General features: G+C 48.7%; 39 protein-coding genes. 22 read left to right on the top strand and 17 right to left on the bottom strand.

All coding sequences use genetic code 11. The annotated features are described in order from the left end of the window. The first annotated feature begins 228 nt into the window (after nt 1-228). The 8 genes from H8S65_RS17540 (at nt 229) to H8S65_RS17505 (ending at nt 12876) form a co-directional block, all read left to right on the top strand. Nucleotides 229-1116, top strand: a complete 888-nt coding sequence (locus H8S65_RS17540) for a LysR family transcriptional regulator (RefSeq protein ID WP_186931156.1) — start codon at nt 229-231, stop codon at nt 1114-1116. Between the two features lie 104 nt (nt 1117-1220). After that, nucleotides 1221-2267: a YeiH family protein gene (locus tag H8S65_RS17535; protein ID WP_186931155.1), complete on the top strand. Its 1047-nt coding sequence runs from the start codon at nt 1221-1223 to the stop codon at nt 2265-2267. 80 nt (nt 2268-2347) lie between these two features. After that, nucleotides 2348-4693: a transglycosylase domain-containing protein gene (locus H8S65_RS17530; protein ID WP_186931154.1), complete on the top strand. Its 2346-nt coding sequence runs from the start codon at nt 2348-2350 to the stop codon at nt 4691-4693. A 171-nt stretch (nt 4694-4864) separates the two neighbouring features. Next, entirely contained in the window at nt 4865-6427 is a 1563-nt protein-coding gene (locus tag H8S65_RS17525) for a glycerol-3-phosphate dehydrogenase/oxidase (protein ID WP_186931153.1), read from the top strand. 21 nt (nt 6428-6448) lie between these two features. Next, nucleotides 6449-7951: a glycerol kinase GlpK gene (glpK, locus tag H8S65_RS17520; protein WP_186931152.1), complete on the top strand. Its 1503-nt coding sequence runs from the start codon at nt 6449-6451 to the stop codon at nt 7949-7951. A 31-nt stretch (nt 7952-7982) separates the two neighbouring features. Next, nucleotides 7983-8720, top strand: a complete 738-nt coding sequence (locus tag H8S65_RS17515; RefSeq protein ID WP_186931151.1) for an MIP/aquaporin family protein — start codon at nt 7983-7985, stop codon at nt 8718-8720. Between the two features lie 9 nt (nt 8721-8729). Beyond that, on the top strand, nt 8730-11528 hold the full coding sequence (locus H8S65_RS17510) for a polysaccharide lyase family 8 super-sandwich domain-containing protein (protein ID WP_186931150.1): 2799 nt from the start codon (nt 8730-8732) through the stop codon (nt 11526-11528). 7 nt (nt 11529-11535) lie between these two features. Then, a complete protein-coding gene (locus H8S65_RS17505) occupies nt 11536-12876 on the top strand; it encodes a dihydroorotase (protein WP_186931149.1) in 1341 nt (446 codons plus the stop codon). Nucleotides 12877-12930: 54 nt separating this feature from the next. Here H8S65_RS17505 and H8S65_RS17500 read toward each other — a convergent pair whose 3' ends face one another. The 6 genes from H8S65_RS17500 to H8S65_RS17475 form a co-directional block, all read right to left on the bottom strand. Then, on the bottom strand, nt 12931-13473 hold the full coding sequence (locus tag H8S65_RS17500) for a 7-carboxy-7-deazaguanine synthase QueE (RefSeq protein ID WP_186931148.1): 543 nt from the start codon (nt 13471-13473) through the stop codon (nt 12931-12933). After that, the gene (queD, locus tag H8S65_RS17495; RefSeq protein ID WP_186931147.1) at nt 13460-13792 is read right to left on the bottom strand and encodes a 6-carboxytetrahydropterin synthase QueD; all 333 of its coding nucleotides are present in this window, start codon (nt 13790-13792) and stop codon (nt 13460-13462) included. The genes H8S65_RS17500 and queD overlap by 14 nt, the downstream gene beginning before the upstream one ends. A gap of 492 nt (nt 13793-14284) precedes the next feature. Continuing rightward, nucleotides 14285-15844: an STN and carboxypeptidase regulatory-like domain-containing protein gene (locus H8S65_RS17490; protein WP_436277886.1), complete on the bottom strand. Its 1560-nt coding sequence runs from the start codon at nt 15842-15844 to the stop codon at nt 14285-14287. A 21-nt stretch (nt 15845-15865) separates the two neighbouring features. Next, nucleotides 15866-16717 carry a FecR family protein gene (locus H8S65_RS17485; RefSeq protein WP_186931146.1) on the bottom strand — a complete coding sequence of 284 codons (852 nt, stop codon included), beginning with the start codon at nt 16715-16717 and terminating at the stop codon, nt 15866-15868. After that, complete coding sequence (locus tag H8S65_RS17480; RefSeq protein WP_186931145.1) at nt 16710-17261, bottom strand: RNA polymerase sigma-70 factor; 552 nt, start codon at nt 17259-17261, stop codon at nt 16710-16712. The genes H8S65_RS17485 and H8S65_RS17480 overlap by 8 nt, the downstream gene beginning before the upstream one ends. 60 nt (nt 17262-17321) lie before the next feature. Continuing rightward, entirely contained in the window at nt 17322-18590 is a 1269-nt protein-coding gene (locus H8S65_RS17475) for a carboxypeptidase-like regulatory domain-containing protein (protein ID WP_186931144.1), read from the bottom strand. Nucleotides 18591-18742: 152 nt separating this feature from the next. On the opposite strand from H8S65_RS17475, the gene H8S65_RS17470 reads away from it, so the two are divergent. The 13 genes from H8S65_RS17470 to glmM all read left to right on the top strand — a co-directional run bounded on the left by H8S65_RS17470 (nt 18743) and on the right by glmM (nt 32588). Continuing rightward, nucleotides 18743-19306, top strand: coding sequence for an RNA polymerase sigma-70 factor (locus H8S65_RS17470; RefSeq protein ID WP_186931143.1), 564 nt, complete (start codon nt 18743-18745; stop codon nt 19304-19306). 43 nt (nt 19307-19349) lie between these two features. After that, on the top strand, nt 19350-19904 hold the full coding sequence (locus H8S65_RS17465) for a Crp/Fnr family transcriptional regulator (protein ID WP_186931158.1): 555 nt from the start codon (nt 19350-19352) through the stop codon (nt 19902-19904). A gap of 31 nt (nt 19905-19935) precedes the next feature. Further along, nucleotides 19936-21564 (top strand): dipeptidase, encoded by a 1629-nt coding sequence (locus tag H8S65_RS17460; RefSeq protein WP_186931142.1) that lies wholly within the window; start codon nt 19936-19938, stop codon nt 21562-21564. A gap of 459 nt (nt 21565-22023) precedes the next feature. Beyond that, entirely contained in the window at nt 22024-23385 is a 1362-nt protein-coding gene (locus H8S65_RS17455; protein WP_186931141.1) for a hypothetical protein, read from the top strand. Nucleotides 23386-23468: 83 nt separating this feature from the next. Continuing rightward, nucleotides 23469-25160 carry an OmpP1/FadL family transporter gene (locus tag H8S65_RS17450; RefSeq protein ID WP_186931140.1) on the top strand — a complete coding sequence of 564 codons (1692 nt, stop codon included), beginning with the start codon at nt 23469-23471 and terminating at the stop codon, nt 25158-25160. A 262-nt stretch (nt 25161-25422) separates the two neighbouring features. Beyond that, nucleotides 25423-25755, top strand: a complete 333-nt coding sequence (locus H8S65_RS17445; protein ID WP_186931139.1) for a hypothetical protein — start codon at nt 25423-25425, stop codon at nt 25753-25755. Further along, on the top strand, nt 25752-26390 hold the full coding sequence (locus tag H8S65_RS17440; protein ID WP_186931138.1) for a nucleotidyl transferase AbiEii/AbiGii toxin family protein: 639 nt from the start codon (nt 25752-25754) through the stop codon (nt 26388-26390). Before H8S65_RS17445 ends, H8S65_RS17440 begins: the two co-directional genes overlap by 4 nt. Before the next feature lie 213 nt (nt 26391-26603). Further along, nucleotides 26604-27197 (top strand): RNA polymerase sigma factor, encoded by a 594-nt coding sequence (locus H8S65_RS17435; RefSeq protein ID WP_186931137.1) that lies wholly within the window; start codon nt 26604-26606, stop codon nt 27195-27197. 340 nt (nt 27198-27537) lie between these two features. Then, nucleotides 27538-28188: a ribulose-phosphate 3-epimerase gene (gene rpe / locus H8S65_RS17430; RefSeq protein ID WP_186931136.1), complete on the top strand. Its 651-nt coding sequence runs from the start codon at nt 27538-27540 to the stop codon at nt 28186-28188. Further along, nucleotides 28185-29465: a ComEC/Rec2 family competence protein gene (locus H8S65_RS17425; protein WP_186931135.1), complete on the top strand. Its 1281-nt coding sequence runs from the start codon at nt 28185-28187 to the stop codon at nt 29463-29465. The genes rpe and H8S65_RS17425 overlap by 4 nt, the downstream gene beginning before the upstream one ends. Before the next feature lie 38 nt (nt 29466-29503). Further along, the gene (locus H8S65_RS17420) at nt 29504-30553 is read left to right on the top strand and encodes a DHH family phosphoesterase (RefSeq protein ID WP_186931134.1); all 1050 of its coding nucleotides are present in this window, start codon (nt 29504-29506) and stop codon (nt 30551-30553) included. A 54-nt stretch (nt 30554-30607) separates the two neighbouring features. Then, on the top strand, nt 30608-31189 hold the full coding sequence (gene bamK, locus H8S65_RS17415; RefSeq protein ID WP_186931133.1) for a BamK family beta-barrel-assembly machinery protein: 582 nt from the start codon (nt 30608-30610) through the stop codon (nt 31187-31189). A gap of 10 nt (nt 31190-31199) precedes the next feature. Continuing rightward, a complete protein-coding gene (gene glmM / locus H8S65_RS17410; RefSeq protein WP_186931132.1) occupies nt 31200-32588 on the top strand; it encodes a phosphoglucosamine mutase in 1389 nt (462 codons plus the stop codon). A 135-nt stretch (nt 32589-32723) separates the two neighbouring features. On the opposite strand, the gene H8S65_RS17405 is transcribed toward glmM, so the two are convergent. The 11 genes from H8S65_RS17405 to H8S65_RS17355 form a co-directional block, all read right to left on the bottom strand. After that, a complete protein-coding gene (locus tag H8S65_RS17405) occupies nt 32724-34655 on the bottom strand; it encodes an NAD(+) synthase (protein WP_186931131.1) in 1932 nt (643 codons plus the stop codon). Between the two features lie 6 nt (nt 34656-34661). After that, on the bottom strand, nt 34662-34991 hold the full coding sequence (locus tag H8S65_RS17400; RefSeq protein ID WP_186931130.1) for a type II toxin-antitoxin system RelE/ParE family toxin: 330 nt from the start codon (nt 34989-34991) through the stop codon (nt 34662-34664). Further along, a complete protein-coding gene (locus tag H8S65_RS17395) occupies nt 34982-35239 on the bottom strand; it encodes a hypothetical protein (protein WP_186931129.1) in 258 nt (85 codons plus the stop codon). The genes H8S65_RS17400 and H8S65_RS17395 overlap by 10 nt, the downstream gene beginning before the upstream one ends. Nucleotides 35240-35362: 123 nt before the next feature. Then, complete coding sequence (locus H8S65_RS17390; RefSeq protein WP_186931128.1) at nt 35363-37549, bottom strand: glutamine synthetase III family protein; 2187 nt, start codon at nt 37547-37549, stop codon at nt 35363-35365. 101 nt (nt 37550-37650) lie between these two features. After that, a complete protein-coding gene (locus H8S65_RS17385) occupies nt 37651-38919 on the bottom strand; it encodes an ammonium transporter (RefSeq protein ID WP_186931127.1) in 1269 nt (422 codons plus the stop codon). Nucleotides 38920-38964: 45 nt separating this feature from the next. Beyond that, nucleotides 38965-39321, bottom strand: a complete 357-nt coding sequence (locus H8S65_RS17380; RefSeq protein ID WP_075964238.1) for a P-II family nitrogen regulator — start codon at nt 39319-39321, stop codon at nt 38965-38967. A gap of 181 nt (nt 39322-39502) precedes the next feature. After that, a complete protein-coding gene (locus H8S65_RS17375) occupies nt 39503-40216 on the bottom strand; it encodes a TorF family putative porin (protein WP_255489302.1) in 714 nt (237 codons plus the stop codon). A gap of 114 nt (nt 40217-40330) precedes the next feature. After that, complete coding sequence (locus H8S65_RS17370; protein WP_186931126.1) at nt 40331-41560, bottom strand: LL-diaminopimelate aminotransferase; 1230 nt, start codon at nt 41558-41560, stop codon at nt 40331-40333. 26 nt (nt 41561-41586) lie between these two features. Then, complete coding sequence (dapF, locus tag H8S65_RS17365) at nt 41587-42411, bottom strand: diaminopimelate epimerase (protein ID WP_186931125.1); 825 nt, start codon at nt 42409-42411, stop codon at nt 41587-41589. Between the two features lie 338 nt (nt 42412-42749). Then, nucleotides 42750-44390 (bottom strand): alpha-L-rhamnosidase-related protein, encoded by a 1641-nt coding sequence (locus H8S65_RS17360; protein ID WP_186931124.1) that lies wholly within the window; start codon nt 44388-44390, stop codon nt 42750-42752. Between the two features lie 99 nt (nt 44391-44489). Further along, complete coding sequence (locus H8S65_RS17355; protein ID WP_186931123.1) at nt 44490-48074, bottom strand: glycoside hydrolase family 2 TIM barrel-domain containing protein; 3585 nt, start codon at nt 48072-48074, stop codon at nt 44490-44492. 108 nt (nt 48075-48182) lie between these two features. On the opposite strand from H8S65_RS17355, the gene H8S65_RS17350 reads away from it, so the two are divergent. Continuing rightward, nucleotides 48183-48530 (top strand): cupin domain-containing protein, encoded by a 348-nt coding sequence (locus tag H8S65_RS17350; protein ID WP_186931122.1) that lies wholly within the window; start codon nt 48183-48185, stop codon nt 48528-48530. The last annotated feature ends 256 nt before the right edge of the window (nt 48531-48786 follow it).

Below are 48786 nucleotides of genomic sequence, written 5' to 3'. Positions count from 1 at the left end.
ACCGAAGGATTTGTCAACAAATTAAAGATGATTAAAAGAATGTGTTATGGACGAGCAAGCATAGAACTTCTCAAAAGAATGATGATTTGTGTATAAGGCAGCAAATGTGAACAAGACCCATCCGATTTAGATGGGGTAGTAGTGACATTTTTGTATCTTTGTAATCGTCATGAAACATTTGCCAGAAAATACGTTAATGAGTTTGGTAAAGTAAAAAGTAATATATTTATGGATTTCCGTTTGAAAGTATTTCACAGTGTGGCCACGAATTTGAGCTTTACGAAGGCTTCAAAAGAGTTGTTTATCAGTCAACCTGCCATCAGCAAGCATATTCACGAGTTGGAGGTGCAGTATAAGACACCCTTGTTCGACCGGGTCGGAAGCCGTATCGAACTGACCCATGCAGGCGAATTGTTGCTGTCGCATACGAAACAGTTGCTTTCTGCTTACCGGCAGATGGATTTCGAGATGAACCTGCTGACGGATAATTTTAGCGGGGAGTTGAGGTTGGGAGCCAGTACGACTATCTCGCAATATGTGCTTCCTCCCGTTCTTTCCTCTTTTATAAAAAAATTTCCGGAGATTAAAATCTCTTTGCAGAATGGAAACAGCCGCGACATAGAACAGGCTTTGAGAGAAGGGAAAATCACTCTCGGACTGGTGGAAGGGACCGCCCATCAGAGCACGCTTCATTATACCCCCTTTATGAAAGACGAACTGGTTGTCGTGACACATACGGGGAGTTCACTGGCTGTTTACGACGAGATTACGATCGAGCAGCTAAGTACGTTGCCGCTTGTCCTCCGTGAGAACGGATCGGGGACTCTCGACGTGGTGGAGGCTGCTTTGGCGGAGCATCAAGTCAAATTGTCACAACTGAACGTATTGTTGCAAATGGGAAGTACCGAGAGTATAAAATTGTTTTTGGAGAACTCTGACGCGTTAGGAATTGTTTCTATTCGTGCCGTGACCCGTGAACTGATGTCCGGACGGCTGAAGGTGATCGATGTGGAAGGGTTCCATGCCGAGCGGATGTTTGCCTTTGCCGAGCCACAGGGACAGAACGGGGGAGTGGAAGAAAGTTTTATCCGTTATGCTCGCCAAGCCTGGCAATAACCTGATGTTATACTCCATAAAAACTTATTAGGGCAGGGAGTAGTGAAAAAACTTTACTTTTGCGTCGGTTTTGAAAAAGTAATGGATTTTAAACTTAATTGAATATGTTTAGCGAAAAAAGGAGTAACGTACTTCATGGTGTCCTGTTGATAACCCTCTTCTCATGCTCTGCTTTTTATATTGCGGAGTTTCCCTTTGTCAAAAATCTTTCTTTCAGTCCGCTGATTGTCGGAATCATATTAGGCATGATCTATGCGAACAGTTTGCGTAACCATTTGCCGGAGACTTGGGTTCCTGGTATCCTGTTCTGCACGAAACAGGTTTTGCGTGCAGGTATCGTGTTGTATGGTTTCAGGCTGACATTCCAGAGTGTGGTGGCGATCGGGCTTCATGCCATCCTGATCGATGTGATCATCGTAGCCGCTACGATCTTTATAGGCATGTTTGTGGGACGTCTGCTAAAGATGGACCGTGATCTTGCCCTTTTGACTTCGACCGGTAGTGCCATTTGCGGAGCTGCTGCCGTGCTGGGAGCCGAACCGGTGGTGAAGGGCGAGCCGCATAAAACAGCTGTTGCCGTTTCGACGGTCGTTATTTTCGGGACTTTGTCCATGTTTCTCTATCCGGCCATGTATCGTGCCGGCATTCTGGACCTGTCACCTGAGCAGATGGGGCTCTACACGGGGTCTACGCTTCATGAGGTGGCGCATGTGGTTGGCGCTGGTAATGCAATGGGGAAAGAAATTTCGGACTCTGCCATTATCGTGAAGATGATCCGTGTCATGATGCTGGCGCCGGTGCTGGTGATAATGAGTTTTGTTTTGGCACGTACGGCTGTGAAAGCGGTTTCCAACGGGGTGAAAGGAATAGGGAATGAGGTTGGCAAACGGGGGAAGATCACGATCCCCTGGTTCGCTTTCGGTTTCCTGGCTGTGATCGGTTTCAACTCCTTTGACCTGTTGCCTCATACGGTTGTGGACGGAATCAATAATATAGATACGTTTATGTTGACGATGGCGATGACGGCGTTGGGGACGGAAACCAGCATCGAGAAGTTTAAAAAAGCCGGGGCGAAGCCTTTTGTCTTGGCGGCAGTATTGTATATCTGGTTGTTAGGTGGCGGCTATTTATTGGCGAAGTATTTGGTTTAACATAAATTGCTTGATACAGTGGTGAAGGAGTGTCTTATAAATTATTACCTTTGTGCCCAAAACAAGAAAGATAGAGAAAAGTGGCTTCAAAGATAACAAAAGGTATTATAATTTCGTTCTGGGTGCTGTTTGCCATAGCAGTAGGTGCTGTAGTTTTATTGTTTTCAGCAATAGCCAAAGGCTCGATAGGCTATATGCCTCCGGTCGAGCAGCTTGAAAATCCGATTGATAAATACGCTTCACAGGTAATCTCTTCCGATGGAAAGACACTTGCTACTTATGCCCATAGTCAGGACAATCGTATTTTCGTCAACTATAACGACCTTTCGCCGGATTTGGTGAAGGCATTGATTGCAACCGAAGATGTCCGCTTTGCAGAGCATAGCGGAATCGACGCGCAGGGCTTGTTCCGGGCGGTTGTGAAACGTGGGATCCTGATGCAGAAAAGTGGCGGTGGCGGTAGTACCATTACGCAGCAGTTGGCTAAACAGCTTTTCTCGCCGAGTGCGGACAATGTGATGGAGCGTTTATTCCAGAAACCGATCGAATGGGTGATTGCCGTACAGTTGGAGCGTTTCTATACGAAGGAAGAGATTATCAATATGTATTTGAACAAGTTCGACTTCCTTTACAATGCAGTCGGAATACAATCGGCTGCCCGTGTTTATTTCGGGAAAACCCCCAAGACATTGAAGATAGAGGAAGCCGCTACGCTGGTCGGGATGTGTAAGAACCCTTCTTATTTCAATCCTGTGCGGCATAACGACCGGACGCGCGGACGCCGGAACACGGTTCTGGAACAAATGTTGAAAGCCGGTTACATCACGCAGGCCGAATGCGATTCTCTGAAAAAATTGCCTCTTACCATACATTTCAACCGTATGGACCATAAAGACGGTCTGGCGCCTTATTTCCGTGAATTCCTGCGTCTGACCCTGACGGCTAAAAAGCCCGAACGCAAAAATTACAGGGGATGGCAGATGCAACAGTTCAAAGAGGACTCGGTAGCTTGGGAAACAAACCCGATGTATGGCTGGTGCAACAAGAACAAGAAGCCGGACGGAGAGTTTTATAACTTGTACACGGATGGATTGAAAATCTATACGACGATCGATTCCCGTATGCAGAAATATGCCGAAGATGCTGTTCGTGAACATATCGGGGAGTATTTGCAGCCCGCTTTCTTCAAAGAAAAGAAAGGTAAGAGCTATGCTCCGTTCTCACGTGATTTGCGGCAAGGTGAAGTCGATACGATCTTTATGCGTGCGATGCATCAGACCGACCGCTATCGCGCGATGAAAAAAGGCGGGGCGAGTGAAAAAGAGATAAAAGCAGCTTTCGACAAACCTGTCGAAATGCGTGTATTCAGTTGGAACGGGGCGATCGATACGATCATGTCGCCGATGGATTCGATCCGTTATCATAAGAGTTTCCTGCGTACCGGATTTATGTCGATGGACCCGCGTACCGGCCATGTAAAGGCTTATGTGGGAGGTATCGATTATAATGATTTCCAGTACGACATGGTAAATGGCGGACGTCGCCAGATCGGTTCTACTATCAAGCCCTTCCTTTATTCGCTGGCGATGATCGAGGGAATCAGCCCTTGCGACGAGATGCTGCATGTGCAACAACGGCTGACCGATGAGAATGGCAGGCTTTGGGAACCCCGTAATGCGAATAAGAAACTGATAGGCGAGATGGTTTCCGTACAGTGGGGGTTGCAGAACTCGGACAACTGGGTGACTGCCTGGTTGATGAGCCAGTTATCTCCTTATACGTTCGTCCGTCTGCTCCATTCGTTCGGTTTGAAGAACGAGATGGACCCGGTGATTTCGATTTGTCTGGGTACTCCGGATGTGTCGGTGGGCGAAATGGTAAGTGGCTATACGACATTTGCCAATAAAGGAATACGTGTCGAACCGTTGTATGTGACCCGTATAGAAGATATGTCAGGAAATACGATTGCCAACTTCAATCCCCAGATGAGCGAGGTGCTGACGGAAGATGCTTCCTATAAAATGCTCCACATGTTGAAGAATGTAATAGATGGCGGTACTGGTAGCCGTGTCCGCTTCCGTTATGGCATCAAGGCGCCGATGGGAGGAAAGACTGGTACGACACAGAATAACTCCGACGGTTGGTTTATGGGCTTTACGCCGAGCTTAGTGTCCGGAGTATGGGTCGGAGGCGAAGACCGCTCCATCCACTTCGACCGGATGTCGGAAGGACAGGGGGCCAGTATGGCTTTGCCGATCTATGGGCTTTATATGCAGAAGGTCTATGCGGACAAAACGTTAGGCTATTCGCAGGAAGAAGATTTCGAGATCCCCGAACAATATCAGAATCCGTGTAAGATGACGACCGAAGAGGAACGGAAGCAAACGCCGACAGATGTGGGTGGCATCGATAAGATGTTTGAGTAAAGGGCAGGTTTGCCTTTGAGTGCAATGAATAAAATGCATGGTTGTGGAATTGTCATTCCATGCCCATGCATTTCTTTTTTTATGCCCGTGTGTTTCTTTTTCATGGTGGTGGAACCATAATCGGAATTTATTTGTTAGATTTGTAAGTGTTAACTTTTAATGACGCGGGATATGGAACGGGAATCTATTATTTCTCAATTGTATGACAAAGGCAAGATCTTTGATTTTGTCGTGATTGGCGGCGGCGCTACCGGTCTGGGTGTGGCGCTCGATGCTGTGACCCGCGGATACAGTGTGGCTTTGTTTGAGCGCTCGGACTTTACGAAGGGAACTTCCAGCCGGAGTACGAAACTGGTGCATGGAGGTGTCCGTTATCTGGCACAAGGCGATATCGCTTTGGTTCGTGAAGCGCTTCGTGAGCGGGGTTTGCTCCGGCATAATGCTCCCCATTTAGTGAAAGACCAACTTTTCCTGATCCCTTGCTACCGTTGGTGGGAGGGGCCTTTTTATACGATCGGTCTGGTTCTTTATGATCTGATGGCGCGTGGTCTCAGTCTCGGAAGATCTGTCTGTATCGGTCCTAAACGTGTGAGCCGGACAGTCCCGATGCTTCGCCGCGAGGGAATGACAGCGGGTGTGCTTTATCATGACGGACAGTTTGACGATTCACGCCTGGCCATTAACCTCGTCCGTACGGCGGTCGATGCCGGTGCATGTGTCTTGAATTATATGAATGTAATCTCTCTCCTGAAAGAAGAAGGTCAAATTTCCGGTGTGCAGGTCCGCGACGAAGAAACGGGTACGGTCTATTCCGTGCAAGCCCGTTCCGTGATCAATGCAACAGGTGTTTTTGCCGATGATATCCTGCAGATGGACAAGCCGGGCAATCGCCCCACCGTACGTCCCAGCCAGGGAGTGCATCTGATTTTAGATGCTTCTTTCCTGGAGAGCGATTGTGCCGTGATGATCCCGAAGACATCCGACGGGCGCGTGCTCTTTGCCGTCCCCTGGCATAATAAAGTTGTGGTCGGCACGACCGACACGTTGATGGAGCATGCCGGGACGGAACCGGTCGCACTCGAACAGGAAATACAATTTATACTCGATACCGCAGGGAAGTACCTGGCACGGGCTCCCCGGCGAAGCGATGTGCTTTCCGTATTTGCAGGTCTCCGTCCGCTTGCTGCTCCCCGTAATGAAGGTAAGAAAACAAAGGAGATATCCAGGAGCCATAAACTGATTCGTGAAAAATCCGGTTTAATAACGATTATCGGGGGAAAATGGACAACATATAGGAAGATGGCACAGGACACGTTGGACTATGCGATCCGTTATATGCATATCCCGACACGGGAGTGTGTGACGGAGCATTATCCTGTCCATGGTTCCCGGCCGAATCCTGACTTCTCCGATCCGTTGTATGTATACGGGACGGATGCGGATGAGATACGGACTTTAACGGCTTCCTCGCCGGAGATGGGCGAAAGGCTGCATCCCCAATATGCTTTTACCAAAGGAGAGGTCACCTGGATCGTCCGGAACGAAATGGCACGGACACTGGAGGATGTCTTGGCGCGCCGGTTGCGTATACTCTTTATGGACGCACGTGCCGCGATGCAAATGGCTCCTGCCGTGGTCGCTATTTTAGCAAAAGAACGGCGGAAGGACGAAACATGGCAGGCCGCCCAGCTTAAAGACTTCGGCCGGGTAGCTTCAAATTATATATTGAATTGATAACCTAATGAAACAAAAAATATGAATTTCAGAAATAAATACGTGCTGGCTATCGACCAGGGCACGACCTCTTCGAGAGCCATCCTTTTCAGCCATCAGGGTAATATCATTACGTTGGCGCAGAAAACATTCCAGCAGTATTTCCCTAAGCCCGGCTGGGTGGAGCATGATCCGAACGAAATCTGGTACACACAGTCGTCAGCCATCAAAGAAGCGATGGCAAAAGCCGATGTGACGGATGCACATATAGCTTGCATCGGCATTGCCAACCAGCGCGAAACGACGATCATATGGGACCGTGAGACCGGTTTTCCGGTCTATAACGCCATCGTCTGGCAGGACCGGCGTACGGCAGACTATTGCGAAGACCTGAAAGCAAAAGGCTATGCTTCCCTGATCCAGCAAAAGACGGGATTGGTGATCGATGCTTATTTCTCCGCAACGAAGATACGTTGGATTCTGGATCATGTGAAAGGAGTCCGGGAACGTGCCGAGCGTGGGGAACTTTGTTTCGGTACGGTCGATTCCTGGCTGGTCTGGAAACTGACCCGCGGAACCGAATTTATTACGGATATAACGAATGCCTCCCGTACGATGTTGTTCAATATCCATACGCAGGAATGGGATAAGGAACTGCTCGACCTTTTCCAAATCCCGGCATCCATGATGCCTGAAGTGAAGAGCAGCAGCGAGGTATATTGCGAGACTTCCACCCCTATATTTAAGACCGGCATCCCTGTTTCGGGAATGGCGGGTGACCAGCAAGCCGCCCTGTTCGGCCAACTGTGTACGGACATCGGCATGATCAAGACGACATACGGGACAGGATGCTTTATGATCCTGAATACCGGGAGCAAGCCTGTTTTGTCTCAAAATAACCTGCTGACGACGATTGCCTGGAAGCTGGACGGCAAAGTGACGTATGCGCTGGAAGGAAGTGTCTTTGTCGGAGGTGCGGTCGTTCAATGGCTGCGTGATGAATTAGGGTTGATACAGAGTGCTGCTGTCACGGAGCAATTGGCTAATTCCGTTCCGGATAATGGCGGTGTCTATTTTGTGCCTGCATTGACCGGGCTGGGCGCTCCTTACTGGGATCAGTATGCCCGTGGCGCCATCATCGGGATCACACGCGGGACGAGCGCCGCCCATCTGACCCGTGCCGCCCTGGAAGGCATTTGTTACCAGGTCTATGATGTTTTGATGGCGATGGAGAACGACATACATGCCAAGCCGAAAGAGATACGCGTGGATGGCGGAGCGATCGCCAATAACTTCCTGATGCAGTTCCAGGCGGATATCTGCCGTTGTCCGGTGGTTCGTCCGCGTGTCCTCGAAACAACGGCACTCGGAGCCGCCTATCTGGCAGGACTTGCGATCGGGTACTGGAAAGATGTGGATGAATTGAAAGACCAGTGGTCCTTGGATAATATCTTTAGCGCCGAAATGCATGAAGAAACGGCGGATGCTTTGCTTGCCGAATGGCACAAGGCGGTGGGGAGAAGTTTGAACTGGGCAGCGGAGTAATTGGCAATTTATAAATCATAAATCTGATATCATGACACCATTTATAGCGGAATTTTTGGGAACCATGCTTCTGATCCTGATGGGAGGAGGCGTTGTGGCGAATGTGTGCCTGAGTAAGACGAAAGGGCACGGTGCAGGCTGGATGGCTATTACGACAGCCTGGGCTTTGGGCGTGTTTATAGGAGTGGTGGTGGCAGGCCCGTATAGCGGGGCGCATCTGAATCCGGCCGTTTCCATCGGGTTGGCTATCGGAGGCACTTTCCCCTGGTGCGACGTGTGTCAATATATTGTCGCTCAAATGTTAGGTGCGGCTTTAGGCGCGCTTTTGGTCTGGCTTGTCTATAAAGATCATTTTGAGGTGACGGATGATCCGGATGCGATGTTAGGTGTGTTTTGCACCAGTCCGGCGATAAAGAGTCCGGCTATTAATTTTCTGACGGAGGCAGTCGGTACGTTTGCCCTGATGTTTGTCGTGTTCTATATCACGGGCGGCGAGCTTTCTTTGAAGGATAGCAACAGCACGTTACCGATCGGGCTGGGCTCTGTAGGGGCATTGCCGGTGGCATTTACCGTTTGGGTGATCGGGTTGTCGCTGGGCGGCCCGACCGGCTATGCGATCAATCCGGCCCGTGACCTGGCTCCCCGTTGCATGCACGCACTATTGCCGATAAAAGGGAAAGGCGGTAGCCAGTGGGGATACGCCTGGATTCCCGTTCTGGGACCGGTTGCCGGGGCAGCCTTAGCTGCTATGTTGTATTATATTCTATAATTATATACCATGAATTTACGAAATAAGGTTTCTCTGCTTGTATTCTCTTTTGTGACGATTCCCTTGTTTGCACAAACACCGCAACAGGAATTGGAACGGCTTCAGCAAAACTATATCCGGTCTTTTATATCGAATGACGAACAGACCGCTTCTCTGGTCGAACTTTTGTCCGGCATACAACCTGAAACGGAGATCTCGGACCAGGTCGTTGTCGAGCTTCACCAGCGTTATCCCTTTAACGTCGAAAAGATAACGGATTATATCGAAACGATCCGGGAAGACGGTTCCTGGCCGGATATTAACTATAATGACCAGAAACGTTCGGGCTGGTCTGTCAAGGAACACGCCGACCGTGTCCTGGAACTCGCCAAGCTCTACAGGGCGGAAGAAGGCGATTGCCATTGGGGGCCGAAGCTCGAAGCTGTCATTCACCAGGCGTTTGGCTATTGGTTCCGGGAAAAACCGGTATGCAAGAACTGGTGGTACAATCAGATCGGCATTCCTAAAACATTGGGGCCTGCTTTCTTGCTGATGAAAGACCGGTTGGACCCGGAGGAAAAGGATGCCGCCGTCGAAGTGATGGAAAATGCCAAGTTCGGCATGACCGGGCAGAATAAAGTATGGCTTGCAGGGAATGTGCTGATACGCGGATTGTTGCAAGACGATTTCGAACTGGTGAAGGCAGCCCGTGATACGATTGTTTCCGAAATTACGACCGGGATGCAGGAAGGGATCAAGAGCGACTGGAGCTTCCACCAACACGGTCCTCAGCAACAATTCGGCAACTACGGGTTGGCTTTCCTGACGGAGATGAGTGCCTATTCCGGCCTGTTTGCGGGAACCGTTTTTGCACTGAACGAGGAGCAGCAGGGCATCTTGAATGCTTTTCTCCTGAACGGTTACCGCTGGATTGTCTGGAAAGGATATATGGATGTCAATGCACTGGACCGGCAACTGTTCCATAGCGCACAGATTCATAAGGCGTTCAGCCTGGCCTTTGCGACAAACGCCCTGATGCGGGGCAGTTCCGGAGATGATATCCGGCAGATGAACGAATTCCTGCAGGATAACTATGCGCCGGAGAGAAAAGGGAGTGGTTTCACCGGACATAAGCATTTCTGGGATTCCGACCAGACCGTTCATCGCTCTTCCGGCTGGATGGCTTCGGTCAAGATGGCTTCCGACCGGGTGATCGGTACGGAATTGGTGAACGAAGATAACCTGAAAGGATTTTATATGGGCGACGGTGCTCTGTACACCTATTGCCGGGGCGACGAATATCTGAATATTTTCCCCTTCTGGGACTGGCGCAAGATTCCGGGCATCACCTCTTATGAGAGCGAAGCTCCCGTACCCGCCTTTTTCCACTATGGAGCGCATGTGCGAAACAAGACAGCCTTTGTCGGGGGCGTGACGGACGGACAGACCGGAATGACGGCAATGATCCTGGACCGGGATGGTTTGCATGCGCATAAGTCCTGGATCTTTACCCGTGATTATGTCCTTTGCCTTGGAGCCGGGATTCATTCGGATAGCACTTTGGCGGTTACGACTTCCATCGACCAACGGGTGAAACACGGCGATTTGCTTCGTTATGCCGATGGCGACTGGTTGCCGGTACAAGGAAAGTATGTTTCTTCCGCGGAAAAACTATGTTTCTTCCATGATAACACTGGGTATATCTTGTTGCAACCCTCCGCATGTGTGGCTATCTCGGAAAAGCGTTCCGGTCGCTGGTGCGACTTTATGGGGTCGTACGCTCCTAAAACGGTGGAAGGCGAGATTGTCAGTCTATATATCGATCATGGAAAAAAAGATAATGCCGGTTATCAATATCTGATCCTCCCGGCTTCCACTGCCGAAAAAACGGCCGCTTTCCCGGTGCAGGATATACAAGTGATCCGTAACGATCAAGCGGTCCAGGCGGTTGCCGTCGGCGACTGCTTTTATGTGACGGCTTATGAGCCGCAGATGCTGGACCTGCAGAAAGATTTGCAGGTCGATATACAGACACCGGGCATTTATATGTTCCGTCCGCATAACGGCAACTGGCAGATCGAAGCAGCTGATCCGACTCATAAACAACGTTTTTTGTCACTTAAAATGAACGGGCAGGATGTAAAGATCGTCTTCCCTCCCTGCCATGAACCGGGGAAAAGCATTTCCGTGCAGCCGTTTATCAGTGCTCCTTTTGTCAAGGGGATCAATGTGGATGGAAAACATGACGATTGGAAAATCGCTCCGGTTGTAACAGGGCTGACCGCTCCCTGGGATGGGGCGAAGAAAGACGAAACCGCTTTTTATGTCTGTCACGATAAGAAGAATCTCTATTTCCTGTATGTAGTGTCTGATACGACTTTGGTCTATAATGAAGAGAAGACGGAAGCCTCTGTCGGCAATGGCGACCGGATCGAGTTTTTCATGAGCAAGGACCCGGAGATGAAGACCTACTATTGTGCAGAGATCGACCCGCAAGGGAAAGTGATGGATTATGAAGCGCATAACTATCGTAAGTTTGATTTTAACTGGAACTTCAAGGATCTGAAGCTGGCAACCTATGTCGGCAAAGACTCCTACCGCGTGGAAGGTTCTATTTCGTTGAAGTCGCTAAAAGAATTAGGTTTGATCTCTCCGGACGGCGAGATCCGCATGGGTGTTTACCGGGCCGATTATTTCGGTGATGCCAAAGACAGCGTGATCTGGTCGTCCTGGATCGTCCCTGATGCTGCCGAACCGGACTTCCATATCCCGTCTTCTTTGGGAATATTGAAATTGGAGAATTTCGTACCTTTGTCACAACTAAAATAAAAGAGATATGAATAAGACATTAATAAAAAACGCCACTATCATCAACGAAGGCCGCACTTTTACGGGGTCGGTGCTGATCGAGGATGATAAGATTGCCGCAGTATATGAAGGAGATGTTCCGGCTTCGGCCGGGGATGCAACCGCAATCGATGCCACGGGGAAGTATCTGCTTCCGGGCGCAATCGACGACCAGGTACATTTCCGTGAACCGGGACTGACGCATAAGGGCGATATCGCCAGCGAAAGCCGTGCCGCCGTAGCCGGCGGAGTGACCACCTTTATGGATATGCCGAATACAAAACCCCAGACGACGACCCTTGCCGATCTGGAATGGAAGTTGCAACGGGGAGCTGAAACATCGGTTGCCAACTATTCCTTCTTCTTCGGCGGAACGAACGACAATATGGATGAAATCCGTAAACTGGACCGTAGCCGTGTGGCGGGTCTGAAACTCTTCCTCGGTTCTTCCACCGGTAATATGCTGGTCGATAAGAAGGAAAGCCTGGAACGCATTTTCGGCGAAGCCGGAATGCTTATCGCCATCCATGCCGAAAAGGAGGAGGTCATCAAACGGAACATCGCCCATTATACGGGCCTGTACGGTGAAGACCTGGATATCTCTTTCCATAGCAAGATCCGTAGCGAGGAAGCCTGCTATGCCTCCTCGTCCGAAGCTGCCGAGCTGGCCGCGCGCCTCGACTCACGCCTGCATATCCTGCATCTTTCGACGGCAAAAGAGCTTTCTTTGTTAAGCAACAAGCTCCCGCTCAGTGAAAAGAAGATCACGGGTGAAGTATGCGTGCATCATCTCTGGTTCCACGATGGCGATTATGAACAGTTCGGAAACCGTATCAAATGGAATCCGTCTATCAAGACATTGGCAGACCGTACGGCGTTGCGCGAAGCCGTTAACAACAACACGATCGATATCGTGGCGACCGACCATGCCCCGCACCTCCTTTCCGAGAAGGAGGGGAGCTGCCTGAAAGCTGCCTCCGGAGGCCCGCTGATCCAGCACTCGCTCATTGTCATGTTGGAGTTAGCGATGGAAGGCCGTTTCACTTACGAGAAGGTTGTAGAAAAGATGGCGCACATGCCGGCAGAGCTTTTCCGTGTGGATCGCCGCGGCTATATCCGTCCGGGCTACTATGCCGACCTTGTCCTGGTCGATCCGAAAGAAACCTGGACGGTGGCAAAAGAAAATATACTGTATAAATGCGGCTGGTCTCCCTTCGAAGGCTACACATTCCATCATGCCGTCTGGAAAACATTCGTCAACGGGCAACTGGCCTACGACAATGGCCGGGTGAATGATGGGGTGCGCGGGATGGAAGTCCGGTATAGTTGAAAATTGAAAGTTGAAAGTTAAAAGTTAACTTCGCATCCCCATCACTTTCAACTTTCAACTGATATTAATCAGCTTGTGTGTCTGCAAGCTGAGACGCCATTGGGGGTGGTGGAGGATGTACTCTACCACCTCTTTTGTATTCCGGCAGGAACAGGGTTGGAGGAAATGCCAGGTTGCTTTCAAACCTGCATATTCCGTCAGATCCTGTCCCGTATAAACCACTTTGACCTCATCCATGTGCGTTACTCGCAAAGGAGCCCCTTTCGGGGAACAGGTTACCCAGTCGATACCTTCCGGCAACGGGTTTGTCCCGTTAGTCTCGATGCAAATATATTTCCCCGCCCGGTGTAGCAGGTCGATAAACGCTTGGTCGATCCAAAGCGAAGGTTCGCCCCCTGTCAGGATAACGACATTTGAAGGAAAAGCCGAAATAGCCTGTAAAATCTCTTCATCCGACATCAAGGTTCCTTCCTCATGCCGGGTATCGCAAAAGCTGCATTTCAGGTTGCATCCGGAGAAGCGGACGAAGACGGCAGGCGTCCCTGTATGGAAGCCTTCACCCTGAAGGCTGTAGAATATCTCGTTAATCTTTTTCATAGATCGCCGTGTTTCCTTCTGATTCCTGAACTTCTACTTTATGGCAGGCGGGGAGCTGGTCGCATATCCACCGGGCGATATTCTCGGCTGTCGGGTTAAAAGGGAGCACCTCGTTGAGGTTCCGGTGATCGAGCTGATCTTTCACAACCCGTTTGATATGGCTGAAATCTATCACCATACCATCTGCGTTTAATTCTTTGGAACGGCAATGCACAGTGATAATCCAGTTGTGACCATGCAGATATTCGCATTTGCTCGGATAGGAAAGCGACAGGCTATGGGCTGCCGAAATCTCCATACGTTTGATAACGGTATACATACGATAAAACTGTTTTAGAATGTTATGTCTGCACCTAATGTCACCTCGGTACGGGGTGCAAATTTACTGAAAAAATCGGGTCCCGAAGCGGTACTTAATGTATTGAAATATTAAAAATATCTGTAACTGTTTGTATGTATTTAAAACAAAGATCAGGGATGATCTATCGTAAAAATGAGCTATTTTGTTGCAGAATAAAAATATTATGCATTAATTTGCTTCATAATCAAAGATATGAGGTGGTTTTGATGTCTCTGAGCCGGTATTCCGGCAGCAGTCCTATATTGTTAAAAAATAGAAGAAGCTGCAAATAAGTTTCGATAATCTTAAAAATGTGTTTTATAATATCTTTTTTTATTTGTTCAGTAATTTAAAATGCCTCATCTTTGCAAGCAGATAACCTAAACAATCTTTTTGCCTTAAAGACTAATACCTATTAAAACCTATAAAGAGGACCTTTGAGAAAAGGTCCTCTTTATGATTTTTAGGGGGTTACTCTTCTGTCTCTTCTATTTTTGACGATATTTTCCCGATCGCTTCATTGAGCTTTTCTTCCGGTGGGATAACGTTGAAGTTACCCCAGAACTTTTCGTCGTAAGCAAACTGGGTTTCCGCAAAGATCGTTCGTGTCGGCAATGCTTCGCTACGGGCAAAGCGGCTTACCTGGTTCGTGTCTATTTTGCAAGTAACCATTTCGAACCAGGTATGCAGGGGGAAAGTTCCGAACAATTGTTTCCTTTTCTTTATCTTGAAAAAGAGGTCGCCCCGGACATGGTTGATGTAATACTGGCCGTTGTAGGGCTTGTATGTCACGGTATAAATCACTTTCTGGGGAGTGATTTTCAGGTTGCGGCTTTTTTTCTCCACCAGCATTCCGGTAGCTTGTTTGATATGTTTCGGGTTGATTTCGAAGCGGGCGCGGAGCAATGCGTTGTTTTCCGTGTCGATATACAGTTCTCCCCGGTAAAGGGCGGAGTTGATATTCTCTTTTTGCTCGAAATAGATCACATGGGCTAACCGGTCGTCGATCACGGCGATGTCGGTAGAGGCATACATATAAGATTCTATCTTTTCATCCGTCAGGAGAAAGTCGGGCAATTCCTTTATCAAGTCCAGGCTCAGGCTGGCGCTGATTCCCGATTTCATCCGGGCGATGAGCGTGTCTTTTTCCTGTTGGCTGATGATCCGGCGCATTTTGAGCAGTTTGACCTGATCCGGTGTCGGATTGTGTTTGTAGGCGGATTTGTAAATTTTGAATACCGCTTCCGTCAGCCCTACGAATTTGTTTTTCCGTTCGATTCCTTCCCGGTAGAAAGTGGTCAGGTAAGCGGGTGATTGCGGATAGTTTTTCCGGATATTTTCCTTCATGTCACGAAGCAGGCGGAGCGGATTGACAATGCGCACTACAACTTCCTGGATCGGGATCACTTTGGCATCGAGCGCGATCGCCGTGTTCTGTCCGGCGAGAAGGGAGGCTTCTATCTTGCGGGGTTCGTAGCCCAGGTGGGAGAAGTAGAGCGTGGACTGGCGGAGCGAATCGGGCAGCGTGAGCCGGAACTCCCCGTTTGCATTGGTGATGCTGCCGATTGAAGTATTAAGGACTCCTATAGTGCCCGCCTCGATCGGTTCATTCGTCTGCTTATCCTGCAGAACCCCTTTGACAATGAAATGGTTGTCTGTCTCTTTCGGAGGAATGGTATCGGGAATAGCCACTTGCCTGACGGGTTGCGGCCCGGAGATCAGGATGTGATCGCCTATGACACGCAAGTTCAGCTCTTTGTTTCCTACGATCAGGTAGATTGCCTGCCGGATGGTGTAGTCGCCTTTCGGGATGCGTACCGTTTTTTCATTATCGATCAGCTTGCTGTCATAGATAAAGAGAAAGCCGGTTTGTTCCGATACTTTGTCAAGCAGGCGGTAAACGGTATTTTTTTCTTTGGATAAATGAATCATGCGGGCCAGCACATCATCGCCTTCCCCAGCGCGTAACAGACCTGTCGGAAGCAAAAGCATCCAAAGGCACAAGAAAAGGAGGCGGTATGTAGAGGACATCATGACATTGAAAATGAAAAATTATTGTTTGGACAGGAGGATCGTGTTGTCCTGCCGTGTTTTCTTCAGGTCGAGGGCAAGGCAGATCAGTTCAGCCATTGCTTCGGGCGTATCGTTGGAGAAGGTGACGGTAAGCGTCCGGTTCCATAGCTCCGGCGTTGCCTCCAACCGGATATCCGGATTTTGCAGATTGATCACCCGCAGGATATTGCCTAACTTTTCGTCCTTGAACCGGATTCGTTCGGTATAGCGGTCAAACAGTGCCGGGTCGGGCGTCGTGCTCAATTGCAGTCTCCGGGAGAGGAGCGTAACGGTTTCCCCTGCTTTTACGTGGATATCCTGTCCGTTCTTCTTCAACGTCACTCTCACTTCCCCCCGCTGTACGGACAGTTCGAAAGGAGAGCTGCCGGTGCTTTTCACATTGAAAGCCGTTCCTAACACTTCGATACGCGTATCTTCCGTTTCAATCACGAAAGGGCGGGCGCGGTTACCGGCGACATCGAACAGGGCGTTTCCCTGCAAGCTCACTTCCCGCCGGTCCGGAGAGAAATGTTCGGGAAACTTCAATGAAGTATTTCCTGCCAGGTAGACCACGGAACCATCCTCAAGGGTGGTTACCAGTGTTGTTGCCGTCTCACTGTTCTGGCGGGTGAGCAGATTCGGGTCGGCATCCTGCCCGGACCTGTTCAGGTAGACGACAGACACAAGCAGGCAAAGAAGGGCGACGGCAGCAGCAGCCAAGCCCCCTTTCCATGCAAGGCTTCTGAATGGCGAAGCCGGCCTGCCCGAAAGCAAACCTTCTTTATCCAGGCGTTGATACAGCGTATTCCACGCCCGGTCTGTTTTTCTTTTATTTCTTTCTGTTTCAATCATATTTCATATAAATCTCTAATTCGTCTCGTAATGTCCGGAGTGCTTTCGTCATTTCGGCCTCGACGGTCTTGACCGACAGGGAGAGGATGGAAGCGATCTCCGCATATTTCTTCCCTTCAAAACGATGCATCCGGAATATGCGGAGACGGCGTTCGGGGAGTTTCTTAAGCGTCCGGTTGATCAAGGCTTCCAGTTCCTTGTATTCGATCTGGTCCTGCGGATCGTCCCGTGTGTCGTCTTTGTCCGGTCGGGAGAGGACGGCATCCCGGTAGCGGTTGCGTATATCCTGATGTTCCCAGTACTGGAGGGATTGGTTACGCACGGCTCCATACAAATAGCTTTTTATCGTATGGAACAGTTGTAACCGCTCCCTTTCCTTCCAAAACACATAGAATAATTCCTGTACGATCTCTTCCGCAATATCCATTCTTCCGGTTATGCTGGCTGCATACATACAAAGAGGCACATAATACAGACGGAAAACTTGTTCGAAAGCTTTGACGTCTCCATCTTTGATCTTTGTAAGTATAAGCAGGTCTTTCATGTTGCTAATTTATACATTAATCTATTCATTGGCAAATTGGGATATTGTTTAATTCGTATATTATTTATGTTGCTTCTTCAATTTGTTGACAGCGTGTTCCAGTGATTCCGTCGGTTCGATGATGTTGTAGGAACCCCAGAAATCTTCGTCGGCGAAATTGGAAACCTTGTCTGATAAGGACTGGTTCTGCTTGAATGCCATCTTGTAGGGGATGGTGTTTGCGCCGCTTTCCTTACCGTCCGTTACGACCATTTCCGAAAGGATGGTGTAATTGGTCGAGAACAATTTGCGTTTCCAGTCACATTTGAAACGGACGCCGTTGCGGATATAACTCAGATAAGTCAGCCCGTTGCGCTCCTTATAGTTGACCAGGAACGAGACTTCGACCGGTTTGAACCGTAACCCGAACGGCTTTTTCCGGAGGATCGCCTGCGTGGCCTTGTTGCGGTCGTTCATGTCGAGGAAGAACTCGGCCCGCGTGAAAGAGAGCCGTTCCTTGTCGATATATAGTTTTCCGTAATAAAGCGCATACGGCAATATGGCCTGCGGTTCGAAATTGATGACATATTGCGGGCGGTCGTTGATCGTTGTCGATTCTTCCATCCTGAATTTATAGTAAGGCAGGCTTTCCAGGTCGAGCAGGACATCCGGGTTTTTCACCATATCCACATAGATGGACAGGTTCGGGCCTCCCAGCAGTTTGACAGCCAATGTGTCGCTGGCTTTCTGGCTGAGCAGCTTGCGCCCTTTGAATATCTGTACGCGATCGCGGTCCACTCCCTCGCTGTAAGGCGTTTTGTAGATATCGATCACCGCTTCCGAGATGTTGATATACCGGCGTCCTTTCTGGGCTGTTTCGCGGTAGAATCCGGTCAGGAGGCTATGCTTCGAATTGTAGTTGGCCGGAATCTTCTTTATCGCTTCCTCCACCAGGTAGCGCGGGTCGCGGGCATGGATGATAACCTCGTCGAGCATATTCGTGTAAGGGGTCAGCCATACGGTCTGTTCTTCCACATCCTTGCCGTTGAGTTCTATTTTGCTGTTGAAATATCCGAGGTGCGAAATCTCCACTTCTTTGGCATGGATGGAATCCTTTACCTTGAAGGAAAACTCACCGTCGGCATTCGTGACCGTGCCGGTCGTACTGCCCGGAATAGAAATGTTGACATATTCCAGGCTCTTTTTGCTCTTTTTATCTTTTACAATACCACTGACCGTAATATAGTTCCCTTCGTCAGCCGAATCCGTTTGCGCCTGCAGAGGCGTGAATCCCGCCAGCAACAGTGTAATGAGCAAGTATCCCCATAGTTGTTTATGCATCGTTTTCATATCTCATATAGTTTAATAAGTTAATACTCTTGTTCGTATTACTAAGATGGTTCAGCCGGCAAATACCCTATGCTTCGCCCCGGATTTTTTTATTATGATGGACATAGTTTGAAAATTTGACTATTTTTGCGCAGGTTATAGAAGATGAGACGATGACAGAGCAGGAGATAAGAAAATATTTAAGGCAGATCGAAGAAGAGAGTTCCCAGACTGCTCTGCGTAGCTTTTATAATCTTTGCTTCGACCGTTTCTTCCGTATTGCCTACTACTACCTGCATACGGAAGAATGGGCGCAGGAGGTTGTCCTCGATGTGTTCCTGAAAATATGGGAACGCCGCGAGTCCTTGCACCATATCGCCAACCTGGAAGACTATTTCTTTATCACGATAAAAAATGCTTCCCTGAACTATCTCGAAAAAGAACAACGCCGGAAAGACGTGACGGCGGATGCTTTTGACGGCATGGCCGTATCCGGCGAATCGCCCGAAGACATACTGGTCAGCGAGGAGCTTTTCGCCCACTATGTCAAGGCCCTCGACCGCCTGCCGGAGCGATGCCGTGAAATATTTATCCGTGTGCGGGAAGAAAAGCAGCCCTATGCCGAGGTTGCGAAAGACTTGGGCATAAGCGTCAATACGGTCGACGTGCAGTTGCAGAAAGCGACCGGGAGGATGCGGGATATGTTGGCGCGTTATATAAGCGGAACCGAAAATTGAATATCTTTGCCGTTCGATTTAATAAGGTAATGACATGAAAGATATGGATAAATTCATCGCCCAACAGCGTCTTCTCTATCCGTTGTCGGATGAATCGGTACGCAAGTTGACGGAAGGGATGGAGGAAGTGTTTGCTCCGAAAGGCAGTTTTGCGGTGTATGAAGGAGATCGCGATCCGTATGTTTGGTTCGTCAAAGAAGGATTGGCCCGTTCGTTCGTGGAGCGTGATATGCGCGATGTCACCTTGTGGTTCGTGTCGTCCGGTGAAATCGTGAACATGTCTTACCGTGAGATAGCCGCCTATAATCTTGAAATGGTGGAAGACTCCGTTTTGCTGCGCATTCCGGCACGGCGCCTCGAAGAGCTTTGTGAGCAGACACTCGATCTGGCAAACTGGATGCGCAAGTTGCTGGATTATTACCTCCGCGAATATGAGAATTACTTTATCAATGACAGTTGGAGTGATGCCCGTGAGCAATACGAGACCTTGTTGCGTACGCGCCCGGACCTTTTCCAGCGTGTCCCGTTAAAACATATCGCTTCATTTCTGCAAATTACTCCGCAGTCGCTTAGCCGGATACGCGCCTCTGTGAAGTAATATCCCGATTTAACTTATTAATTACCATATCATGAACAAACTCAAATTAATTACAGTGATGCTTGCCGTAGCCGCCCTTGTGCAAACCGGCGATGCCTGTACGGTTGTCATTGCCGGTAAAAAGGCGACAGCCGACGGAAGCGTGTTGAATTCCCATACCGATTGCGGTCCCGATTGCCGTATACAGGTTGTCCCCGGCCGGAAATATCCCGAAGGGACGATGGCGCCTGTCTATTATGGCATCCTGACCCGTAACCAGCCGGAAAAAGGGGAAGGAGAGATTTTGGGATATATCCCGCAGGCGGAAGAAACCTACACCTATTTTCATTCCGCCTATTCCCATATTAACGAATACCAGCTTTGTATCGGTGAAAGCACCATGAGCCAGCGCCCCGAACTGCAAGTCGATAAGGGTGAAGGCAAACAAATCATGACCGTGGAACAGGCTGCCGTCTTTGCGCTTCAACGTTGTAAAACGGCAGAAGAGGCGTTGGCTCTGATCACCTCTTTGATGGAAGAATACGGCTTTCTGCCGTCTTGCGGACCCGAATCGGAATGCCTGACGCTTGCCGATCCGGATAAGGTCTGGGTGCTCGAACTCTTCAGTGTGGGGAAAGGCTGGACACCCGAAAGCGGTAAGCCGGGTGTTATCTGGGCAGCACAACGGTTGCCGGACGATCAGGTTGCTATCATCCCGAACTGGAGCATTATCAAGGAAATCGATCTCGGTAAACCGGATCAGTTCAAGGCTTCATCCAACTATATGCAGGAAGCGGTCGACCGGGGCTGGTATGATCCTTCCGGCAAACATCCTTTTGTGTGGCAGGAAGTGTATGCCCCGACACCGCGCGAATGGTCGACAAACCGTTTTTGGTTGTTCAACGAGACGTTTGCTCCCGGAATGACCGGGATTTCACGCCATACGAACGACCCGTTCAAGAACCTCGATCAGTATACACAATATGTGGAACCGCTCAGCACCTATCCGTTCTCAATCGTTCCGGCAAAGAAGTTGACGGTACAGGATGTCATGGCTTTCCAACGTTCCACCTTTGAAGGTACGATCTATGATAAAGAGAACGATGCCGCCTGGTATTATGCCGGCCCTGACGGGAAAGCGGTGAAGAGCAAACTGGCTACCCCGTTCCCGACACGCGAAATGCAGAAGCAGATGCAGACAACCCGCCGCCGTGCCGTCGCCCGTATGGATGGCGAATATGGGATGGTTGCCCAGTTGCGCAACTGGCTTCCGCGTGAGATTGGCGGAGTCTACTGGGTGTTTGTGGATAATGCTTATACATCTCCTTATTTCCCGGTCTTTACCGGTACGACCGCTATTCCGGAAGTCTACAGCACCTACGATCCGAATGCCTATAGCGACCGGTCCGCCCGCTGGGCTGTCGATTTTGTAGACAATATGCTTTACCTGAACTGGCAGGACGGCAAGAAGGATTTACTGGCTGCCCGCGCTCCGATGGAAGAATCCTTCTTTACCCGCAACGCGGAGATCGAACAGGAGTATATCAGTTTGCAGAAGAAAAATCCTAAAAAAGCAGCCGCTTTATTGAATAGCTACGCACAGGAGTGTGCCGACAAAATCATGCAGACATACCGCGATCTCCGGAACCAATTGCTGGTGAAGTACACGAATAATAAATAATTCCATCCTAAAAGGCGAAAACCGGGGGACAAAACTTTTCTTCCAGGGCTTGTATTTTAGGTTAGATACCCATATATTCTGTAATCAGCGCCGCTGATTATAAAATCGCCGGCGGTGATTATGTAATCACCGGCACTGATTTTATAATCACCGCTGGCGATTACAGAATATATGGGTATAAAACCAAATTTAGTGCGGTAGGTAGCCCTTTCTATATGCCATGCAGCGTTTCTTTTCCTCAAAGCATCTTATCTATAAATAGGGATTATCGGGCGATGAAGCGGTCCGGATCGTTAAAGTATATATAAATGCTTGGAAACTATTTGGAAACAGCTATATTTGTCAATAAAATGGATGGTTTTTATTGATGAGGCAGAAAGGGTAATTAAACCTACCCCCTTGTATTTAGTCTAAAGAGTAGAAAAATTATAAAGTAGAGGAGAAACGAATATGAAACCCATGAAATTAACGTCTTTGATGGTGATGCTTCTGGTTGGCTTCAGTGCCGCAGCCCAGGAGGAGTTCTTTGATGATGTGTATTTCTCTTCCAGCAAAAAAGATAAGAAAGAAAAAACAGAAGAGAAGGTTATACAGCCTAAAGAGAAAGTGGAACGCACGGCAATAGCGTCTACATACAGCACAAGCAAACGCAAGAGTGCTGTGTCTGATGAAGAACGCGATGTAGATGAATATAACCGCCGCTATACTTCGGTCGACGTGGAAGAGCCGTATAACGAAGATTCGGAGGGTGAAGTCCTGGCCGAATATAACGACGATATGGATAATGAAGCAACGGTCGTTTCGGGTTCTAAAAAGGAACGCCGTTCGGATACGGAATATACCGAGCGTATCATCCGTTACCATTCGCCGAGCAAGATTACGATTGCCGGAGCAGACCAGGTCGATCTGTATCTGAGTGACGGGTACTACGGTTATGGCTACGATACGGACTATTCCAATGGCAATGCCAACGTAAGTGTCAATGTGAACATCGGCAACGGCTGGGGCGGTTACTATGATCCGTGGTACAGCGGATGGTATGGTGGCTGGTACGGCGGTTGGTATGATCCCTGGATCTACAGCCCGGCCCGCTATTGGGGCTACGGCCCGTCCTTCGGCTTCGGCTGGGGTTGGGGCGGCTTCTATGCCGGCTACTGGGGCCCGTCTTGGGGCTGGGGGCCTGGTTATTGGGGCGGTGGATATTGGGGTGGCTCTTGGGGGCATCATCACCATCATTATGCTTCACCGTATAGACATAATTATATAGGATCGAGAACTTCCGTAGGACGTCGTTCGTATGCAAGTACAAGTGGAAACGGATCTTCCCGTGCATCTGTCGGTAGTCGAACTTCTGCTGGTCGTGGAAATGCAACCTCTTTGCGAAGTAGCAGTACGGGACGTGTTCGTTCGTCGGAAGGGGTTCGGAGTCGTACAAGTTCTGGTGTAAATGGCCGTACGAGTACAGGAGTAAGAAGTCGTACAAGTGTAGGAACTTCTGCACGTACATCTTCTTCCACACGTTCTTCTGCTGTAACGGGAGAACGTACACGGATCTCTCGTGAAAGTGCAGTCGGTTCGGGTTCTTCCCGTTCTTCGAATCGCCAGTATACGGCACCCGCAAGGAGTAGCAGTTCTTCCCGTTCTTATAATAATTATAGTGGAAGTTCTCAGCGTAGCAGTAGCTCTTTTTCTCCTTCAAGAAGTAGTAGCAGTAGCCGGAGTTCAGTAGGAACATCTTCATCGGGAGGTTCCCGTTCATCCGGAGGTAGCTATGGCGGTGGCGGAGGAAGCCGTTCCAGTGGTGGCGGACGTAGTAGATAGAAATAATCTTTGAGAGAGTCATTATATAAGGACACGCAAGTCGTGTCCTTGCTTTATTAAGATATTTAGAAACAAAAGAGGCAATGAAGAAGGTGATTTGTTTATGTGCATCAGCATTACTTTTGGGTAGTGGCTCTATGTTTGCACAAGGTGAAATGGATGCTTATAAGTTCTCACAATATGATTTGAACGGAACAGCTCGTTATTTGTCTATGGGAGGAGCTTTTGGCGCATTAGGTGGTGATATCTCTGCTATGAGAACCAATCCTGCCGGTTTAGCGATATATCGTAGTTCAGAAGTTGTTACTACATTAAGTTTATCTTCAATCAAAACAAAAACAGATTGGTTGGGGATCGGAATGGATGATAAGAAGACCCGGTTTAATTTCGACAATATTGCTTATGTCGGCTATTTCCCTACAGGAAATGATGAAGGTGTGATCGGGTGGAACGTCGGTTTTTCTTATAACCGTGTGAAAAATTTTAATCGTCAGTACAGAATGGGTCGGGGGGGCGGAGGTAATTCTATCTCTGATTATTTGGCTGGTTATGCAAATTTAGGTATAGATCCTACAACCGGAAAAGGATTAACTGGAAATGACCTTTGGTCGACAGATTCATATAATCCGTATTTATCTCAGGAATGGTTACCTACTTTGGCTTATAATGGTGGTTTGATTGATACGGATAATAAAGGTCAAGCAGGAACTTTCTATACTACTTTTGGTTATTTTGATGAGAAAGGAGAATGGCTACCTTTAGAGGTACAATCTGCTGATATGTTTGTCTCCGAAAAGGGTGCTATAGATAAATATGATTTTTCGTTTGCTACGAATATTTCAAACCGTTTCTTTATCGGTGCTACTGTATCTGTGACGGATATCGATTATAGTACAACTTCTCTTTACAATGAAGATTTCGGGTATTTCAATGCGGAAGCAGAGAAAAATGATTTTAGAGACCAGCTTTATTGGGATAATTATTCTTCATTGAATGGAACAGGTTATTCATTTAATTTAGGTGTGATCGCTCGACCGACTGACTTTTTACGTTTGGGAATTGCTTATAATTCACCTACCTGGTATAAAATGACGAATTACTACAGTGCAGAGGCTCAGGCTTATGTATATGATTATTATGCAAATATACAGAATCCGATAGATCCGAGCAATCCGGATATGTCTCGGAAGGCTGAAACGCCAACGGATTTTTATACCGAATATCGTCTTCGTACACCGGATAAATGGATATTCAGTGCTGCTGCCATTTTAGGACAGAACGCTCTTATCAGTGTCGATTATGAATTGACAAATTATAAATCGATGCATTTGCAGGATCGGGATGGATATGACCAAGCTAGAGACAATGGTTTTATAAAGGATGATTTTCGTACCAGTGGTATGCTGAAAGTTGGTGCGGAATACAAGGTGACTCCGCAATTTGCAATTCGTGTTGGAGGTGCTTGGCAGAATAGTCCGGTTCAGGAACACATGAAGTATAGTGAAACTGGTAGTATAACAGAGGTTTATCCTGCCGGAACGCGTACCGCTTATACGGTAGACCATCATATAAATTATTATACGGTTGGTCTGGGATATCGTTTTACTCCTAATTTCTATGTGGATTTGGCTTGCGTGTACCGTATGCAGAAAGAGGAAGTATATCCTTTTCCCCATTTGATAGATGAAAATAAGAATGTATTGGTTGAATCTATTCCCGCAACACTGAAAACAAACACGACAAAGGTCGCATTAACTTTAGGCTATAAGTTCTAAAAAACATAAAGACTTTCGATGATCCTCTATCCATAACATTCTGAATGTACGGGTAGAGGATTTTTTTGTAAATAAGTGAGTACAAATTTGTTTATTTGAATATTATGAAAGCGTTAAGTAGGCTATTGGAATGCTTATAAGTATGTAGCATGCTCTTTTCATTGTCGTGTCGTGATGAAATAAATCCAGAAAAAGACTCACTTAATAATTTGTGTAAGATCAAAAGAACCATTATTTTTGTCTTATTCTAAAACTGAAGGGAATGTCCGTAGATGCAGTAAAACAAGAACTGTTGGCGAAGTTGAAGCAAGAGCATTGTTTCTGGTCGTACAATGAAAGCTCGGTCAATGAGGTTTCGGATGAAATATTGATAGAGAAAACTTTGTTGCACTTGGATTTGGAAGAAATCAACCAGCTGTTTCAGATATTTTCATTCAAGAAGATAAAACAAGTGTGGCTGGACTATCTTATTCCTCAAGAGGAATATCTTTATACGTTGAACCGCTTTTTTGCTTGGTATTACTTTAAAGTAAAGAAACCGGATGCCTATATCAAATCTATGGCTACTCGCCATCTTAATAAAATGTTAGCATGAAAGGATTGGCTCCGCATACACAGTCAGTTTTTGAATCTGTTTCCAAGTTAGAATGTCTCAAGCCTTATTTGTTGGTTGGTGGTACTGCCTTGTCTTTGCAGATTGCTACTCGCCAGAGTGAAGATTTGGACTTTATGAAGTGGCGTACTTGTAAAACGGAGAAGATGGAAGTCGCTTGGTTTCAAATAGAAAAAGAGCTTGCTACGGTTGGAGAAATTCAGCATAAAGATATATTGGATATAGACCATGTGGAGTTTCTTGTATCAGGGGTGAAGTTTTCGTTTTATGCTTGTCCAAAGTATTCTCCGGTCAATAATCCTGTGAATTATTTGAATAACATCAGATTGGCAGATGTCAGATCTATAGGGGCAATGAAGATGGAAGTCATGTTACGGCGAAGTAATTTCCGTGATTATTATGATATCTTTTCTATTTTGAAAAGTGGTATGTCTATAAATGATTTAATTTCTTTGGCTTTAAGTTATTCCGGGCATAAGTTGAAATCTAAAAATTTGTTGGCTATGCTTACTAATAGCAATCGTTTCACAAGAGATGCCGGATTTGATCAATTGCAACCAGTTTATTCTGTTACTGCACAAGAGATAGAAGAATTTATCAAATCCAGCCTGTTGTGAATGGCGACTTTGTTCGTAAAAGCCCCCTGTTCGTACATAAAACGTACGGGCAGGGGGCTTTTTTGCATAAAAATAAAGGAAATGTTTGCCTATTTAAAATACTTTTCGTTCTTTTGCCTTTGTAAATATAAATAATAGTATTGTCTAACAATTTTAAACCTCGTTGCCTATAGCATAAACATTACTCAAGAAAAAACTAAAAATATAGAAGTAATGAAGACTTTAAGAATGATGACTGACGAAGAGTTGGTTGTTCTTTATGCAGAAGGTAATAATGCTGCTTTCGATGTATTGTTGAATCGTTATAAAAGTAGCATACACTCCTACATTTACTTTATAGTTCATAACAAAGATCTCACAGAAGATATCTTTCAGGAGACTTTTGTCAAGGTGATTATGACTATTAAACAAGGCCGTTATACCGAAAACGGTAAGTTTAAGGCATGGATTACCCGCATTGCTCATAACCTGATTATCGACAACTTCCGCCAGGAACGTAGCGAAAATACGGTTTCAAACGATGAGGTGGAAGTGGATCTTTTCAATAATATCAAACTTTGTGACGGTACGATCGAAGATAACATCGTACGCCATCAGGTATTGTCCGATGTGAAAAAACTGGTGAAGCATCTGCCCGACAGCCAACGCGAAGTATTGGAAATGCGTTATTATCAGGATCTTAGTTTTAAAGAAATTGCCGATATTACGGGGGTTAGCATCAATACGGCTTTGGGACGTATGCGCTATGCGATCTTGAATATGCGCCGTATGGCGGAAGAAAACAGTATTGAGCTGTCGATGGCCTGATCGTAAAAATGAAAATTTATTTTCTTGTCATACAATAAGGAGAAAGCCTTCCCGTTTTATTATCAAACAAGATAAAAAACGAGCTGCCTATGAAGAGACTTTCTACTCAATGTATGAATGAAATAGAAAATAAAACAGACAGGAACCGAAAAGAAAGGAAAACAATGCCGCGTCGGCAAACACTTGATTTCCTTACTCAATTTGCGAGGGTTTATCATTCAGAACCCGCTTTACGCACGGAATTCTGTGGTTTGGTAATGAACTAAGAAATTTGGAAAGAGGATGCCTTTACTGGTATTCTCTTTCTTTTTTCATACCTTTGCAGAAAAGCAAAAAGAGTATGAAACATAAAATAGCACCTTCTCTGTTGGCTGCCGATTTTCTGAACCTGCAGCGGGAAGTGGAAATGATCAATAAGAGTGATGCCGATTGGTTGCATCTGGATATCATGGATGGGGTGTTCGTCCCTAATATATCGTTTGGTTTTCCGGTTCTGGAAGCGTTGAAACCGATCTGCAAGAAACCGATGGATGTACATCTGATGATCGTGGAGCCGCAAAAGTTCATTCCGGAAGTGGCGGCTACGGGCGCCTATATGATGAATGTGCATTATGAGGCCTGTACGCATCTGCACCGTACGGTGGCGGCGATCAAAGAGGCGGGGATGAAGGCGGCTGTCACATTGAATCCGCATACGCCGATATCCCTGTTGGAAGATATCTTGCAGGATTTGGATATGGTGTTGCTCATGTCGGTGAATCCGGGGTATGGCGGACAGAAATTTATCGAACATTCGATAGATAAAACGGCTCGCCTGAAAGATATGATCTTGGCAAAAGGATTGAACATCTTGATCGAAGTCGATGGCGGGGTGAATATGCAGACTGCAAAACCTTTGCTTGAAGTGGGTGCAGACGTGCTGGTTGCCGGCAGCTTTGTTTTCCGTTCTCCTGATCCGTTGAAGACGATCCGGGAACTGAAAGAATTATGATAAAAGAATTACAGATCCGTCCATTTGCCCGTCCGCTGCTTGTCTGGATCACGGGGATTATGTTGCAGACCGTTTTTTCGTGTTGTATTTATTCTTGGGTATTATTATTGCTGCCTGTTATAGCACTTGCCACAGCCGGTCTTACCTTGAGAGGGCGGGAATATTTTTGTTATGAAACTCGTTGGCTGTGGGGAGCGGTTTTTTTGTCCCTGTTGCTTTTCCTTTCGATACAAAAGACTGCTTATTCGCAGTCTGAATCTGTATCGGAACATCCGGTTTCCGCCCTTTCCCGTTGGGCCCGGGAAGAACAGTTGCGATTATTGGAACCGATCGCAAAACTGAATCTGACCGATGAAGAAAAATCCGTACTGGCCACTATTACCGTCGGTTACCGGCAAGCCATGAGCCGGGAAGTGAGAGACCGCTTTTCAGCTACAGGGGTAGCGCATGTTTTGGCCGTAAGCGGCTTTCATGTGGCAATCGTCTGTGGATTTTTGTCTTTTCTTCTTTCTTTTCTCCCCCGGAACGGGCTTGGCAAGTGGGTCCGGTATCTGTCGACCATTGCGTTGTTGTGGGCTTTTGTTGCGGTGACAGGGTGTGCCGCCTCGGCTGTCCGGGCAGGATTGATGCTGACTTTGTTTCTGACGGGACTTGTCTTGGGGAGGATGACGGAACGGTATAATATTCTGGCGGCTTCGGCTTTCGGCATGTTGGTTTATGAACCGCTTTTTCTGTTCGACATCGGTTTTCAACTAAGCTATTTGGCCGTGTTTTCCATTTTGTATTTTCAGCCCCGGTTACAACATTTGATAGAAATCCGCAATCCCCTTTTTCTGACTCCGTGGAGATGGATCACCGTAACGCTGTCGGCACAAATCGGCACGACGTTCCTCTGTCTTTATTATTTCGGGCGATTTTCAACCGTCTTTTTGTTGACGAATCTGCCACTTACCTTGTTGGCGACGCTGTTGGTGCCTGTATGCCTGGTCTGGATGTTGCTGCCGGCAGGTTTTCCGGGTGCTGAGTGGTTGCAGGTTGTTGTGGAATGGCTCGCGCATCGTTTGCTCTGGATCGTAGATTCTTTTAGCCGGGTGCCGGGAGCGTTTTTTTCTTTCCGGTTCGATTTCCTAATGATGCTGGTGGCGTATGGAATGCTTTTGTCCACCTTATTGTATGGCCATACCGGGCGTTCGCGCTATCTGTTTGTCACGCTGTTTTTGTTGTTAATTATACTCTTTGTCCGGGTGATTGAGAATTTAAAGCTGTGCGGAATCTAAAAAAAGTAGTACCTTTGTCACTGAAAATAAGAGAATATATGATTACGAAAATCATTCACGAAGAGAAAATTCAGAAAGCCAAGAAGTACGTCGAGAAAGGCGAAAGTTTTGTAATAGTGACACACGTTACCCCTGACGGGGATGCTATAGGTTCCGCATTGGGACTGTACCATTTTTTGACAGCCTATGGAAAAGATAATGTGGCGGTAGTGGTTCCCAACGATTTTCCCCAGTTCTATAAATGGATGCCGGGTCATAAGGAAATCGTCATTCATGAGAAATATCCTGATTTTGCCGAGCAGTTGATCCGGGATGCGGATGTCATATTCTGCCTCGATTTCAACGAACCCAAGCGTATCGAGAGACTGGCTCCGGCTGTTGTGGCGGCAGAGGGGCGTAGGGTGATGATCGACCATCATCTGAATCCGGCCGATTTTTGCCGGGTTACGATGTCATATCCTGAAATGTCGTCTACGAGCGAGATGGTTTTCCGTTTCATCTGCCGCATGGGGATGTTCGACCTGATCAATAAGGATTGTGCCGCTTGTATCTATACGGGCATGATGACGGATACCGGTTCGTTTACCTACAACTCGAATAAGCCGGAGATTTATACGATCATAAGCGAACTGATCAAGAAAGGCATCGATAAGGATTTGATCTACCGGAAAGTGAACCAGGTCTATTCGGAAAGCCGTTTGCGCATGATGGGATACGTCTTGTATGAAAAGATGAAGGTTTATCCGGAGCAAAACGCCGCTCTGATCACGCTTTCGTTGGAAGAGATGAACCGTTTCCATTATGTGACAGGCGATACGGAGGGATTTGTCAACCTGCCGTTGAGCATCGAGAATGTGGCTTTCAGTGTCTTTATCCGCGAAGATAAGGATTATGTGAAGATCTCGCTTCGGTCTGTCGGAGATTTTCCCTGCAACCAGTTTGCAAGCCGGTATTTCAATGGCGGCGGACATAAAAATGCTTCGGGTGGAGAATTCCATGGTTCATTGGCCGATGCTGTTGCCGTGTTTGAGGAGGGTTTAAGGGTATTTAATCCTAATAAAACAGAAGATTTAAACAAACATGCCTGAGATATGGCTGAGATTATATACATTTGCCATTCATTTACAATAAATACGTAACAGATGAAGAGAGGTTTTTATATCCTGTTGATTATGTGCACTGCCATAATGGTGGTGTCGTGTGACAAGACAAAGTCATACACTGATATGTTGAAGGCCCAAAGAAAAGCGATCGAGCGTTTGCAGGTTGATAGCGGATTCGTCTTTTTAGATGAATTTCCTAAGGACAGTATTTTTAAGGAAAATGAATTTGTTGAGTTGGATAATGGTGTTTATCTGAATATCGTCAATAGAGGAAACAGCGAACGTGCGGTGTTGGGACAAACGGCGATCCGTTCCCGTTTTATTGCTCAGATGTTTATGGAAAATAGCAGCATGGGAACCGGTACTGTCGACCTGCTCGGGCCACACTCTAACGGAACGTCTCCAGTTGAGTTCAGGTATGGTTATTACACCAGCCTTTATCCGGATATGGATTATTATTATGATATATTTATTTGCGAAGGTTTAGGTGCCGGACTTCCTTATGTGGGAGACAGCGCGGTTGTCAAACTGATCGTTCCGTTTAAACTGATGAGCAGTGATTTCCAGAGTACGGGAACTCCTGTCTTTTTTGAGAAAGTGAAATATACTTTTATAAAATAAATCTAACTAAATGACACTGATTAAATCTATTTCTGGTATCCGTGGGACAATAGGCGGAAACCCGGAAGACGGGCTCAATCCGTTGGCTATTGTCAAGTTTGTGGCCGCTTATGCTACATTCATTAAGAAAAACACGAAGGTGACAACAAACAAGATCGTGGTAGGCCGTGATGCACGTATCTCCGGTCCGATGGTTAAACAAGTCGTTCTCGGTACGCTTACCGGAATGGGCTTTGATGTGGTAGACATCGATCTGGCTACTACCCCGACCACCGAGTTGGCCGTTGCCTGGGAAGAAGCTTGTGGCGGTATCATTTTGACTGCCAGCCATAATCCGAAACAATGGAATGCCTTGAAGTTACTGAACGAACGGGGTGAATTCCTGAACGCTGCCGAAGGCGCCGAGGTCCTGAAGATAGCGGCTGAAGAAAGTTTTGTATTCGCCGATGTCGACAATTTAGGAAAAGTCTATCTCAACAATACCTACAACCAAAAGCACATTGAGAGTGTATTGAAGCTGGATTTGGTGGATGTCGAGGCTATCAAGGCCGCTAATTTCCGTGTCGCTATCGACTGTGTAAACTCGGTAGGCGGTGTCGTTATTCCCGAATTGCTTTCTGCTCTGGGTGTAAAGGAAATTTTCAAGTTGCATTGTGCTCCTCACGGTAACTTTGCACACAATCCGGAACCGATCCCTGAAAACCTGACGGAGATCTCCGACTTGATGAAGCATGCCAAAGCCGATGTCGGTTTTGTCGTAGACCCTGACGTAGACCGTTTGGCTATTATCTGCGAAGACGGGGAGATGTTCGGCGAAGAATATACATTGGTGGCTGTCAGCGACTATGTTTTGAGCCATACACCGGGCAATACGGTTAGCAACCTGAGTTCAAGCCGTGCTCTGCGTGACGTAACCCGTGCTCACGGTTGTGAGTATAACGCGGCAGCAGTGGGCGAAGTGAATGTCGTGACGAAGATGAAGGATACTAACGCCATCATCGGTGGTGAAGGCAATGGCGGTGTGATCTATCCGGCCAGCCATTACGGTCGTGATGCTTTGGTGGGCATCGCCCTGTTCCTGACTCATCTGGCAAAGAAACAGATGAAGACAAGCGAATTGCGTGCTTCCTATCCTCCGTACTTCATTTCGAAGAAGAAAGTGGAGCTGACTCCGGATATCGATGTGGATGCTATCCTGGCAAAAGTGAAAGAGAGATTCGCCCAGTATGATATCACCGATATCGACGGTGTGAAGATCGACTTCCCTGAAAAATGGGTTCATCTGCGCAAGAGCAATACGGAACCGATTATCCGTATTTATTCCGAAGCCCACACGATGCAGGAAGCTGAAGAAATTGGCGACGAACTAATCCAGATCATTCGCGATATGTGTAAATAATCTTTCATCGAGATAAAAAAGAAAAGAGGTTGTGCTTGATTGCACGACCTCTTTTTTTGTGTTCGACCGCTCGGACGTATGTACGCTGATGACTGTTACGGTTTCGTATCTTTGTCGGGTGAATCGATCCGGCAACTATATGCTGATCCGTTCTATCTCTTCTAACCAGAGCCGTGACACCGCATCGCTCGGCATACGCCAGTCTCCACGTGGCGAGAGGCTGACAGAGCCGACTTTGGGACCGTCTGGCAGGCAACTGCGTTTGAATTGCTGCTGGAAGAAGCGGCGGAAGAAGGTGTAGAGCCATTTCTTGATCGTAGCATTGTCGTAGATGCCTGCGAATGCTTTCTGTGCTAAGAAATAGATCTTGGACGGATGGGAACCGAAACGAAGGAAATGGTAAAGGAAGAAGTCGTGCAGTTCGTACGGGCCGACCAGGTCCTCTGTCTTTTGTTTGATGTTACCGTTCTCGTCTGCCGGGATCAGTTCGGGGCTGATCGGCGTGTCGACGATGTCCAGCAAGGTGAGGCGGGAGGCTTCGTCTACCTTGTAGTTGGCAACCCATTCGACCAGGTACTTGACCAATGTTTTCGGGATACTTCCGTTCACGCCGTACATCGACATGTGGTCGCCGTTGTAGGTCGCCCAGCCGAGTGCCAGTTCGGAGAGATCGCCGGTTCCGATGACGAGGCCGTTCTTCTGGTTGGCGACATCCATCAGCAATTGGGTTCGTTCGCGTGCCTGGCTGTTTTCGTAGGTCACGTCGTGGACGGACGGATCGTGGTCGATGTCTCGGAAATGTTGCAGGCAGGCTTCCTTGATCGAGATTTCTTTCAGGGTGACACCGAGGGAACGGATGAGGTCGCAGGCGTTGGTATAGGTGCGGTCGGTCGTACCGAAACCGGGCATCGTGATGCCGATGATCTGCTCGCGTGGTATCTTCAGGGCATCGAAGGTCATGACGGTGACGAGCAAAGCCAACGTGGAGTCCAGGCCGCCTGAAATACCGACGACAGCCGTTTGAGCATGTGCATGGACGAGCCGTTTAGCCAGGCCGGCTACCTGTATGTGGAATATTTCTTCGCAGCGTTCCTTCAAAGTGTCTCCGGAGGGGGTGAACGGGTGCGGATCGACCGGACGCGTCAGGCTGAATCCGTCCGGAACCCGGATCTGGAAGTCTACAGTCTGTGCCTTTTCCTTCAGCAGGCCGGATGCTCCGTACATGAAGCTGGTGTTTACAAGCCGGTCGTTCTGCAAAGTCTCTATATCGATCTCGCTGACGACAAGTTGTTCTTCCATCGTGAAGCGGGGAGACTCGGCAAGCAGGTTCCCGTTCTCGGCAATGATCCCGTTACCGGCAAAGACCAGGTCGGTACTCGATTCGCCGAAGCCGGAGGAGGCATAGACATAGCCGGCCATGCAGCGGGCGGATTGCTGGCAGATCAGGGAACGCAGGTATTTGTGTTTGCCGATCAGTTCGTTGCTTGCAGACAGGTTAAAGATGATGTTGGCTCCTTCCATTGCCAATAGCGAACTGGGGGGGACAGGAACCCAAAGATCTTCGCATATCTCGATGCCGACCGAGAGTTGTCCTGAACGGAACAGTAGGTGGCTGTCGAGCGGGTATTCCTGCCCGCCGATCGTGATTGTGGACTTCTGCAGTTCGGTGGCGGAGGTGAACCAGCGTTGTTCCTGAAACTCCTTGTAGTTGGGCAGGTAGGTCTTGGGGACGACTCCTAAGATCTTGCCTTTCCGGAAGGCTGCGGCTGCATTGATGAGCCGGTTTTCCGTCCGGAGGGGAACACCGGCAATGGCCAATATGTCCAGGTCTGCCGTGTTTCCGACCAGTTGGAGTAATGCTTTTTCCGCATTGTCCAGCAATGTTTGTTGGGCGAACAGATCGAGGCAGGTATAGGCGGTGACGGACAGTTCAGGGAAGGCCATCAATTGTACGCCTTGTTCCGATGCCTTTCGCATCAGCCCTTCTATCTTTTCTATATTATAAAAACAATCCGCTACCTGTACATGCGGCACGGCGGCGGCAACTTTTACAAATCCGTAGTTCATATTCGTTTATATTTGTCTTATAGATTGTTTGAGTTTGTCGGGGTCTTGACGGTAATCGAATACACGATTGATATATATCGTATTATCTTCTATGCGGTAGACTATTTTGTAGTTGCCATGGATAAGTGACCGGTATTCCTTTGCTGCATTTTCCAGCAAAGGTTCTTTAAATCCCAATAAAGGATTAGCCAATAATAAATCGACATAATGTTTAATGCCCTTTGTTTGTTTGGATGCAACTTCTTTAGAGGCTTCCTTTTTATAATATATCGCGATATTTTTCAAGTCTTTTTTGGCTTCGGTGGTCCAATAAAGAGTTTTTTTCTTTAGAACCATGTTTCCATTTCTTTTTCCAGATCATCGCTGGAGATGATACGTCCGTGTTTTATATCTTCTTCTGATTCCCTGATCTTCGCAATCATCTCTTCCTGAGAATGGACGATACAAGGGCGAGGATTTTCTTTCTTGGGTATAATGCTTTTGGCATATTTCTTGATCTTTTCCAAAACCTCCATATCGTCTATCTCGTCCAGATAATCGCGGATGAAGTTCTGTTTCCATTGCTGTAATTCCATTGCCGTCATGACGTAAACTCCTTTCTTATTGAATTATGCTCCAAAGGTATGCAATTCCTTTGTAATAAAAAAGAAGGGGAGCCATACTTCACAGTATGCTCCCCTTGTAAACACAAAACAATCAACAAAAAACTATCTGATAAATAATAGTTCCCTGTATTTCGGCAATGTCCAGATCTGGTCGTCGACAACCAGCTCTAATTTGTCGATGTGGTAGCGGATGGCTTCCAGCATCGGGACGATCTTGTCGTGGTAAGCGATTGCCTTCTCGCGTTCGCTCTCGATCTTGTTGGCGACTTTGCGGGCTTTTACCATTTCGTCTACCTTTTCTTTAATGAAGTTGGTGCGGTTGGCGATGTCTTCGATGATCTCCAGGTTACGGGATGAAAGGACGGACGCCTTATCGGCAGGGAAAAGGTCTTTCATCTTGTAGACGTTGTCGATCAGGGAGGTCTGGTATCTGGTGGCGGTCGGGATGATGTGATTCATCGCCAGGTCGCCGAGTACGCGGGCTTCGATCTGGATTTTCTTCGTATAGGTTTCCCATTTGACTTCGTTACGGGCTTCCAGTTCCTTGCGTGTCATGACACCGGTGGATTCGAACATCCGGACGCTGCTTTCTTTCAGGTAGTTGTCGAAGATCACCGGCACACTTGTCTCGCAGTCCAGGCCACGACGGGCGGCTTCGGCTTTCCATTCGTCACTGTAGCCGTTGCCGTCGAAGTGGATCGCTTTGCATTCCTTGATGTCTTTACGGAGCACTTCGAGGATGGCGGCGAATGCTTCCTTGCCGTCGGCAATTTTTGCATCGACCTCGGTTTTGAAAGTCTTCAACTGTTCGGCTACGGCTGCGTTCAGGGCGAGCATGGCGGAAGCGCAGTTGGCCTCGGAGCCTACGGCACGGAATTCGAAGCGGTTGCCCGTGAAGGCAAAAGGCGAGGTACGGTTACGGTCGGTATTGTCGATCAGCAGTTCGGGGATGCGGGCAATGTCGAGCTTCATGCCCTGTTTGCCTGCCAGCATCAGATCTTCCGGTTCGCTTTTTTCGAGATGTTCGAGGACTTGCGATAACTGAGTTCCGAGGAAGCTGGAGATGATTGCCGGAGGCGCCTCGTTGGCTCCCAAGCGGTGGGCGTTGGTGGCACTCGAAATGCTGGCTTTCAGTAATCCGTTGTGGCGGTATACAGCCATCAGCACATTGACGATGAAGGTGATGAAACGGAGGTTTTCTTCCGGCGTCTTGCCCGGAGCCATCAGGAGGATGCCTGTGTCGGTTCCCAATGACCAGTTGTTATGCTTGCCGGAACCGTTTACGCCTTTGAACGGTTTTTCATGCAGCAGGACACGGAAGCCGTGCTTGCGGCTGATCTTGCGCATCAGAGCCATTACGAGCAGGTTGTGGTCGTTCGCCAGGTTGCATTCTTCGAAAATGGGAGCCAGCTCGAACTGGTTCGGGGCCACTTCGTTGTGGCGTGTTTTCAGAGGAATACCTAATTTGAGCGATTCTATTTCCAGATCCTTCATAAACTCCATGACACGTGTCGGAATGGCGCCGAAGTAGTGGTCTTCCAGCTGCTGGTTCTTCGAACTTTCGTGTCCCATCAACGTACGGCCTGTCAACAACAGGTCGGGGCGTGCAGCATACAAACCTTCGTCGACCAGAAAGTATTCCTGTTCCCAGCCTAAGTAAGCGTACACTTTCTTTACATCCGGGTTGAAATAGTGGCAAACGTCTACGGCGGCCTTGTTAACGGCTTCGAGGGCTTTCAGCAACGGGGCTTTGTAGTCCAGCGATTCGCCGGTATAGGCGATGAAGACGGTCGGGATGCAGAGCGTATCGCCTACGATAAAAGCGGGAGAGGAGGGGTCCCAGGCGGAATAACCGCGTGCTTCGAATGTGTTCCGGATACCGCCGTTCGGGAAACTGGATGCATCCGGTTCCTGCTGGATCAACAGTTTGCCGGAGAACTCTTCGACCATGCCGCCCTTGCCGTCGTGTTCGACGAAAGCATCGTGCTTCTCGGCTGTTCCCTCGGTCAGCGGGTGGAACCAGTGCGTGTAGTGGGTGGCTCCCATTTCGATCGCCCACTTCTTCATGCCGGCAGCTACGGCGTCGGCTGTTTCGCGATCGAGCGGAGCGCCGTTGTCGATGCAGTCCGTGATCCGTTCGTACGCTTTTTCAGTAAGGTATTTGAACATCTTCGCCCGGTTGAACACGTTCTGCCCGAAATAGTCGGATGGACGTTCGGCCGGAGCCGGTACTTCTGCAGCCCGTTTCTTGAAGGCTGTCTCTACTACTCTGAATCTTAACTTTGACATAATCTTTATTGTTTTTAGATGTCGATTGAAATTCTGTGATCCCGGATTAGGTTCGGGATCACATTCTACATTGATAAACAGGATTTAGGCACACCCTCCCATTAGCTATTGTAAGCCGTTTCGCCATGCTCGTAGATGTCCAGGCCCTCTTCTTCGACACGAGCCGGAACCCGGAGGCCGTGTACGATATCAAGCCCTTTGAAGACTACGAACCCCATTCCGGCAGCCCAGCAGCCTACTATCACCGCCCCGAACAACTGTGCCAGCAGGAAGTTCGCGCTGCCGCTGTAGAAAAGCCCTTCTTCGGTAGCGAACAGCCCCGTCAGGATGGTTCCGAGGCAACCGCAAACACCGTGCACGGAAGAGGCGCCTACCGGATCGTCTATCTTCAGGACATGGTCGATAAAGTCGACCGCATAGATCATCACCGCCCCGCAGATGATGCCGATGATGGTCGCTCCAGCCGGAGATACCAGGTCGCAACCGGCAGTGATACCGACTAATCCGGCCAATACGCCGTTCAGTGTCAGAGACAGAGACGGTTTCTTATACTTCAACCAGGCAACGATCAGGGAAGTGAATCCACCGGCACAGGCTGCCAGGTTTGTAGTCAGGAATACATGCGAAATCGCTGTACGGTTGCCCTCGCCGGCCGCTGCCAGCTGGGAACCGGGGTTGAACCCGAACCAGCCGAACCACAGGATGAATACGCCCAGGCAGGCAATCGTCAGGTTATGGCCGGGGATAGCATGAGATTTCTTGTCTTTCCCGTATTTGCCGATACGCGGTCCGATGATGGCCGCACCTACCAGGGCGACCCATCCGCCTACGGAGTGGACGACTGTGGAACCGGCAAAGTCGTGGAACGTCGTCCCGAAGTTGTTCATCATAAAACTGCCTTCCTCGCCGTTCATCAGCCAGCCGCCGCCCCATGTCCAGTGACCGCTTACGGGGTAAATCAAGATACTGATCAGTATGGAGTAAGCCAAGTACATGGAGAATTTAGTCCGTTCGGCCATCGCTCCCGATACGATTGTAGCGGCAGTGGCACAGAATACGGTCTGGAAAATCAGAAAACCTTCCACCGGCAGTTCCGATCGGTAGAAGCTGATGTTGAAAAGATGGGGCATTCCGCAGAACCCTCCTGCCCCGAACATGACACCGAAACCGACAGCCCAGAAGAGTAACGAACCCAGCGAGAAATCGAGCAAGTTTTTCATCAGGATGTTCGCCGTGTTCTTCGTCCGGGTGAAGCCGGCCTCCACGAGGGCGAATCCCGGCTGCATGAAAAACACTAACATGGCTGCAAGCAGCATCCACACGGTATCCAGCGATAGGGCCAAGTCTGTAATTGTATATGTTGTATCCATAATTATCTGTATTTGTTATTGTCTGTTATTCGAATAGTCCCTTATTTATTTTTCCTGTTCAGCATTGTAGAGGGCAATGTCGCCGCGTTCCCCGGTACGGATGCGGATGGAATCTTCCACTGGAATGACGAAGATGCGTCCGTCGCCGATCTCGCCTGTCTGGGCTGCCTTGATGATGGCTTGCACTGTCTTCTCTACGTTCTTGTCTCGGACGACGATGGAGATGAGTGTACGTTCGATGTAACTCGTGTCATAGACCACGCCGCGGTAGATACGTCCTTGCCGGGCCTTGCCTACACCCCGTACGTCATAGTACGAGAACCATTCGATATCTGCTTCGAGAAGTGCTTCTTTCACTTCTTCGAACTTGGTCTTGCGAATAATAGCTTCAATCTTTTTCATAACCTTAAAGAGTTTGGGTGATGTATCACCCGGATTAATACTGTAGAAAAGGTGTATAGAACGCCTGCCGTCTCAGTCAGGGATGGTTGCGGTATAACATTCTATAAAATCAATAAACCCGGCGGGCCTTTCTATACGATCCCTTTTCTTTTTATTTGATAACCTGAACTTTGTTACTGGTTTACAGCGATATGCCGAAAACTAAAAACACATCGTCATGTTCGGGAGCAATAATAGCCTGGGTGAATACCGGCAACGAGAAAGAGTCTGTTATTTTTATTTCCTTGCTTGCCTTCAGCGCGATGCTGTTCAGGCCGAAGCCGTCGCTGTACATCCCTTTCCAAGGTGAGATCCCGACGGAAGGGGTGAAGTCGACGCCCCACACATTGATGTCGTAGGCTGCTTCGAAGTAGGAGGAGAAAAACTGATCTCCGTTCTCTTTCTTGTCGCCGCCTGCGAACATCGTGCTCCAGGTCAGGCTTAAGGGGAACTTCTCGCCGAAATTATAACCGATCGTCCCTTCGAAATAGTGGTCTGTGGCGTAGCGTCCGTACCGGGCGCCTTCGCCGGACCACCAATAGTCGGTGACTGCTATACTGAATCCTCTGATTCCGTATCCTAATGTGAGGTCGAATTCCTTTGCTTTGTACTCATCCGAAGATGTCGAGAAATCCGTGGAACCCCACGCCGTGAGAGACAACCCGGCGTATGACATGCCGAGGCTGGGCTGGACGGAAGGACCTGTCTGGTACATTCCTCTCCATACGTAGCTGCTGACGAGGTCGGCAGCCGGCGCAATTTCAAACTTCTTTTCTTCCTGTGCAAAGACCGAAAAGGACATAAGTAGAGCCGTAGCGGACAAAACCGTCCGCTTGAAAGTCGTTGTTTTCATCATGTTCTTTCTGTTGGATAACCGTTAAACACTTTGCCTATGCTTCCTTGCAATCAGGACATGTGAGGGGGGAGGGGATTTGCGCAGTTTCTCCCCCCTTCTGCATCGACAGTTAATTCAGAGCAACCACTTCTTCAGCCTGGCCATGGCTTCCAACGTGTCGTCTCTGTCTCCGAAAGCGGTGAGGCGGAGAAAACCCTCGCCGCTGGGCCCGAACCCCACGCCGGGGGTCCCTACTATATTGACTTCATAAAGCAGCTTGTCAAAAAACTTCCAAGAGGAGAGTCTGTCCGGTGTTTTCAACCAGATGTAAGGGGCGTTTTCGCCGCCGTACACCCGCAGGCCGCAGCTCCGGAGGTTTTCCCGCATGATACGGGCGTTGGTCATATAATAATCGATCGTTTTCCTGATCTGAGCTTTCCCTTCCGGGCTGTAGACTGCCTCGGCCCCTCGCTGGGTGATGTAGCTCGTGCCGTTGAACTTCGTGCACTGGCGGCGGTTCCACATCCGGTTAAGCGGAACCCGTTCGCCTGCCAGGGTAAAGGCGTTCAACTCTTTCGGGACAACCGTGTAACCGCAACGCACACCTGTGAAACCGGCTGTCTTGGAGAAGCTGCGGAACTCGATCGCCACCTTCTTCGCCCCCTTGATCTCGTAGATCGAGTGGGGGATATCGGGGTCCTGGATGTAGGCCTCGTAAGCTGAGTCGTACATGATCAGGCAGTCGTTGGCAAGGGCATAGTTCACCCATTTCTTCAGTTCCTCTTTCGTGAGCGTCGTCCCGGTCGGGTTGTTCGGGTAGCAGAGGTAAATGATGTCTACGCGGCGGCTGGGCAGGTCGGGCACGAAGTTGTTGGCTTCCGTGCAGGGGATGTAGACCACGTCGCTCCATTTGCCGCCTTCCAGCGTGCCGGTCCGTCCGCTCATCACGTTGGAGTCGATATATACCGGATAGACCGGGTCTGTCACACCGATGCTGTTGTCGTGGCGAAGCATATCGCCGATGTTTCCGCAGTCGCTTTTGGCGCCGTCGCTCACGAACACTTCGCCGGGTTCGAGGAAGATGCCGCGGCTGGCGTAATCGTTCTTGATGATGGCATCTATCAGAAACGGATAGCCTTGTTCGGGACCGTATCCGTGGAATGTATCCTTGCTTGCCATTTCATCGACCGCCTTGTGCATGGCTTCGATGACGGCAGGGGCTAACGGTTGTGTCACATCGCCGATACCCATGCGGATGATCTTCTCTTTCGGATGTGTAACCTTAAAACTGTTCACCCTCTTTGCGATGTCCGAGAACAGGTAGTTGTTTTGCAGCTTCAGGAAATGTTCATTAATCAGTGCCATACTCTATCGATTGTTTTTTGTTGTGTTTATACTTCCAGTTCCCCCTCGAATACCTTGACCGCCCCGCCGGTCATATAGACATGTCCGGAACTATCGTCCCAACGGATGGTGAGAGGGCCCCCATCCATGACGACTTTGGTTTTCCGTCCGGTTTTCCCGCGTACTGCGCCTGCTACGGCTGTCGCACAGGCTCCGGTCCCGCAAGCCTGCGTAATGCCGGACCCACGTTCCCAAACCCTCATCCGCACTTTGTCCGTACTTAATACTTGAACAAATTCGACATTCGTACGGTTCGGGAACAGCGGATGGCATTCCAATAAAGGTCCGATGACCGGCAGATTTATATTCGTAATATCTTCAACAAAAATGACGAGATGCGGATTCCCCATCGAGACGACCGTCCCCGTATAGGAATTGCCTCCGGCTTCTATTTGGAGGGCTGTTTCACCCACAACAGGACAACCCATGTCGACCGTCACTTCGGTTACCTCTTCGCGGGAACCGGAAAGCTGCCGGGTGGTCAGTTGCAATTCCTTGATGCCGGATAATGTTTCCAGCGTAACGGTCTTTTTGTCCGTCAGCCTCTTGTCATATACATATTTGCCGATACAACGGGAGGCATTTCCGCACATCATGGCTTCGGAGCCGTCCGCATTGAAAATACGCATGCTGAAGTCGGCGATCTTCGACGAACCGATCAGAACCAGCCCGTCCGAGCCGATCCCGGTATGAGGAGCACTCAACCTGATGGCAAGTTCTTCCGGGTTTCGGACCGGAAAAGCCATTGCATTCACGTATATATAGTCGTTTCCGGCTCCGTGCATCTTTGTGAATCTGATTGGTTCTGTCATTTTACTGTTGTTGTTTTGTTTATTATATCTTTTTGTTTTATTACAATGCAAATGTACGACGTTTTGATATATTAAGTACATAAATAGTGTTCTGATGTATAAAAAATATAATGCTTGTGATGAATTGATATAAATAAGGGCGCTTTGTGTTATAAATAGTAATGAGAATACTTATTTTACCTTTGTTTTTGTAAGTTTGCCTTTTTAGGAGTTGCTGTCGCGGGTCGCGACGAGTACTTTTGAGGATGAAAGTGGCTGTCGCGGGTCGCGACAAGAGTTTTTGAGGTTGGAAGTGGTCGTCGGCGGGTCGCGACAACCACTTTCCAGCTTGGGAGAGGCTATTTTTGGAATATTTCCGGATATTTGTTGATGAAATAGACCGGAGTGCAACTCCAGGCATGGCAATAGCTGTTGATTACGAAGAAGCCATAGGGGGAAAGGTAATCATTGTTCGGATCATAGACTTCCCAGAAGGTATCGGCTCCCCGCTTTACCATGCTGCCCCAATAATCGGTAATCAGCTTGCGTGCGTCTTGCTGCATGCCGCATTGCAGAAGGGCTTCTATTACATAATGGTAAGCATAGGGGCAACCCGGATAGCAAGCGTCGGGCATGGACATGACGGTGGCCATCGCCTTAGCTCCCTCCTTCTTGTTCAGCGTGTTGGACAGGATCATCCAAACCTGCGACAGATAGGAGACCTGCTTGTCTTTGCCACTGACCATTACGCCCCGTTTCTTGTCGTAGAAATGCTGGCGGGCAGCTTTCTTCATCTTTCCGGCTATTGCCGGCCATTCGCCGGCCTCCTTTTCTCTGCCTAACATTTTAGCCAGTTCGTAGCTGTGTTGCAGGGCGAAAATCGTTAATCCTTGCATGGAGGCCTGCCGGTCATAGCCGTCTTTCCAGTCGAATACCAGCCAGTATTGAGGTTTCTTGTCCATGTCATAGACCCATTCCGGTGAGAACTGGCGAAGCGCCAATTCTATCTGGCGGACGGCAACAGGCCACAGGTCATTCGCTGTTTCCATGTCTCCCGTCTCTTTCAGGTATTCCAACAGCGCGACATTATAAATGAGGCAGTAATCCAGTGTATGCGTGCCGTATTGCGGATGGGGTTTGGGTTTTTCGAGCAGGGTGGCATGCAGCAAGCCTTCGTCGTTGGCCAATGCGGCAAGCAGATACAGGCAATGCTTGGTCAGTTCATGGTTCTTGAACGTATAGGCGTTTGCCAATGCTTCGAGATAGAGATCGCCGATCCACAGGCGCTGATCCCGTTTGGGCCCGTCTTCATAAACGGTCTGCATACATTCTTTCAGGGTGTTCAAGCCCACTTTGTATATATCCCGGATCAGAGGATCGGTGGTGGAGGCTAAAGCCGGAGCTTCGTTGGTGACGGAGGTCTGTGCCTTGAAGGCCAGCTTGTCGAACACGAAGTCGAAGCTGCCCGATATTCCCAACAGTTCGATTTTCAGGTAACGTCCTGACAGGCGGCGCGGGATCATCATCTCGTGGGGGACACTCATGATCGTCACGATCTCGTCCTGCACCCAGGAACGGGCCAGGCCGCCTTTATAGGGTTCGAGCGGCGTGTTCAATTCACCCGGCACTTCTGTAAAGGTGAACTTAAGCCGGACGGGTGCGTCAGCCGCTTTCAAACCGTCCGGTTTGATGGAGAAAGTGAGATAGCCGGTATAATGATTGCCGAAATCCAGGGTGATGGCAGGATGCTTTTTGAACGGCTCGTTGAAGAGGATGTCCGGTTGTCCGGCATCTTCCATCCGCCAGCCTTGGAATGCTTTTGCGTCCTGTACGGAACGGACGGCTTTTACGGGCGAAATGGTTTGATAGCTCAACTCCGGCTTGCAGGCTTCGGCTTTCCGGAGCCATTCTTTGCTGTCGCTGAAATACGCGCTTTGCGCCAGGCAAGTCGATCCCCATGTGAGTAAGGCGAGGCTTGCTGTTAATAGAATTTTCTTCATCCTTTCTTTATATGGTCTGAATAAATGGTTGTTTTGTTTGAATGATGATTTACAGACATGAATATAATCACATCTGTAAATCATCATTCTGCCGACAGGCTACTTCGCGTTCTCGATACGGAACGAGTAGCTATAGTCTTTGTCCTTTTCAATCTCATAATGCGGGCGCGGGCCTGGGCCGCAACTGCCGTTTCCGATGCCGCGTTGGATGCAGTCGAGGCTCAGGATCACTTCCGCACGGCGGATATTGTCGAGGTCGTGCCCGTAGGTCAGTCCCCACAGCTCCGGATCGGTGAAGTGGAGTGCACTGAAATTCAGGTGATCTTTAGACGTGATCCGGATGCCTTGCCCATCGTCGCCCTTGAGCGTCAGCCAGCGTACATCGTCGCGGTTCCCCATCGACTGGGCGCGGACATAGGCTTCTTCCATGCCGGTTACCGTATTCTTATACAGGCCGACATAAGCAGCATTCTTGCGGTCCCAATAGTTTTCGATCGGGCCGCGTCCGTACCATTCCACCTTTTCGAGCGTCGGGTTCAAGGCAACCTGAAGGCCGAGGCGCGGCAGATTGAAGTCGTTGCCGGCTTTGAAAGTCGCGTCCACATCGACCGTCCCGTTTGCATAGGCCGTATAGGTGACGTCGAATGGGAGTGTGACCTTTTTGTCTCCGCTGCCTACGGTAGCTTCCAGGCTTGTGGTAACGGTAACCGACTTTTTGTCGGCGGCCAGCTTCCAGCCGAATGCCTGTTTTGTGATGGTGGTCGGCAGATAATCCCGCTTGTCATTGTCCATTGCACGGAACCAGTTGAGATCGAAACCTTTCTTGTTATAGATCATATCCGTACCGGCATAACGCAGGGAGATCATCTTTCCTGTCTCCGGATTGAAAGCGATGAAGAATCCCGGAGCGCGGAAACCAATCTGCCCTTTCTCTTCTTCCACTTTCAGTGTGTCGTTGAAAGCCGTGCCGACAGGAGCTACCGCAACCTTTCCGGTCAACGGATATTGCTCGGATGCCACTTCGTGTCCGGCATTCGCCCAGTTGCAATTCTTTTTCAATCGGGCCGACAAGTCAAGGAAGTATTCGCTGCCGGCATCCAAAGCCGTTTTATAAGGAATCGTCACTTCGATATCTTTGTTCGGAGCTACATCGCCTATGGGCAATACGCCCGATTCGACTACTTGGCCGTCTTTCAGCAACTGCCATTGCAAATCGAACTGATCCAGATTCAGGAAATCATAGCGGTTTTCCAGCTTCACCTTGCCGGCTTTCAGGTCTACCGGTTTGAATTTGATGTATTGGTACACTTTCTTCACCTCGATCAACTTAGGAGTCACCTGGCGGTCGGGAGTCACGATGCCGTTACAGCAGAAATCGAAATCGTTCGGTTTGTCGCCGAAGCCGCCGCCGAAGTAGTAACGGTCAGGCAATTCGCCATATTTGTTGATGCCCTGGTCCACCCAGTCCCAGATGCAACCGCCTATCATGCGGCAGGAATGGTTTTCGATGTAATCCCAATATTCGTCGAGGTTACCGATCGCATTACCCATTGCGTGCGCATATTCGCAAAGGAAGAACGGTTTGTCGCTCTTCTCCTCGTCCTGTTGCTTCATCGACTCGATGGAAGGATACATGCGGGAATCCATATCGGCGATCCGGTTCTTCCCTTCATAGTGGATCGGGCGCGGATCGAGTTTGCGGGCTTCCTTATATACCGTGTCGAAGTTCTTCCCGTCGCCGGCCTCGTTACCCATAGACCAGAAGATGACGGACGGGTGGTTCTTGTCGCGTTCGATCATGCGAACCATACGGTCCACATAGGCGGGCAGCCAGCTTTCCTTGTTGCTGATCGAATGGTTGCCGTGGCACTCGATATCGGCTTCGTCCATCACATAGAGACCGTAGTAGTCGTGCAATGCGTACATCTTGGCATCGTTCGGATAATGGCTCGTGCGGATCGTGTTCAGATTATAGCGTTTGAAAAGCAATATATCCTCGATCATCGACTCGACCGGAACCGCTTTCCCGTGTTGCGGATGGATGTCGTGGCGGTTGGCCCCTTTGAAGAACACCTGCTCGTTGTTGATATATACCCGCTTGTTCTTGATCTCGATCTTGCGGAAACCGAATTGCGTGGTCATTGCTTCGAGCGTCCGGCCTGTCTTGTCCTTCAGATCCAGTATGACGGTGTAGAGGTAAGGGGTTTCGGCTGACCATAGGTGCGGGTTCTTGACTTCCACGCTGGCCGTGTTGACTGCTTCCTGTCCTTTTTTGATATCCTTGACTACGTCGGATATGAAAGCCACCTGCTTGCCGTCCTGGTCCAGCAGCGTGATGTCGACAACCGCTTCGTCCACCGGTTTGCCATAACTCGTCACGTTCGTACGGACATCGAATGTCGCCCGGCTCAGATCATCCCCCGCAAATGAAGCGGTCAGATAGTAATCGCGCAAACGCAGCTTGGGAGTTGCGAACAGATAAACATCGCGATGGATACCGCTCAGGCGGAACATATCCTGGTCTTCCAGGTAGCTGCCGTCGCTCCAGCGATACACTTCGACTGCCAGCACGTTCTTGCCCGGCTTTACATATTTCGTGATATTGAACTCCGCGTCGTTGTTCGCTCCCTGGCTGTAACCGACTTTCTTCCCGTTCACCCAGAGATACATGGCGCTGTAGACACCATCGAAATGGATAAAAATTTCACTCCCTTTCCAATCGTCCGGGATATTGAAGTCGCGGCGGTAAGAACCGACCGGATTCGGTTCGTCCATGATCGTATATCCTTTCTTTCCCTGTATAAAAGGAGGGTTGTTGCGGTGTGGATAGGTGATGTTCGTATAAATAGGAGTGCCGTACCCATACATTTCCCAATTGGAAGGAACCGGAATTTCTTTCCAGCCGGAAACGTCGTAGTTCGGTTTATAGAAATTGACCGGACGTTCGGACGGCTGTTTCACCCAGTTGAATTTCCAGTTGCCGTTCAACAACTGGTAGCGCGGGGAGTTCGGGCGAAGCCAGGCTTTGCGGTAGTCGGGAGAGTTTTTCAGGCTTTCGACGGAAGGGAAGGGGACATAAGTCGTATGCCCCGGCTCCTTGTTGACGGCAAAGATGGTTTCGTTCTCCCAATCGTTGTCGCTCGAACCGCGCAAGGCTTCCTTGTCTATTTTGATGTTCGACCGGCGCAGCGTCCAGTGCTGTCTGGCACTGGTCGAATCGGCAGTAAGCTGGAGAGCCGCTTTCCCCGGCTGACCGTCGTCGCTGATACCGAGGTTCAGTCCGTTGGCTATGCTGGTGAACGTGTAGGTGTTTTCGCCTACCTTCGTGAGTTTCCAGAACTGGTTCATATTGGTCGCGCCGTTGTCCCACTGGATAACCGGACCCGGTTCTTTCGTGTTGTTGTTGTCCACGCATTTGTCGGAGAGGGGCGTGCAGATCTTATAGACCCCATAGCCGGGAGTCGTCAGTTGCCACACCTGCGACATCCGGTTCTCTACACGGTTGTTGATGAATATCTGCGTCCCGTCATCTTCGCTGTCTTGGTTGTCGAGAACCAGATTGTTACTGCTTACGATCTCATAATAGGCGTTGGGATCGATTTCTTGTGAATGTCCTGTTCGGGGAAGCATAGCCATAAGCAGAAGCATGGCGAAGAGCACCCCAGTGGAAATCTTGCTTTTCATGTGAATATAGATTTATATTATTCCCCAAAAGTAGGACAATTTGACGGATAATCCTATTCCCGTTTCTGTATTTATTTCTATTTTTGTCTGCATATAAACAGAATTGCGATGGATATGGAAAGTAATAATTTTCAGTATGAGAGCGAGATAAAGTGGGAGAATGCCGGCGAGGGTGTCGTCCGTCAGATTATGGCCTACAATGACGACCTGATGATGGTCAAAGTCAAGTTTGAAACCGGGGCTGTCGGTACGCCCCATACACACCCGCATACGCAGGCGACTTATGTGGCAAGCGGCGTGTTCGAGTTCACGACGGATGGCGAGACAAAGATCGTCCGTGCAGGCGACGGAGTCTATATGAAACCGGGTGTCCTTCATGGTTGCCGGTGCCTGGAAGCAGGAGTTCTGATCGATACGTTCAGTCCGATGCGGAAGGATTTCGTCGGACGGGTCTAATTCTCATAGTTCGGACTGTTTGCTATTGACTGCAAAGTTAGAAATTAGAGAGGGTGAAAATATGATTTTAGATTTGTTTTATCAAAATGTCACTACTACCCCGTCAAAATCGAATTAGTAGTGCATGTTCTATGAATGGGTCTTGTTCACATTTGCTGTATGGCTGCTTTTAGTGTATTTGATTAATAAAAGAGCACAGCTTAAAAAATAAAAGTCTATATTATAAGTGCAAACAAAAAATATGGACAAAATCATT

Source organism: Parabacteroides hominis, assembly GCF_014287585.1.
In the GTDB taxonomy this organism is placed as follows: domain Bacteria; phylum Bacteroidota; class Bacteroidia; order Bacteroidales; family Tannerellaceae; genus Parabacteroides; species Parabacteroides hominis.
This window is presented reverse-complemented; position numbering and strand designations above follow the sequence as displayed.

Coding starts and splice junctions, on each gene's coding strand:
- H8S65_RS17540 (WP_186931156.1), top strand. CDS start 229: ATGGATTTCCGTTTGAAAGTATTTCACAGTGTGGCCACGAATTTGAGC.
- H8S65_RS17535 (WP_186931155.1), top strand. CDS start 1,221: ATGTTTAGCGAAAAAAGGAGTAACGTACTTCATGGTGTCCTGTTGATA.
- H8S65_RS17525 (WP_186931153.1), top strand. CDS start 4,865: ATGGAACGGGAATCTATTATTTCTCAATTGTATGACAAAGGCAAGATC.
- glpK (WP_186931152.1), top strand. CDS start 6,449: ATGAATTTCAGAAATAAATACGTGCTGGCTATCGACCAGGGCACGACC.
- H8S65_RS17515 (WP_186931151.1), top strand. CDS start 7,983: ATGACACCATTTATAGCGGAATTTTTGGGAACCATGCTTCTGATCCTG.
- H8S65_RS17510 (WP_186931150.1), top strand. CDS start 8,730: ATGAATTTACGAAATAAGGTTTCTCTGCTTGTATTCTCTTTTGTGACG.
- H8S65_RS17505 (WP_186931149.1), top strand. CDS start 11,536: ATGAATAAGACATTAATAAAAAACGCCACTATCATCAACGAAGGCCGC.
- H8S65_RS17500 (WP_186931148.1), bottom strand. CDS start 13,473: ATGAAAAAGATTAACGAGATATTCTACAGCCTTCAGGGTGAAGGCTTC.
- queD (WP_186931147.1), bottom strand. CDS start 13,792: ATGTATACCGTTATCAAACGTATGGAGATTTCGGCAGCCCATAGCCTG.
- H8S65_RS17490 (WP_436277886.1), bottom strand. CDS start 15,844: ATGTCCTCTACATACCGCCTCCTTTTCTTGTGCCTTTGGATGCTTTTG.
- H8S65_RS17485 (WP_186931146.1), bottom strand. CDS start 16,717: ATGATTGAAACAGAAAGAAATAAAAGAAAAACAGACCGGGCGTGGAAT.
- H8S65_RS17480 (WP_186931145.1), bottom strand. CDS start 17,261: ATGAAAGACCTGCTTATACTTACAAAGATCAAAGATGGAGACGTCAAA.
- H8S65_RS17475 (WP_186931144.1), bottom strand. CDS start 18,590: ATGAAAACGATGCATAAACAACTATGGGGATACTTGCTCATTACACTG.
- H8S65_RS17470 (WP_186931143.1), top strand. CDS start 18,743: ATGACAGAGCAGGAGATAAGAAAATATTTAAGGCAGATCGAAGAAGAG.
- H8S65_RS17465 (WP_186931158.1), top strand. CDS start 19,350: ATGGATAAATTCATCGCCCAACAGCGTCTTCTCTATCCGTTGTCGGAT.
- H8S65_RS17460 (WP_186931142.1), top strand. CDS start 19,936: ATGAACAAACTCAAATTAATTACAGTGATGCTTGCCGTAGCCGCCCTT.
- H8S65_RS17455 (WP_186931141.1), top strand. CDS start 22,024: ATGAAATTAACGTCTTTGATGGTGATGCTTCTGGTTGGCTTCAGTGCC.
- H8S65_RS17450 (WP_186931140.1), top strand. CDS start 23,469: ATGAAGAAGGTGATTTGTTTATGTGCATCAGCATTACTTTTGGGTAGT.
- H8S65_RS17445 (WP_186931139.1), top strand. CDS start 25,423: ATGTCCGTAGATGCAGTAAAACAAGAACTGTTGGCGAAGTTGAAGCAA.
- H8S65_RS17440 (WP_186931138.1), top strand. CDS start 25,752: ATGAAAGGATTGGCTCCGCATACACAGTCAGTTTTTGAATCTGTTTCC.
- H8S65_RS17435 (WP_186931137.1), top strand. CDS start 26,604: ATGAAGACTTTAAGAATGATGACTGACGAAGAGTTGGTTGTTCTTTAT.
- rpe (WP_186931136.1), top strand. CDS start 27,538: ATGAAACATAAAATAGCACCTTCTCTGTTGGCTGCCGATTTTCTGAAC.
- H8S65_RS17425 (WP_186931135.1), top strand. CDS start 28,185: ATGATAAAAGAATTACAGATCCGTCCATTTGCCCGTCCGCTGCTTGTC.
- H8S65_RS17420 (WP_186931134.1), top strand. CDS start 29,504: ATGATTACGAAAATCATTCACGAAGAGAAAATTCAGAAAGCCAAGAAG.
- bamK (WP_186931133.1), top strand. CDS start 30,608: ATGAAGAGAGGTTTTTATATCCTGTTGATTATGTGCACTGCCATAATG.
- glmM (WP_186931132.1), top strand. CDS start 31,200: ATGACACTGATTAAATCTATTTCTGGTATCCGTGGGACAATAGGCGGA.
- H8S65_RS17405 (WP_186931131.1), bottom strand. CDS start 34,655: ATGAACTACGGATTTGTAAAAGTTGCCGCCGCCGTGCCGCATGTACAG.
- H8S65_RS17400 (WP_186931130.1), bottom strand. CDS start 34,991: ATGGTTCTAAAGAAAAAAACTCTTTATTGGACCACCGAAGCCAAAAAA.
- H8S65_RS17395 (WP_186931129.1), bottom strand. CDS start 35,239: ATGACGGCAATGGAATTACAGCAATGGAAACAGAACTTCATCCGCGAT.
- H8S65_RS17390 (WP_186931128.1), bottom strand. CDS start 37,549: ATGTCAAAGTTAAGATTCAGAGTAGTAGAGACAGCCTTCAAGAAACGG.
- H8S65_RS17385 (WP_186931127.1), bottom strand. CDS start 38,919: ATGGATACAACATATACAATTACAGACTTGGCCCTATCGCTGGATACC.
- H8S65_RS17380 (WP_075964238.1), bottom strand. CDS start 39,321: ATGAAAAAGATTGAAGCTATTATTCGCAAGACCAAGTTCGAAGAAGTG.
- H8S65_RS17375 (WP_255489302.1), bottom strand. CDS start 40,216: ATGATGAAAACAACGACTTTCAAGCGGACGGTTTTGTCCGCTACGGCT.
- H8S65_RS17370 (WP_186931126.1), bottom strand. CDS start 41,560: ATGGCACTGATTAATGAACATTTCCTGAAGCTGCAAAACAACTACCTG.
- dapF (WP_186931125.1), bottom strand. CDS start 42,411: ATGACAGAACCAATCAGATTCACAAAGATGCACGGAGCCGGAAACGAC.
- H8S65_RS17360 (WP_186931124.1), bottom strand. CDS start 44,390: ATGAAGAAAATTCTATTAACAGCAAGCCTCGCCTTACTCACATGGGGA.
- H8S65_RS17355 (WP_186931123.1), bottom strand. CDS start 48,074: ATGAAAAGCAAGATTTCCACTGGGGTGCTCTTCGCCATGCTTCTGCTT.
- H8S65_RS17350 (WP_186931122.1), top strand. CDS start 48,183: ATGGATATGGAAAGTAATAATTTTCAGTATGAGAGCGAGATAAAGTGG.